Origin of the sequence: Phyllobacterium trifolii (assembly GCF_014192095.1) — a bacterium.
Taxonomy (GTDB): Bacteria; Pseudomonadota; Alphaproteobacteria; order Rhizobiales; family Rhizobiaceae; genus Phyllobacterium; species Phyllobacterium trifolii.
Genome location: NZ_JACHXN010000016.1, coordinates 57192 through 114862, shown reverse-complemented (window position 1 = coordinate 114862; position 57671 = coordinate 57192). Strand labels below are relative to the sequence as shown.

Annotated in this window: 54 protein-coding genes (2 of these 54 cut by a window edge); 37 read left to right on the top strand and 17 right to left on the bottom strand. The window is 57.4% G+C overall.

Annotated features, from left to right (window positions below; genetic code table 11):
• The 4 genes in view from FHS21_RS21555 to FHS21_RS21540 are tightly spaced (at most 10 nt apart) and all read left to right on the top strand, a layout consistent with a single transcriptional unit that may run on beyond the window.
• Window positions 1-1433: the 3' portion of an ABC transporter substrate-binding protein gene (locus FHS21_RS21555; RefSeq protein ID WP_112529379.1), read on the top strand. Its footprint begins 157 nt before the window's first position; the window shows 1433 of its 1590 coding nt (coding positions 158-1590); its start codon lies beyond the left edge, outside the window; it ends in the stop codon at window positions 1431-1433.
• A gap of 10 nt (window positions 1434-1443) precedes the next feature.
• The gene (locus tag FHS21_RS21550; RefSeq protein WP_112529377.1) at window positions 1444-2403 is read left to right on the top strand and encodes an ABC transporter permease; all 960 of its coding nucleotides are present in this window, start codon (window positions 1444-1446) and stop codon (window positions 2401-2403) included.
• A gap of 10 nt (window positions 2404-2413) precedes the next feature.
• Window positions 2414-3238 carry an ABC transporter permease gene (locus tag FHS21_RS21545; RefSeq protein ID WP_112529375.1) on the top strand — a complete coding sequence of 275 codons (825 nt, stop codon included), beginning with the start codon at window positions 2414-2416 and terminating at the stop codon, window positions 3236-3238.
• Window positions 3238-4896 (top strand): ABC transporter ATP-binding protein, encoded by a 1659-nt coding sequence (locus tag FHS21_RS21540; RefSeq protein ID WP_112529373.1) that lies wholly within the window; start codon window positions 3238-3240, stop codon window positions 4894-4896. Before FHS21_RS21545 ends, FHS21_RS21540 begins: the two co-directional genes overlap by 1 nt.
• On the opposite strand, the gene FHS21_RS21535 is transcribed toward FHS21_RS21540, so the two are convergent.
• Genes FHS21_RS21535 through FHS21_RS21510 form a run of 6 tightly spaced genes read right to left on the bottom strand, consistent with a single transcriptional unit; the run spans window position 4893 to window position 11853 of the window.
• Entirely contained in the window at window positions 4893-5843 is a 951-nt protein-coding gene (locus FHS21_RS21535; RefSeq protein WP_112529371.1) for an alpha/beta hydrolase, read from the bottom strand. The two genes, FHS21_RS21540 and FHS21_RS21535, sit on opposite strands and share 4 nt — an antisense overlap.
• Window positions 5840-6622 carry a carnitinyl-CoA dehydratase gene (locus FHS21_RS21530; RefSeq protein ID WP_183663853.1) on the bottom strand — a complete coding sequence of 261 codons (783 nt, stop codon included), beginning with the start codon at window positions 6620-6622 and terminating at the stop codon, window positions 5840-5842. The genes FHS21_RS21535 and FHS21_RS21530 overlap by 4 nt, the downstream gene beginning before the upstream one ends.
• Entirely contained in the window at window positions 6619-8697 is a 2079-nt protein-coding gene (locus tag FHS21_RS21525; RefSeq protein WP_183663851.1) for an acetate--CoA ligase family protein, read from the bottom strand. The genes FHS21_RS21530 and FHS21_RS21525 overlap by 4 nt, the downstream gene beginning before the upstream one ends.
• Before the next feature lie 11 nt (window positions 8698-8708).
• The gene (locus FHS21_RS21520) at window positions 8709-9872 is read right to left on the bottom strand and encodes an acyl-CoA dehydrogenase family protein (RefSeq protein ID WP_112529366.1); all 1164 of its coding nucleotides are present in this window, start codon (window positions 9870-9872) and stop codon (window positions 8709-8711) included.
• Window positions 9873-9876: 4 nt separating this feature from the next.
• The gene (locus FHS21_RS21515; RefSeq protein ID WP_112529364.1) at window positions 9877-10941 is read right to left on the bottom strand and encodes a carnitine 3-dehydrogenase; all 1065 of its coding nucleotides are present in this window, start codon (window positions 10939-10941) and stop codon (window positions 9877-9879) included.
• Between the two features lie 6 nt (window positions 10942-10947).
• Window positions 10948-11853 carry a beta-keto acid cleavage family enzyme gene (locus FHS21_RS21510; protein WP_112529362.1) on the bottom strand — a complete coding sequence of 302 codons (906 nt, stop codon included), beginning with the start codon at window positions 11851-11853 and terminating at the stop codon, window positions 10948-10950.
• Between the two features lie 76 nt (window positions 11854-11929).
• Between FHS21_RS21510 and FHS21_RS21505 the strand changes: the two genes are divergently transcribed.
• Both FHS21_RS21505 and FHS21_RS21500 read left to right on the top strand, forming a co-directional pair.
• Window positions 11930-12913 (top strand): GlxA family transcriptional regulator, encoded by a 984-nt coding sequence (locus tag FHS21_RS21505; RefSeq protein WP_376772176.1) that lies wholly within the window; start codon window positions 11930-11932, stop codon window positions 12911-12913.
• Window positions 12914-12997: 84 nt separating this feature from the next.
• Complete coding sequence (locus FHS21_RS21500; RefSeq protein ID WP_112529358.1) at window positions 12998-13489, top strand: thioesterase family protein; 492 nt, start codon at window positions 12998-13000, stop codon at window positions 13487-13489.
• On the opposite strand, the gene FHS21_RS21495 is transcribed toward FHS21_RS21500, so the two are convergent.
• A complete protein-coding gene (locus tag FHS21_RS21495; protein ID WP_112529356.1) occupies window positions 13476-14384 on the bottom strand; it encodes a LysR substrate-binding domain-containing protein in 909 nt (302 codons plus the stop codon). The two genes, FHS21_RS21500 and FHS21_RS21495, sit on opposite strands and share 14 nt — an antisense overlap.
• Window positions 14385-14534: 150 nt before the next feature.
• Between FHS21_RS21495 and FHS21_RS21490 the strand changes: the two genes are divergently transcribed.
• Genes FHS21_RS21490 through FHS21_RS21480 form a run of 3 tightly spaced genes read left to right on the top strand, consistent with a single transcriptional unit; the run spans window position 14535 to window position 20688 of the window.
• Window positions 14535-15767 (top strand): aromatic ring-hydroxylating oxygenase subunit alpha, encoded by a 1233-nt coding sequence (locus FHS21_RS21490; RefSeq protein WP_112529354.1) that lies wholly within the window; start codon window positions 14535-14537, stop codon window positions 15765-15767.
• Between the two features lie 32 nt (window positions 15768-15799).
• A complete protein-coding gene (locus FHS21_RS21485) occupies window positions 15800-18247 on the top strand; it encodes a GcvT family protein (RefSeq protein WP_112529352.1) in 2448 nt (815 codons plus the stop codon).
• Complete coding sequence (locus tag FHS21_RS21480; protein ID WP_112551185.1) at window positions 18244-20688, top strand: GcvT family protein; 2445 nt, start codon at window positions 18244-18246, stop codon at window positions 20686-20688. The genes FHS21_RS21485 and FHS21_RS21480 overlap by 4 nt, the downstream gene beginning before the upstream one ends.
• Before the next feature lie 31 nt (window positions 20689-20719).
• Here FHS21_RS21480 and rocD read toward each other — a convergent pair whose 3' ends face one another.
• Together rocD and rocF are read right to left on the bottom strand one after the other, a co-directional pair.
• Entirely contained in the window at window positions 20720-21928 is a 1209-nt protein-coding gene (gene rocD / locus FHS21_RS21475) for an ornithine--oxo-acid transaminase (protein ID WP_112529411.1), read from the bottom strand.
• 20 nt (window positions 21929-21948) lie between these two features.
• Entirely contained in the window at window positions 21949-22932 is a 984-nt protein-coding gene (rocF, locus tag FHS21_RS21470; RefSeq protein WP_162701908.1) for an arginase, read from the bottom strand.
• Window positions 22933-23103: 171 nt separating this feature from the next.
• Here rocF and FHS21_RS21465 point away from each other — a divergent pair, with 171 nt between their 5' ends.
• The 6 genes from FHS21_RS21465 to FHS21_RS21440 all read left to right on the top strand — a co-directional run bounded on the left by FHS21_RS21465 (window position 23104) and on the right by FHS21_RS21440 (window position 29458).
• Window positions 23104-23526 carry an Lrp/AsnC family transcriptional regulator gene (locus FHS21_RS21465; protein WP_112529348.1) on the top strand — a complete coding sequence of 141 codons (423 nt, stop codon included), beginning with the start codon at window positions 23104-23106 and terminating at the stop codon, window positions 23524-23526.
• A gap of 272 nt (window positions 23527-23798) precedes the next feature.
• Entirely contained in the window at window positions 23799-25202 is a 1404-nt protein-coding gene (pabB, locus tag FHS21_RS21460) for an aminodeoxychorismate synthase component I (RefSeq protein WP_112529346.1), read from the top strand.
• Window positions 25199-25789 carry an anthranilate synthase component II gene (locus FHS21_RS21455; RefSeq protein ID WP_112529344.1) on the top strand — a complete coding sequence of 197 codons (591 nt, stop codon included), beginning with the start codon at window positions 25199-25201 and terminating at the stop codon, window positions 25787-25789. Before pabB ends, FHS21_RS21455 begins: the two co-directional genes overlap by 4 nt.
• Before the next feature lie 262 nt (window positions 25790-26051).
• Window positions 26052-27497 carry an aldehyde dehydrogenase family protein gene (locus FHS21_RS21450; RefSeq protein ID WP_112529342.1) on the top strand — a complete coding sequence of 482 codons (1446 nt, stop codon included), beginning with the start codon at window positions 26052-26054 and terminating at the stop codon, window positions 27495-27497.
• A 49-nt stretch (window positions 27498-27546) separates the two neighbouring features.
• Entirely contained in the window at window positions 27547-28956 is a 1410-nt protein-coding gene (mgtE, locus tag FHS21_RS21445; protein WP_112529340.1) for a magnesium transporter, read from the top strand.
• Window positions 28957-29071: 115 nt separating this feature from the next.
• Window positions 29072-29458 carry a MerR family transcriptional regulator gene (locus tag FHS21_RS21440; RefSeq protein WP_112529338.1) on the top strand — a complete coding sequence of 129 codons (387 nt, stop codon included), beginning with the start codon at window positions 29072-29074 and terminating at the stop codon, window positions 29456-29458.
• Window positions 29459-29461: 3 nt separating this feature from the next.
• On the opposite strand, the gene FHS21_RS21435 is transcribed toward FHS21_RS21440, so the two are convergent.
• A complete protein-coding gene (locus FHS21_RS21435) occupies window positions 29462-30433 on the bottom strand; it encodes an acetyltransferase domain-containing protein (RefSeq protein ID WP_112529336.1) in 972 nt (323 codons plus the stop codon).
• Window positions 30434-30651: 218 nt separating this feature from the next.
• Here FHS21_RS21435 and FHS21_RS21430 point away from each other — a divergent pair, with 218 nt between their 5' ends.
• Complete coding sequence (locus FHS21_RS21430; RefSeq protein WP_112529334.1) at window positions 30652-31851, top strand: MFS transporter; 1200 nt, start codon at window positions 30652-30654, stop codon at window positions 31849-31851.
• On the opposite strand, the gene FHS21_RS21425 is transcribed toward FHS21_RS21430, so the two are convergent.
• Entirely contained in the window at window positions 31846-32565 is a 720-nt protein-coding gene (locus FHS21_RS21425) for a DUF599 domain-containing protein (RefSeq protein WP_112529332.1), read from the bottom strand. The genes FHS21_RS21430 and FHS21_RS21425 overlap by 6 nt on opposite strands.
• A 220-nt stretch (window positions 32566-32785) precedes the next feature.
• On the opposite strand from FHS21_RS21425, the gene FHS21_RS21420 reads away from it, so the two are divergent.
• Window positions 32786-34186 (top strand): L-serine ammonia-lyase, encoded by a 1401-nt coding sequence (locus FHS21_RS21420; protein ID WP_112529330.1) that lies wholly within the window; start codon window positions 32786-32788, stop codon window positions 34184-34186.
• A gap of 207 nt (window positions 34187-34393) precedes the next feature.
• Window positions 34394-34831 (top strand): DUF1489 family protein, encoded by a 438-nt coding sequence (locus FHS21_RS21415; RefSeq protein WP_112529328.1) that lies wholly within the window; start codon window positions 34394-34396, stop codon window positions 34829-34831.
• Here FHS21_RS21415 and FHS21_RS21410 read toward each other — a convergent pair.
• Window positions 34828-35097, bottom strand: a complete 270-nt coding sequence (locus FHS21_RS21410) for a hypothetical protein (protein ID WP_112551187.1) — start codon at window positions 35095-35097, stop codon at window positions 34828-34830. The genes FHS21_RS21415 and FHS21_RS21410 overlap by 4 nt on opposite strands.
• A 50-nt stretch (window positions 35098-35147) precedes the next feature.
• On the bottom strand, window positions 35148-36521 hold the full coding sequence (locus FHS21_RS21405) for an SPOR domain-containing protein (protein ID WP_312879906.1): 1374 nt from the start codon (window positions 36519-36521) through the stop codon (window positions 35148-35150).
• Window positions 36522-36767: 246 nt separating this feature from the next.
• Between FHS21_RS21405 and FHS21_RS21400 the strand changes: the two genes are divergently transcribed.
• The 5 genes from FHS21_RS21400 (at window position 36768) to FHS21_RS21380 (ending at window position 41290) form a co-directional block, all read left to right on the top strand.
• Window positions 36768-37100 (top strand): phasin family protein, encoded by a 333-nt coding sequence (locus tag FHS21_RS21400; RefSeq protein WP_112529324.1) that lies wholly within the window; start codon window positions 36768-36770, stop codon window positions 37098-37100.
• A 195-nt stretch (window positions 37101-37295) separates the two neighbouring features.
• Window positions 37296-37649 (top strand): ATP-dependent Clp protease adapter ClpS, encoded by a 354-nt coding sequence (gene clpS / locus FHS21_RS21395; RefSeq protein WP_112529322.1) that lies wholly within the window; start codon window positions 37296-37298, stop codon window positions 37647-37649.
• Between the two features lie 6 nt (window positions 37650-37655).
• A complete protein-coding gene (gene clpA / locus FHS21_RS21390) occupies window positions 37656-40124 on the top strand; it encodes an ATP-dependent Clp protease ATP-binding subunit ClpA (protein WP_112529320.1) in 2469 nt (822 codons plus the stop codon).
• A 66-nt stretch (window positions 40125-40190) separates the two neighbouring features.
• Window positions 40191-40946, top strand: a complete 756-nt coding sequence (locus FHS21_RS21385; RefSeq protein ID WP_112529318.1) for an AzlC family ABC transporter permease — start codon at window positions 40191-40193, stop codon at window positions 40944-40946.
• Window positions 40943-41290 carry an AzlD domain-containing protein gene (locus tag FHS21_RS21380; RefSeq protein ID WP_112529316.1) on the top strand — a complete coding sequence of 116 codons (348 nt, stop codon included), beginning with the start codon at window positions 40943-40945 and terminating at the stop codon, window positions 41288-41290. The genes FHS21_RS21385 and FHS21_RS21380 overlap by 4 nt, the downstream gene beginning before the upstream one ends.
• Here the strand turns inward: FHS21_RS21380 and FHS21_RS21375 are convergent.
• The 4 genes from FHS21_RS21375 to FHS21_RS21360 all read right to left on the bottom strand — a co-directional run bounded on the left by FHS21_RS21375 (window position 41282) and on the right by FHS21_RS21360 (window position 44197).
• On the bottom strand, window positions 41282-41707 hold the full coding sequence (locus FHS21_RS21375) for an HIT family protein (RefSeq protein WP_112529314.1): 426 nt from the start codon (window positions 41705-41707) through the stop codon (window positions 41282-41284). The genes FHS21_RS21380 and FHS21_RS21375 overlap by 9 nt on opposite strands.
• Before the next feature lie 11 nt (window positions 41708-41718).
• Complete coding sequence (locus tag FHS21_RS21370; RefSeq protein ID WP_112529312.1) at window positions 41719-42903, bottom strand: GNAT family N-acetyltransferase; 1185 nt, start codon at window positions 42901-42903, stop codon at window positions 41719-41721.
• Window positions 42904-43010: 107 nt separating this feature from the next.
• Complete coding sequence (locus FHS21_RS21365) at window positions 43011-43730, bottom strand: glycerophosphodiester phosphodiesterase family protein (protein ID WP_112551188.1); 720 nt, start codon at window positions 43728-43730, stop codon at window positions 43011-43013.
• Window positions 43731-43732: 2 nt separating this feature from the next.
• Window positions 43733-44197 (bottom strand): RidA family protein, encoded by a 465-nt coding sequence (locus FHS21_RS21360; protein ID WP_112529308.1) that lies wholly within the window; start codon window positions 44195-44197, stop codon window positions 43733-43735.
• Between the two features lie 119 nt (window positions 44198-44316).
• Between FHS21_RS21360 and FHS21_RS21355 the strand changes: the two genes are divergently transcribed.
• The 14 genes from FHS21_RS21355 to lpxB form a co-directional block, all read left to right on the top strand.
• Entirely contained in the window at window positions 44317-45138 is an 822-nt protein-coding gene (locus tag FHS21_RS21355; RefSeq protein WP_112529306.1) for a cell envelope integrity EipB family protein, read from the top strand.
• Between the two features lie 176 nt (window positions 45139-45314).
• On the top strand, window positions 45315-46121 hold the full coding sequence (gene rpsB, locus FHS21_RS21350) for a 30S ribosomal protein S2 (RefSeq protein ID WP_112529304.1): 807 nt from the start codon (window positions 45315-45317) through the stop codon (window positions 46119-46121).
• Window positions 46122-46239: 118 nt separating this feature from the next.
• Window positions 46240-47163 (top strand): translation elongation factor Ts, encoded by a 924-nt coding sequence (gene tsf, locus FHS21_RS21345; protein ID WP_112529302.1) that lies wholly within the window; start codon window positions 46240-46242, stop codon window positions 47161-47163.
• Window positions 47164-47251: 88 nt separating this feature from the next.
• Window positions 47252-47974, top strand: a complete 723-nt coding sequence (pyrH, locus tag FHS21_RS21340; protein WP_112529300.1) for a UMP kinase — start codon at window positions 47252-47254, stop codon at window positions 47972-47974.
• 43 nt (window positions 47975-48017) lie between these two features.
• On the top strand, window positions 48018-48578 hold the full coding sequence (gene frr, locus FHS21_RS21335; RefSeq protein ID WP_112529298.1) for a ribosome recycling factor: 561 nt from the start codon (window positions 48018-48020) through the stop codon (window positions 48576-48578).
• Window positions 48579-48724: 146 nt separating this feature from the next.
• Window positions 48725-49444: an isoprenyl transferase gene (locus FHS21_RS21330; RefSeq protein WP_112529296.1), complete on the top strand. Its 720-nt coding sequence runs from the start codon at window positions 48725-48727 to the stop codon at window positions 49442-49444.
• A 37-nt stretch (window positions 49445-49481) separates the two neighbouring features.
• On the top strand, window positions 49482-50312 hold the full coding sequence (locus FHS21_RS21325; RefSeq protein WP_112529294.1) for a phosphatidate cytidylyltransferase: 831 nt from the start codon (window positions 49482-49484) through the stop codon (window positions 50310-50312).
• A 43-nt stretch (window positions 50313-50355) separates the two neighbouring features.
• Window positions 50356-51495 (top strand): RIP metalloprotease RseP, encoded by a 1140-nt coding sequence (gene rseP, locus FHS21_RS21320; protein WP_112529292.1) that lies wholly within the window; start codon window positions 50356-50358, stop codon window positions 51493-51495.
• A gap of 229 nt (window positions 51496-51724) precedes the next feature.
• Entirely contained in the window at window positions 51725-54100 is a 2376-nt protein-coding gene (gene bamA, locus FHS21_RS21315; protein ID WP_112529290.1) for an outer membrane protein assembly factor BamA, read from the top strand.
• 53 nt (window positions 54101-54153) lie between these two features.
• The gene (gene lpxD, locus FHS21_RS21310) at window positions 54154-55209 is read left to right on the top strand and encodes a UDP-3-O-(3-hydroxymyristoyl)glucosamine N-acyltransferase (protein WP_112529288.1); all 1056 of its coding nucleotides are present in this window, start codon (window positions 54154-54156) and stop codon (window positions 55207-55209) included.
• On the top strand, window positions 55202-55687 hold the full coding sequence (gene fabZ / locus FHS21_RS21305) for a 3-hydroxyacyl-ACP dehydratase FabZ (protein WP_112529286.1): 486 nt from the start codon (window positions 55202-55204) through the stop codon (window positions 55685-55687). The genes lpxD and fabZ overlap by 8 nt, the downstream gene beginning before the upstream one ends.
• Before the next feature lie 8 nt (window positions 55688-55695).
• Window positions 55696-56523, top strand: coding sequence for an acyl-ACP--UDP-N-acetylglucosamine O-acyltransferase (lpxA, locus tag FHS21_RS21300; protein WP_112529284.1), 828 nt, complete (start codon window positions 55696-55698; stop codon window positions 56521-56523).
• Window positions 56507-57400 carry an LpxI family protein gene (locus FHS21_RS21295; protein ID WP_183663849.1) on the top strand — a complete coding sequence of 298 codons (894 nt, stop codon included), beginning with the start codon at window positions 56507-56509 and terminating at the stop codon, window positions 57398-57400. The genes lpxA and FHS21_RS21295 overlap by 17 nt, the downstream gene beginning before the upstream one ends.
• Window positions 57400-57671, top strand: the 5' portion of a protein-coding gene (lpxB, locus tag FHS21_RS21290) for a lipid-A-disaccharide synthase (protein ID WP_112529280.1). The gene runs 907 nt beyond the window's last position; only the first 272 of its 1179 coding nucleotides appear in the window; it begins with the start codon at window positions 57400-57402; its stop codon lies beyond the right edge, outside the window. Before FHS21_RS21295 ends, lpxB begins: the two co-directional genes overlap by 1 nt.

The following is a 57671-nucleotide window of genomic DNA, read 5'->3' as shown; positions in this document are numbered from 1 at the left end:
GAACGTTGAAAGCCGGCATGCAGGGCGGCGCTTCCACTGACAGTCTTGATCCCGCGACGTGGCAGAGCCAGGTTCCGTACAAATTCGGTCGCCAGTGGGGCGAGCAGCTTGTCGAGATCCAGCCCGACGGCAAGCTCAATCCTAAACTCGCGACGGAATGGGGCTCATCGGACGACGCCAAGGTCTGGACCTTCAAGATCCGCAAGGGCGTGCAGTTCCATGATGGCAAGGAGATGACGCCAGACGACGTCGTCGCCACGATGGAGCGTCATTCGGATGCCAATTCGAAATCCGGTGCGCTCGGCGTCATGGGTGGCATCGAAAGCGTGAAGAAAGACGGCGATACTGTTATTTTCACACTGAAAGAAGCCAATGCCGATCTGCCGTTCCTGATGGATGACTACCACCTGATGATCCAGCCGGGCGGCGGCAAGGACAAGCCGACTGCCGGTATCGGTACCGGACCATACAAGGTGGTGACGGATGAGCCGGGCGTACGTCATATCGGGACGAAATTCCCGAACTACTGGGACGGCGACAAGCGCGGTCACGCCGAGCAGATCGAAATCATCGTCATCAACGATGCGACGGCCCGCACGGCGGCTCTGCAGTCCGGTCAGGTACACATGATCAACCGCGTCGAGCCGAAGATCGTCGATCTCGTCAAGCGTGTGCCGGGCGTGACAATCCAGAACGTTGCGGGCAAGGGGCACTACGTTTTCATCGCCCACTGCAACACCGCGCCGTTCGACAACATGGATCTGCGGCTGGCACTGAAATATGCGATGAACCGCGAAGAGATGGTGAAGACCATTCTGCGCGGCTACGGTTCTGTGGGTAACGATACGCCGATCAACAAGGCATACCCGCTATTTTCGGACGATATCGAACAGCGTAAATACGATCCGGACAAGGCGGCATTCCACTACAAGAAGTCCGGTCACGATGGGGCGGTGCTTCTTCGCACTTCCGATGTTGCATTTCCCGGCGCAATCGATGCGGCGCAGCTCTATCAGCAGAGCGCTGCCAAGGCCGGCATCACCATCGAAGTCAAGCGCGAGCCTGGCGATGGTTACTGGTCGCAGGTCTGGAACAAGCAGCCATTCTCGGAATCCTATTGGGGTGGCCGTCCGACGCAGGACCAGATGTTCTCGACGGCCTATTATTCCAAGGCAGACTGGAACGACACGCGCTTCTTCAACGAGAAGTTCGACAAACTGCTGTTGCAGGCGCGCGGCGAACTGGACGAGGCCAAGCGCAAGGCGATGTATCGCGACATGAATGTCATCGTACGCGACGAAGGCGGTGTCATCGTACCGATGTTCAACGACTTCATCGACGCGACGAGCAAGAAGGTTGGCGGCTGGGTGCCGGACGGCAATCAGGAGATGAGCGGCGGTTACGCATTGTCGCGCTGCTGGCTGATCGCGTAGAGGTCGGCGGATGAGTACGCCTGTCCTAAAACTGGTCGCCCAGCGTATTGCGATGGGCGTACTCCTTCTCCTTGCCGTTTCCGTGCTGATATTCGTCGGCACGCAGATTCTGCCTGGAGACGTCGCGCAGTCCATTCTCGGACAATCCGCTACGCCGCAAGCACTTGAAAATTTGCGGCGTGACATGGGCCTCAACGATCCGGCCTATATCCGCTATTTCCGCTGGCTTGGCGGTATCCTGACCGGCAATCTCGGCACAGCTCTCTCCAGCGGGCAGGACATCGCCACGTCGCTGAAGGATCGGCTGTGGAACACGCTGTTCCTCGCTTCGGCGGCGGCGGTGGTTTCGGTTCCGCTGGCAATCGGCCTCGGGCTGCTCGCAGTGCGCTACCGTAACGGCCCCGTAGACAAGATCATATCCGGTCTTGGTCTCGCCTCGACATCATTGCCGGAATTCTTCACCGGTTATCTGCTGATCTACTTCGTTGCCGTGCAGCTGCAATGGTTTCCAAGCGTCTCGACAGTTTACGAGGGGATGCCATTTGGTGAACGACTGAGCGCCATTGCCCTGCCGGTTACGGTGCTGACGCTTGTTGTTCTCGCACACATGATGCGCATGACCCGAGCGGCAATCCTCAACGTGATGCAATCCGCCTATATCGAGACGGCTGAGCTGAAGGGGCTGACGCCACTCCAGATCATCACGCGGCACGCTTTTCCCAACGCCATCGCGCCGATCGTCAACGTCGTCATGCTCAATCTCGCGTTCCTGATTGTCGGCGTGGTCGTCGTCGAAGTGATTTTTGTCTATCCCGGCATGGGCCAGTATCTGGTCGATCACGTTGCCAAACGCGACGTTCCGGTCGTTCAGGCATGCGGGCTGGTTTTCGCGGCTGTCTATATCAGCCTCAATATTGTTGCTGATATCGTGGCGATTGTTTCCAATCCCCGCCTCAGACATCCCAAGTGAGGCCGCGCAGATGCTGAATATAAAGACCATACCGATCAGCGCATGGATTGGCCTCATCATCACAGCGCTGTTTCTCTTTGCAGCAATCTTCGCACCATGGGTTGCGCCATATTCAGTTGGCGAAACAGTCGGCGATGTGTGGGAGCCCAGTTCCGCAAAGTACTGGCTCGGCACCGATAATCTGGGGCGCGATCTGCTGTCGCGTATGATCTACGGCGCGCGTATCACCATCTTCATCGCCGCAATGGCGACGGCATTGTCATTTATCCTGGGCTCGGTGCTGGGCTTTGCGGCAGCGGTCATCGGCGGCTGGTTTGACCAGCTCATGTCGCGCTTCGTAGACCTGATCATGGCAATTCCAACGTTGATCTTCGCACTTGTCGTGCTTTCGGTGCTGCCTGCCAACGTCTTGACGCTCATCCTGGTGATGGGCCTCCTCGATGCGACGCGGGTGTACCGGCTGGCGCGCGCCGTCGCCGTCGATATCAATGTGATGGATTTCGTCGAGGCGGCAAAACTGCGCGGCGAGGGACGCATGTGGATCATCTTCCGGGAAATCCTGCCGAATGCACTGACGCCGCTGATCGCCGAGCTTGGACTGCGTTTCATTTTTGCGGTGCTGTTTCTTTCCGCGTTGTCCTTTCTTGGGCTTGGTGTGCAACCGCCGGACGCGGATTGGGGCGGCATGGTCAAGGAAAACAAGGAAGGCATCGTCTTCGGCATTCCGGCGGCGCTTATCCCCGCTGCGGCCATCGCCGTTCTTGCCATTTCGGTTAATCTGGTTGCCGACTGGATCCTCAATCGCACCACCAGCTTGAAGGGAGGGCGCGGCTAATGGCCAAACGTCCCGTAGACAGAAGTGGAACCCTGCTCGATATCCGCAACCTGCGCATCGAAGCGACGAGCTACCCTCCCGGAGAACCGCCGCGAAATGTCGTCATTGTCGACGATGTTTCGGTAAAGGTCGAGCGCGGCAAGGTGCTGGGGCTCATTGGCGAGTCCGGTGCAGGCAAGTCGACCATCGGCCTTTCCAGCATGTGCTATGGGCGCGGCGGCGTTCGGATTACCGGCGGCGAAGTCCTGCTTAATGGCCGTGATATATTGAAAGGTGGGGCAAGATTGCTACGGCAGGTGCGCGGACGTGAAGTCTGCTACGTCGCACAATCTGCTGCCGCGGCCTTCAATCCTGCGCGCAAGCTGATGGATCAGGTGGTCGAGGCGGCGCTCTTGCACGGCATCTGCTCGAAGGCCGTAGCCGAGAAACGCGCGGTTGGCCTATTCAAGAAGCTTGGCCTGCCCAATCCGGAAACCTTTGGTCAGCGCTTTCCGCACCAAGTGTCAGGTGGACAGCTGCAGCGGGCCATGACCGCGATGGCGCTGTGCTCGGAGCCGGATCTGATCGTGTTTGACGAGCCGACGACGGCGCTCGACGTGACCACGCAGATCGATGTGCTGGCTTCGATCAAGGATGCGATCCGCGACACGAATGTTGCAGCCCTTTACATCACCCATGATCTGGCGGTCGTGGCGCAGGTGGCGGATGACATCATCGTCTTGCGGCACGGCAAGAAAGTCGAATACGGCGATACGCACCAGATCATCAAGGAACCACGCCAGCAATACACCAACCAGCTGGTCTCCGTGCATCATATCCCCCATGAGCAAAAGAACCCGACCGACGCGCCGATCCTGGTCGTGAACAATGTCACGGCGGCCTATGGCGGCGGACTGGTAAAGGTGCTGAAAAATGTCTCGGTGGATATCCATCTTGGCCAGACACTGGCCGTCGTTGGTGAATCCGGTTCGGGCAAATCCACGCTGGCCCGCGCGATAACCGGGCTGTTGCCGCCGATGGAAGGAAGCATCACCTTTGACGGGCGGACGTTGTCTCCCCGGCTGGCGAACCGTACCCGCAATGATCTGCGCGAGTTGCAGATGATCTATCAGATGGCGGATACCGCCATGAACCCGCGCCAGACCATCGGCACTATCATCGGCCGTCCGCTCGAGTTCTATTTCAAGATGCGGGGCAAGGAGCGCGACAGGCATGTCACGGAGCTCCTTGAAAAGATCGAGATGGGTAAGGGCTTTGCCGACCGGTATCCGGCTGAGCTCTCCGGCGGCCAGAAGCAGCGCGTGTGCATCGCGCGCGCGCTCGCCGCAAAGCCGAAGCTCATCATCTGCGACGAGGTCACCAGCGCTCTCGACCCGCTAGTGGCGGACGGCATATTGAAACTGCTGCTCGATCTGCAGAAGGACGAGAACGTCGCCTATCTCTTCATCACCCACGATCTCGCAACGGTGAAGTCCATCGCCGATTCAATCGCCGTGATGTATCGGGGCGAGGTGGTTCGCTACGGGCCGAAGTCGGAAGTCTTGGCACCGCCTTTCGACGATTATACCGATCTGTTGCTGTCGTCAGTTCCGGAGATGGAACTCGGTTGGCTTGAGGATGCGATGAAACACCGGCGTATGGCCAGCGCCGGAAACTAGAGCTGGCCGGGCCAGCGGCCCTGCCCAAGCAGATGTACCGCCGTCACAATGCGGCGGAAGCTGGAGCGGGCCCGCTCGACGCTGTGCCGTGCGCGCAGATAGGCGTGCACCAGACCGGGTTCGTTGTTCCAGATCGCCCTGCCGCCCGCTGCCAGGATTTTGTCGCGGTAGTGACGGCCATCGTCCGATAGCGGATCGCACTCGGCTGAAATCACGACAGTGGCAGGCAGATCGGTAAAATCTGGATCGTTCAATGGTGCAAAACGCGGGTCGGTCGACCAGTTGAACCCGCCGCCGCGGACTTTGAAATAGTACAGCGTGTCACGCGTCGTCAGCATCGGCGCTTCGGCATGGGTGACATATGAACCTTGATCGGTCGCGCCGCCCAGACCGGGATAAATGAGCACCTGGCCAATGGGTGCGCGTTCATGGCGGCGCACATGATGCGCGACTGCCGCCGCCAGATTGCCGCCGGCACTATCGCCGCACAGGACGATCGGTAAATCTGAAGTGGCAGCCACGTGCTCGAAGGCAGCAAGGCAATCCCTGAAGGCGGATGGATGCAGGTGTTCGGGTGCAAGCCGGTAGTCGACCGAGATCACGCGGAAGCCTGTGCCATCACACAGTTCGGCGCAGACATCGTCGTGACTCTCAAGTCCGCCAACGACGAAGCCGCCTCCGTGAAAATAGAGGCAGATGGCTTCCGGTTCGACATCACGTTTGTTGTAGATGCGGATGGGGATTTTGCGATCGCGAGCATCGATGAAGTGATCAGTCGCAGACACGGCCTCGGGATAGCCGGCAAAGAACCCGCGGCACATAGTGTCGTAAACCTCCCGCTGCTGTGCAATCGAAAGTTCGATGGCATCGGGTGGGTAGAAACTGTTGGTACGTTCTATGAACGCCCATGTCTCCTCGTCGATCAATGTGGAGTAGTCGGTGGTCATTTCCCCTTCCAGACGGGCTCACGCTTTTCGGCGAAGGCCTTGAAGCCCTCCTGGCCGTCTTCGGATGCGTAGAGCGTGTCGACTGTACGGAATTTGCGCTTGGTAATCCAGTTCATGGCTTCCTGGAAACCCATGCTCTCGGCTTCGCGCGCCACTTCCTTGATGGCGGCGAAAACCAGTGGTGGGCCGCTTTCGAGCATACGCGCAATCTCCCAGACGCGCTCCATCAGCTTGTCTTTCGGCAGGATCTCGTTGACCAGACCCCAGCGGTGCGCCTCGCTAACGTCCATCCAGCGGCCTGTTAGCAGCAGATCCATGGCGACATGATAGGGGATGCGCTTCGGCAGCTTGGCGGTTGCGGCATCGGCGAGGGTGCCCGCGCGGATTTCCGGCAAGGCAAAGCTGGAATGATCTGAGGCATAAATCAGATCGCAGGAGAGGGCGAGCTCGAAACCGCCGCCGACTGCCATGCCATTGACAGCGGCGATGACGGGCTTGTTGAGGTCGATCAGTTCCTGCAAACCGCCGAAGCCGCCGACGCCATAATCACCATCGACCGCATCGCCGCTGGCTGCGGCCTTCAGGTCCCAACCGGCGCAGAAAAACTTGTCGCCTTCGGTCTGCACGATGGCGACACGCAGTTCGGGATCGTCACGGAACTTCTTGAATGTTTCGCCCATCAGGCGGCTCGTCGTTAGGTCAATCGCATTGGCTTTTGGCCGGTCCAGCGTGACTTCGAGAATACCACCTTCGCGGCGCGTCCTGATTACATCGCTCATTTCAGCTCTCCCTTTGTCACCAGCAGCGCATCGGCAATCCATGCGCCATCGCCCTGCCTGCAGACCAGCAGCGGATTGATATCAAGTTCGGCAATTCGGCCAGAATTGTTCACAGCGAATGCGGCAATGCCCATGATTGCGTCGATTGCCGCCTCAAGGTCGGCCTTTGGCTTGCCGCGATAGCCATCGAGCAACGGGAACATGCGCAGCGAGCGCAACGCATTCTCGATGTCCTCGCGGCTCGAGGGCAAGAGCAGCGTAGCCGTATCCTGCAGCAATTCCACCAGAACGCCTCCGGTGCCGAGAGTCATGACCGGACCGAATTGCGGGTCATCGACGATACCGACGATAAGCTCGGCAACCGCTCCCGTCACCATCCGCTCGACGTACAGGCCGGAGCCGATACCAGCAAGATCATCGGCGGCGAACCTGACTGCATCGGCATCCTTCAGATTGAGCCGTACGGCGTTCTGCTCGGACTTGTGGGCAATGCCGAGTGCTTTTAGTGCGACCGGATAGCCGAGCGCGTTGGCGATGGCGACGGCCTCAAGGCTCGTGGCGCAGCGCTGTCCGTCCGGCACGGCCAGGCCGGCACTCTTGAGGATCGCCTTGGCTTCGGCTTCGTCCGGGGTGCGTGTGCGGCCTTCAGCTGGCTCCTCGAGAACCGCCACGGCTTCCGCAAGCGGCGTCTTCCATGCCTTGCCGATGAAGGCTGCAGCTTCCGCCGCATCAAAAGCTTCTGTTATGCCGCAGAGCGGTGCGATGCCTTTCGCCATCAGGCCGGACATGTATTCTTCCGGAATATTCTCCGACAGCGAAGCGACAATGGCGCCCTTGGCTTGATTAGTCGCCAGCGCGTTTTCAAAACCTCGAACGGTCGACCACCAGTCGACATCCGAACAGCGATCCTTGCGCGGAAAATCGAGGACGAGGCAGCTTAGCGAAAAGCCGCCGGATACCATGGCGGTGAATGTCTCTGTCAATGCCGGCTCGTTGTTCCAGATGAACGTATGGTAATCGAGGGGGTTGGCGACGGCGACGAATGCTCCGAGCGTGGCTTTGACCCGCGCCCGGTGCTCGGACGTCAATTCTGGAAAGTTGACAGATCGACCCTCGGCACTATCGGCCATGACCGATGCCTCGCCGCCGGAACAGCTCATGGAACAGAGCGTGTTGCCATCGAGCGGGCCGTGCACATGCAGAAGCTTCAAGGTTTCAAGGAAAGACGCGATCGAGTTGACGCGGGCTATGCCGAGCCGCTTGAGGAAAGCGTCCGATGCCGCATCGGATCCCGCCAGTGAGGCCGTGTGCGAGACGGTCGCGGCCCGTGCCTGCGCCGAACGCCCGACTTTCATTGCAACGATGGGCTTGCCGAGCTCGCGGGCACGTTTGGCAAGGAGTTCGAATTTTGGCGCCGACTGGAACGCCTCGATATGGAGGCCGAGCGCGGTAACGCGTTCATCTTCGAGCAGGGCTATCGCCATGTCGGGCAGGCCAGTTTGCGCCTGGTTGCCCGCCGTCATGACGTGGGCGATGGGAAGGCCGCGCGTCTGCATCGTCATGTTGATGGCGATGTTGGACGATTGGGTGATAATGGCGACGCCGCGCTCATCCGGGCCGAGCCGCCGCCCGCCATGCTGGTCGGGCCAGAGCAGGGCGCCATCGCAGTAGTTGATCAGCCCGTAGCAATTTGGCCCGATGATCGGCATATCGCCAGCCGCTTCGACGAGTTCTTCCTGCAACCTTGCGCCATCGGCATCGTCTGCACCGGCTTCAAGAAAGCCGGAGGCGTAGCAGACAGCGACGCCGGCACCGGCTTCACGCAGGTCACGCACGATATCCAGTGTGAGAAAGCGATTGACGCCAATAAAGGCAGCGTCGGGGCTTCCCGGCAGATCGGCAACGGACCGGTATACCTGCAGCCCGCATATTTCGTCATGTTTGGGGTGGACCGGCCAGATCTCGCCGGAGAAGCCCATTTTCTGTGATTGCTTGATGACTTCGGCGGCTTGCAGACCGCCGAAGACTGCAATGGTTTTCGGTCGTAGCAGACGATCGAGCTTATGCGATGCCATCAAATGCTCCGTCACGCGCCATGCGGGCGGAGCAGGGCACGCGAAATGATGTGCCGCTGGATTTCAGATGTGCCTTCCCAGATGCGCTCGACACGCGCGTCGCGCCAGATGCGCTCAAGCGGCAGGTCGTCCATCAGGCCCATGCCGCCATGGATCTGGATGGCCTCGTCGGCGACAAAGGCCAGCATTTCGGTGGCTTTCAGCTTGGCCATCGCCATGTCCTGATCCGTGACGGTTCCCTGGTCGAATTTCCAGCCAGCCTCGAAGGTGAGCAAGTCGGCGGCTTTCAGCTCCGTGGCCATATCCGCCAGCTTGAACGAAACACCTTGGAACTTGCCGATCTGCTGGCCGAACTGCTGGCGTTGTGCCGCATACTCAATGGCATGTCCGAGCGCCCGTTCGGCGCGGCCGAGGCAGGTTGCCGCGACCTGGAGGCGGGTTGCCCCGAGCCAGGTATTGGCAACTTCGAAGCCCTTGTGAACTTCGCCGAGGATCGCATCCTGGGGCAGACGGCAGTCGTCGAACTCGATGATCGCATTGGTATAGCCGCGATGCGAAACGTTGCGATAGCCTTCGCGGATGGTCATGCCGGGATGACCCTTGTCGACGAAGAAGGCTGTGATTTTCTTTTTCTTGCCGCGTGGCGTGTCTTCTTCGCCGGATGCAACGAAGAGAATGACAAAATCCGCTTCAACCGCGTGGCTGATGAAATGCTTGGTCCCGTTGACGACCCAATCGCCGCCTTTTTCAACGGCGGTCGCCTTCATGCCGCGCAGGTCCGACCCGGCGCCGGGTTCTGTCATGGCAAGGCAATCCGACTTTTCACCACGGATGCAGGGAAACAGGTACTTTTCCTTCTGCGCGTCGGTGCCGGCGAGCAGGATATTGGAAGGGCGTCCGACGCAGGTCCAGTGCAGCGCATAATTGGCGCGGCCAAGTTCCTTTTCGTAGAGCAGCCACGTCACGGTATCGAGACCGGCACCACCGACTTCCTCCGGCATGTTGGCGGCATAAAGCCCGGCTTCGATTGCTTTTTGCTTCAGTTCGTCTGCAAGCTCCTTGCGCAGGACGCCGGTGCGCTCGACCTCCGCCTCGTGTGGATAGAGTTCGTTTTCGACAAAGGCGCGCGTCGTATCGACGATCAGCCTCTGCTCCTCCGAAAGACCGAAATCCATGGCCTTAGCCTTTCTTTTTCTTGGGCTTGCCGGCTTTTGCTTTTTCAGCCGCTTTAGAGGTGGCGGGCTTTTGTGCCAGCTTTGACAGGCGCTTGGTGTAATCGTTGTGAAGTGCGCCCGCACCCCAGCCCTTGCCCTTGTTCTGCTTGGAAAGGGCTTCCATGATTGCGACGAGATTATCGTCGCGGATGCGCTCAAGCTCGCGGATCGAAAGGCCATGTGCCTGCTCGTCCGACTGATTGGCGATCTTGTCGACCAGTTCCTCGTCAAGTTCGGGCACGTCCATCAGTTTGGTCCACGGCCATGACAGGCATGGACCGAATTGCGCGATGAAGTGGCGCATGCCAGCTTCACCGCCAGCAACGCGGTAGACCTGGAACATGCCCATCTGCGCCCAGCGAATGCCGAACGAATAGCGGATGATGTCGTCGAGCTCTTCGACCGTCGTGATGTCGTCCTTGATCAGCCATAGGGATTCGCGCCAGACAGCTTCGAGCAGGCGGTCGCCGACGAAGGCTTCGATTTCCTTGCGGATCACCACCGGCTTCATGCCGATCGAGGTGTAGAGTTCTCGTGCCTTTTCGACGGCTTCAGGCGAGGTCTGCTTGCCGCCGACGATCTCAACCAGCGGGAGCAGGTAGACGGGGTTGTAAGGATGGCCGACGACCAGCCGTTCAGGATGCTTCATCGCCGTCTGCATGTCCGACGGCAGGATGCCCGAGGTGGAAGAACCGACGATGGCATCGACAGCCGCGTGTTTGTCGATCTCTGCCAGCACCTTGTGCTTCAGGTCGAGCCGTTCCGGCACGCTTTCCTGGATGAAGTCAGCACCGGCGACGGCGGCTTCGATGGACTTGGCGAATGTCAGCTTGCCTTCCTTCGGCAAACCGCCCGGCACCATGGTCTTATAGGCGCGGCGTGAATTCTTCATCACTTCGCTGACCTTGCGTTCGGCCTCCGGATCCGGATCGAAGATCGAAACATCAATGCCATTGAGAAGGAGACGCGCTACCCAGCCCGCACCGATAACACCGCCGCCGATTGCTGCGGCCTTGCGAATACCTGCCATGATTTCTTACCAGCCCTTCGTCAATTTCATGCGCTCGCGGACTTCGTTCGGTCCGAGAATGCGAGCGCCCATGCCTTCAGCAACCTTTACGGCGCGTTCGACCAACGGGCCATTGGTGGCTAGAACGCCCTTGTCGAGCCAGATATTGTCTTCGAGGCCGACGCGGATATTGCCGCCAGCCAGCATTGCCATTGCCGCATAGGGCATCTGGTTGCGGCCGATGGAGAAGGCCGAGAAGGTCCAGTTCGACGGGAGGTTGTTCGTCAGCGCCAGCAATGTGTTGATGTCATCCGGGGCACCCCACGGAATGCCCATGCAAAGCTGCACCATGACCGGATCTTCAAGCAATTTCTGATCGTAAAGCCACTTGGCCAGAAGCAGGTGGCCCGTATCGAAGATTTCCACCTCCGGCCGCACGCCAAGCGCCTTGATCTGGGCCGCCATGGCTTTGAGCATGGCAGGCGTGTTGGTCATGACATAATCGCCTTCGCCGAAATTCATCGTGCCGCAATCGAGCGTACAGATTTCGGGGCGCAGCTTGGCCACGTGTTCAAGGCGTTCCGTGGCACCAGCCATATCGGTGCCGTTGGCCGAAGGCGGCATTGGCTGCTCGACGCTGCCGAGCGTAAGATCACCGCCCATGCCTGCGGTGAGGTTCAGGACCATATCGACGCCCGACGCCTTGATGTACTCGACGACCTCCGCATAGAGCGCGACTTCGCGCGAACCCTTGCCGGTCTTGGGATCACGCACGTGAATATGTGCGATGGCTGCGCCAGCATTGGCTGCTGCGATACACTCATCGGCGATCTGGCGCGGGGTGACCGGAACCTTGTCGGAACGGCCTGTGGTATCGCCCGCACCGGTCACGGCGCAGGTGATGAATACTTCGCGATTGGGGGTAAGTCCCATTGTAAAGCTCCCATGTTCTTGTTGACCTGATCATGCCCCGATTGCCAAGCGATGCTTTGCAATATACGAATAGGAATTGATGAATAGCGAAACATCGCCACTCTTTTTGCCGAGTTCCAAACCGCTGCACGTAACCGTTATGGTTTTCAGCGGCGCCTCGCTCATGTGCGTGGCTTCGACAATCGATCCAATGCGTGCTGCGAATCGGGTGTCAGGCGCAAACCTGTTCAACTGGCGAATTGTATCACTGGACGGCGAACCGACAATGACTACATGTGGTCTGCCGATTGCCGTATCTGGCTCATTCGATGCATCAGAAAAAGGCGATATCTTATTGGTTGTTGGTGGTTTTGGCACATCTGACATTGCACGCACGACTTTCACAGCCCATTTGCGCCGTGCAGTTCACAACTATCGGATGATCGGCGGCATCGAGGCCGGTTCCTGGCTGCTCGGACGGGCGGGCCTGCTTTCAGGACGCAAGGCGACCACGCATTGGGAGGACATGGAGGAGTTTACGGCAGAGTTTCCCGATGCGGACATTCGGCCAGACCGCTACGTCATCGATGGGCCGGTTTTCACGAGCGGCGGCGCCTCGCCAACCTTCGATCTCATGCTGCATCTGATCCGGTCGCGCTACGGCATGTCTGTCGCCCTCGATGTGGCGAGTGTGTTCATCTATGACGGGACACATGCCTCGAACAATGCGCAGCCGCTGGTATCGCTGGGACGGCTAGACGATGTGCATCCGAAGCTCGCGGGCGCCATTCGCTTGATGGAGCGCCATATCGAACAGCCGTTGACCATCGGCGCCATTGCCAAGCGCACTGGCCTGAGTGCCCGAAGTCTCGAGAAGATCTTTGCCAAGGCTGTCGGCGAGGGGCCGGGCCGGTACTACCTGCGGCTGCGGCTGAAGGTTGCGCGGCGGTTGATTACCGATACCAGGTCACCGCTGGCAGATATCGCCGCGCGCACGGGTTTTTCATCGGCATCGGCTTTCACCAGAACTTTCCGCAATTTCGAAGGCAAGCCGCCAAGTGCTTTCCGGCCTGTTCATTGAGCGTCGCTTTTGACAAAGCAGCCGTATGAACTTCATGTTTCAACCCGCGATCGAATAGTTGCGCCATCCAGTCAGGAGCCCAGAATGTCAGCCGAAAATTTGCAAGGTCAACTGTACCGGTCCGCGCCGATTGCCATGGAGAAGGAGTGGATTGACTATAATGGCCACTTGAACATGGCGTATTACAACGTGGTTTTTGATCGAGGGGGCGATGAGTTTCTCGCCGAATTGGGTTTCGGTCCAAAATATGCCGCCGAACGCAAGTTGACCATTTACACGGCTGAAGTGCATATCTGCTACGTGCAGGAAATTCATCTCGACCATATCGTGACGGTTACCAGCCAGTTGATCGATTTCGATGCTAAGCGTCTGCACACTTATAATGAGATCGTGCACCAGGATGGCTGGGTGGCGGCGACTGCGGAGGTGATGTCGCTGCACGTGGATATGAACGGCCCAAAGGTCGTGCCGTTTCCCGATGACATTTTGCCGACGCTCGACTTCTACAAGCAAGCCCACTCCAAGCTGCCGCTGCCTGCACGGGTTGGCCGTTCGATTGGGATCAAGCGGAAGTAGTCCCGCCAAACTGTTCAACCAGCCAGCGCTCGAATTGGCGAATGCGGGTTTCGCCGACGCGCTCCTTGCGGCAGATCATGTACCAGGCGCCGGGCTGCGGAACTTTCAGCGGGAACGGGGCAACAAGCCGCCCGGCCTTGATGTCGTCAGCCACCAGAAAGTCCGGTGCGACGGCGAGGCCCTGACCATCCAGAGCGGACTGCAGGGCGGCAAGATAGGTGTCGAACTTCAACGTTACGGCTTGCGCGGTATCGGCGATGCCCGCCGCCTCCAGCCACGTGCCCCAATCCTCAGGGGAGGTATAAAGCGCGAGGCGTGGCACCTTGGCCAGTGCTTTGGCTCCAACGTCGCCTTCTATCCGCGCAGCCACTTGCGGACTGCACACGGGACGCATTTCAGCCTTGACCAGCAGGCGGTAGTGCAGGTTCATCCGCTCCGGCCGGGTGGTGTGGATGATGCCGATATCTGAGCTATCGATGTTGAGCTCCCAATCCAGCTGGCTGGTGCCGATACGGATCGCGAGATTGGGATTGACCTTGCGGAAGTCCGTCAGGCGCGGGATCAGCCAGCGGATGGCGAAGGTCGCATAGGTCTCGAGCGCCAAATCATCGGTGGTGCCAATGCGGTTTATAAGAGCCGTACCACGCGCAATCCTTTCGAAGGCGTCGCGCATATAGGGATAGTAGAGCGTGCCGGCGTCAGTCAGCGACACGCCACGTGGCAGACGTTCGAACAGCTTGACGCCGAGAATGGTTTCAAGTTCCGCGATCCGGTGGCTGATGGCAGATTGCGTTACGCCGAGTTCTTCTCCAGCAAGCCGGAAACTCAACAATCGGGCGGACGCCTCGAACGCCCGCAACGAGCCGAGCGGCGGTATGCGGGGCTTAGACATCATGGCCCGGATACCCTGTAACTGGATGCTTGAGAATAATTCATGTCTTTATGAGTAACGATCGCTTGAATGCGGCGCAATGCGGAATCATTCTAAACTGCGGCGCGGTCATAAATAACAGGGCGTCCGGGAACAATCCTTTCGGAGAATGAAATGGGTGCAGAACAGGCCTTGGTGGAAGTTGCGCCGTCTCTGGACAAGATCGATCAACTGATCGCCGCGCACAAAGCCGGTCACGGCCTGGTTCGTGCGTTCTACATGGATCCGGATGTCTATGCGCTGGACATGGAGCGGGTATTCCGGCGTCATTGGCATTGCATTGGTCACGCCAGCATCATTCCCAATGCCGGAGATTTCGAGCTTTTCAAGATCGACAGCGAGGCGGTGATCGTTTCACGCACCGAAGACGGCGCGATCCATGCCTTTTTGAATGTTTGCCGCCATCGCGGCGCCGAGGTGTGCACCAAGCAGAAAGGGAATGCACGCTTCTTCGTCTGTCCCTATCATGCCTGGACATACACCAATGATGGCAGTCTGCGAGCGGCGCGGCTGATGCCGAAGGATTTCGATCGGAGCGCCCATGGCTTGAAGAAGCTGCATGTGAGGGTGGCCGAGGGGCTTATCTTCATCTGCTTTGCCGACAAACCACTGGATTTTTCCATTATCGAACAGTCGCTGCGGACGACGTGCGGGCAGTATGGCTGGGCGGACGCCAAGGTCGCGCACCGGGAAAGCTATCCTGTCGATGCCAACTGGAAGCTTGCCGTCGAGAATTACGTGGAATGCTACCATTGCGGCCCGGCCCACCCGGAATATTCGCAGACGCATGCACTGGAACAGCCTGCCGAAAAGATCGTCGAGCTGAACGCACGCATGGAACAGCGCACCTGTGCGCTTGGCATCGACATTGCCACCGGCGATCACTGGCAGAGCTCGGCGCAAGGCCAGGAAACAATTCATACCTTCCGCTATGCGCTCTACGACGGCGTTTCCAGCGGCAGCGAAGATGGTTCGCCCGTCGGGCCACTGATGGGACGCTTCTCGGAGTTCGACGGCGGCGTTACCTCGATCCATCTTGGCGGCACGAGCTTCCTTGTGTGCTATCCGGACCACGGCATGATCTATCGGTTCATTCCGAAAAGCGTTGACACGTGTGAGATGGAACTGATCTGGCTGGTACGCGGCGATGCCGAAGAGGGAAAGGATTACGACCTCGAAAAGCTGACCTGGCTCTGGAAGGTCACGACCGCCGAAGACAAGACGATCATCGAGCATACGGCGCGCGGCGTCCGTTCGCACTACTTCGTGCCGGGTCCGATTGCGCCGATGGAATACAATGAACTGCGGTACATCCAGTGGTACCTCGACGAAATCGCACTGCCATAATTCGAATCGCATGAGACTACAGGGGACTGCATATGTCTGATTTTCCAACGTCGGCGCGCGTCGTCATCATCGGTGGCGGGGCGGTTGGCGTTTCGTCGCTTTATCATCTCGCCAAAGCGGGGTGGACCGATTGCGTGCTGCTTGAAAAGAACGAGCTGACATCGGGATCGACATGGCATGCAGCGGGCAATGTGCCGACATTTTCAGCCTCGTGGTCAGTGATGAACATGCAGCGCTATTCGGCCGAACTTTATCGCGGGCTGGCTGCCGAAGTCGATTATCCCATGAACTATCATGTCACCGGATCGCTGCGACTCGCGCATACCAAGGAGCGGATGCGCGAATTCCAGCGCGTGAAGAGCATGGGCCGCTATCAGGGCATGGACATCGATGTGCTGGGGGTCGATGAGATCAACGGTCGCTATCCGTTTATTGCGACGCATGAATTGGAAGGCGCGCTCTACGATCCCAATGATGGCGACATCGATCCGGCGCAGTTGACGCAGGCGTTGGCCAAGGGCGCTCGCGATCTCGGCGCCAAGATCATCCGTTTTTGCCCTGTCACGGGCGCGAGACGTGAGAATGACGAGTGGATCATTTCGACACCGCAGGGCGACATTCGCTGCGAATACGTGGTCAATGCTGCAGGATATCGCGCGCAGGAAATCGGCAGGATGTTTGGCCGGGACGTGCCGATGATGGTGATGAGCCATCAATATCTGCTGTTCGACGAAATCCCGGAGATCGCCGCCTGGTCGCGTGAGCATGGCCAGAAATTGCCACTGCTGCGCGACGTGGATTCGTCCTATTATCTGCGGCAGGAAAAGAACGGCATGAATTTGGGGCCCTATGAGCGCAATTGCCGGGCGCATTGGGCGACTTCCGACGATCCGATGCCGGACGACTTCTCCTTCCAGCTTTTCCCTGACGATCTGGAGCGGCTCGAATGGTATCTGAACGATGCCACCGCACGCGTTCCGATACTTGGCACGGCGGGTCTGTCGAAGATCATCAACGGTCCGATCCCTTACGCGCCGGATGGCAATCCGCTGATTGGCCCGATGCCGGGCGTTCCCAACGCGTTCGAAGCCTGTGTCTTCACATTCGGTATTGCGCAGGCAGGCGGTGCGGGCAAGGTCCTCGCCGAATGGGTTACGGAGGGCGCGACGGAGTGGGATATGTGGTCGTGCGATCCGCGCCGGTTTACCGCTTTCACCGATCCTGACTATTGTGTCGCCAAGGGTGTTGAAGTCTATGGGCATGAATACGCCATCCATTTCCCGCGCCACACATGGCCAGCGGGCCGCAACAAGAAGCTTTCGCCTATCCATGACCGTATCGCCAAGCTCGGTGCGCAGTTCGGTGCCTATAATGGCTGGGAGCGGGCCAACTGGTATGCGCAACCGGGCGATGACACGTCCGAAGAATCCACACAGACATTCCTGCGCGACGGACCCTGGCAGCAGCGTATTCGCGAAGAATGCCACGCGGTGCGCGATGCAGTCGGCATTCTCGATCTTCCGGGTTTCTCGCGCTTCAAGGTGAGCGGTGAGGGCGCGCGCGCATGGCTGTCGACGTTGATAACAGGCATCGTTCCCAAACCTGGACGTATCGGACTTGGCTACTTCTCGGACGACAAGGGCCGCGTCGTCACGGAAATGTCGATTATGGCCATTGACGAGGACGTGTTCTTTCTGATCACCGCCGGTGTTGCAGAATGGCATGATCGCGACTGGCTGCTCAATCATTTGCCGAAAGGCAGTTCAATCAGCATCAGCAATGTGACCGAAGACTTCTCGTGCCAGATCGTGACGGGGCCGAAGGCGCGCGATCTTTTCCGCGATATCTGCGATGCAGATCTCGAAAAATCCTGGCTGTCGCATCAGACGACACAGATTGCCGGGCGTTATTGCCAATTGGTGCGGGTATCGTTTGCCGGCGAACTCGGCTGGGAAGTCCACACCAAGATAGCCGATACGGCCGCCATTTTCGATGCGGTGTGGGAGGCGGGGCAGAAATACGGGATCAAGCCGTTCGGTATGTTCGCCCTCGATTCGCTGCGTCTGGAAAAGGGTTACCGCGCGTGGAAGGGAGACCTGTCAACCGATTACACACCGCTGCAAAGCGGGCTCGAACGCTTTATCAAATGGGAAAAGCCGGAATTTCTCGGCAAGGCAGCGCTTGAGAGTGAAAAGCAGCAGGGCGTGAAGAAACGCTTCGTGACGCTGACTGTTGATGCAGGGGATTGCGACGCGCCTTACATGTCGACGCTTTGGCACGACGGCAATATCGTCGGCGAGACGACGTCGGGCGGTTGGGGCCACCGCATAGACAAATCCATCGCGCTTGGCATGTTGAAGACGGAACTCACTGAACCCGGCACCGAAGTCGAGGTGGAAATCTTTGGCGAGCGCTTCAAGGCGACGGTCCATCCCGATCAACCGCTTTGGGATCCCAAGAACGAAAGAATTCGCGCATGAGCTCTCTACCGGCCAAGGCCCGGGCCGTCATCATTGGTGGCGGCATCTCCGGCTGTTCCGTCGCCTATCATCTGGCCAAGCTCGGCTGGACTGATATCGTTTTGCTTGAGCGCAAACAACTGACCTCCGGCACGACATGGCATGCGGCGGGACTGATCGGCCAGTTGCGCGCCTCGCAGAACATGACGCGGCTCGCCAAGTACTCCGCCGACCTTTACGTCAAGCTCGAGGCAGAAACCGAGGTCGCCACAGGCATGCGTCAGGTGGGCTCAATCACTGTCGCCCTGACCGAGGAACGCAAGCACGAGATCTACCGGCAGGCGTCGTTGGCAAGGGCGTTCGATGTCGATGTGCGGGAGATTTCTCCGCGCGAAGTCAAGGAGATGTATCCGCATCTTAACATCGAGGATGTGGTCGGCGCGGTGCATTTGCCCCTAGACGGGCAGTGCGATCCGGCCAATATCGCCATGGCTCTTGCCAAGGGTGCGCGCCAGCGCGGCGCGAAGATCGTCGAGAACGTCAAGGTCACCGAAGTTCTCAAGAAGAATGGCCGGGTGACGGGAGTCACCTGGGCGCAAGGTGAAGAGCACGGCATGATAGAGACCGATGTCGTGATCAATTGCGCCGGCATGTGGGCGCGCGATCTGGCGGGAACATCGGGCGTGACCGTGCCGCTGCATGCTTGCGAGCATTTCTATCTCGTCACCGAAGCCATCGAGGGGCTTGGACGTCTGCCGGTGCTGCGCGTTCCGGACGAATGCGCTTATTACAAGGAAGATGCAGGCAAGATGATGCTTGGCGCTTTCGAACCGGTGGCCAAGCCCTGGGGCATGAACGGTATTTCCGAGGACTTCTGTTTCGATCAGCTACAGGAAGACTTCGAGCATTTCGAGCCGATCCTTGAAATGGGCGTCAACCGTATGCCGATGCTCGGAACCGCAGGTATCCACACGTTCTTCAACGGTCCCGAGAGCTTTACCCCCGACGACCGCTACTACCTCGGCGAAGCGCCGGAACTTGGCGGCTACTGGGTTGCGGCGGGCTACAATTCCATCGGTATCGTTTCCTCCGGCGGCGCCGGGATGGCGCTAGCGCAATGGATAAACGATGGCGAAGCGCCATTCGACCTGTGGGAAGTGGATATTCGCCGGGCGCAGCCGTTCCAGAAGAACCGGCGCTACCTGAAGGAGCGCGTCTCGGAGACGCTCGGGCTGCTCTATGCCGACCACTTTCCCTACCGGCAGATGGCGACGTCACGCAATGTCAGGCGCTCGCCCATCCACGAGCATATGAAGGCCCGTGGCGCTGTCTTTGGCGAAGTTGCGGGATGGGAGCGCGCCAACTGGTTTGCCAAAGAGGGCCAGGAGCGTGAATACCGCTATTCGTGGAAGCGGCAGAACTGGTTCGAGAACCAGCGTGACGAACACCTCGCCGTGCGCAACAATGTCGGCCTGTTCGACATGACGTCCTTTGGCAAAATCCGCATTGAGGGTCGTGATGCTCTGGCATTCCTGCAGCGGCTTTGTGCCAATCAGCTCGATGTCGAGCCGGGCCGTATTGTTTACACGCAGATGCTCAACAATCGCGGCGGGATAGAGAGCGATCTGACGATCACGCGGCTGTCGGATACGGCGTTTTTTGCCGTGGTACCCGGCGCGACGCTGCAGCGCGACCTTGCCTGGATGCGCAATCACCTCAAGGACGAGTTCGTGGTCATCACAGACGTGACTGCTGGGGAGTCCGTGCTTTGCTTGATGGGGCCGAAATCACGCGAACTGATCCAGAAGATCAGCCCGAATGACTTCTCGAATGAAGGCAATCCGTTTGGTACAGCACGCGAGATCGAAATCGGCATGGGATTGGCGCGGGCACACCGCGTGACCTATGTCGGCGAACTCGGCTGGGAGCTTTATGTCTCGACGGATCAGACAGCACATGTTTTCGAGACAATCGAAGAAGCCGGCAAGGATCTTGGCTTGAAACTGTGCGGCCTGCACACGCTCGACTCCTGCCGTATCGAAAAAGCGTTCCGACACTTTGGCCACGATATCACCGACGAGGATCATGTGCTGGAGGCAGGGCTGGGCTTTGCGGTAAAAGCCGACAAGGGTGATTTCATCGGCCGCGATGCTGTGCTGAGGAAGAAGGACACCGGGCATGATCGCCGTCTTGTCCAATTCCGCCTGAGCGATACCGAACCACTGCTGTTTCACAACGAGGCGATTGTCCGCGACGGCAAGATCGTCGGGACAATCACATCCGGCAATTACGGACATTATCTCGGTGGTGCGATCGGGCTTGGATACGTGCCGAGCAAGGGTGAGAGCGCCGAACAGGTGCTGGCTTCCGGCTATGAGATCGAGATTGCCGGTGTACGCGTGAAGGCCGAGGCTTCACTGCGGCCGATGTACGATCCAAAGGCCGAGCGGGTGAGGATGTAGAACTGGCCGGGTTACCGGCCAGCTTTCCAACTTAATTCATGCTGGTGAGAACCGTATTGAACTGCTCAAGCGCCCAATCGACCTGATCGCGCTTGATAACGAGTGGCGGAGCAATGCGGATCGTATCGCCATGGGTATCCTTGGCGAGAATGCCGCGCGCCTTAAGCTCGTAGCAGAAACGGTTGGCGCCGCCGGCTTCCGGATGGAGTTCGACCGCCAGCATCAGCCCGCGCCCGCGTACTTCGCGAACGATATTGCTGCGAATGCCTTTGAGCTCCTGCAGGAAATAGTCGCCTTCGATGCGGGAATTCTCGATCATGTCTTCTTCGGTGAGCACCCGCAGCGCAGCGCGGGCAATGGCGCAGGCAAGCGGGTTTCCACCAAAGGTGCTGCCGTGCTGCCCGGGCTTGAGCACGCCAAGAACATCGCTGTTGGAAAGGACCGCCGAGACCGGGTAAAAACCGCCGGAGAGGGCCTTGCCGATCAACGTTACGTCCGCTTCGATGCCTTCGTGCGCTTCGGCAAGCAAGGCGCCGGTGCGGCCAAGGCCAGTCTGGATTTCATCGAGGATGAGCGTGACGTTATTTTCAGTGCAGAGTTCGCGCACCCTGGTGAAATAACCGTTTGGCGGAATGATTACACCGGCTTCGCCCTGGATCGGCTCGACTAGAAACCCGACGGTGTTGGGGGTCAATGCCGCCGCAAACGCGTCGATATCGCCGAAGGGGACGACTTTGAAGCCCGGCGCGAACGGGCCGAAATTATCGCGGGCCGAAGGGTCAGTGCTGAAGCCGACGATGCCCATGGTGCGACCATGGAAATTATCGGAACAGACGATGATCTCCGCGGCATTTTCCGGAACGCCCTTGACCTCGTAACCCCATTTGCGCACGGCCTTGATGGCGGTTTCGACAGCTTCTGCGCCGCTGTTCATCGGCAGGATCTTATGCGAGCCGGTGAGGGCGGCGAGTTCTTCGTAGAACAGGGCCAGCTGGTCATTGCGGAAGGCGCGGGAGGTGAGCGTGAGCTTGCCTGCTTGCTCGGTCATGGCCTCCAGGATTTTGGGATGGCAATGGCCCTGGTTGACGGCCGAATAGGCTGAGAGGCAGTCAAGATAGCGATTGCCGTCGATATCCCATACGTACACGCCTTCGCCGCGCTCCAGCACCACATCGAGCGGCTTGTAGTTGTGCGCCCCAAGGCGGGATTCCGTCGAGATCAGATCAGCGGCTGTGTGCAGCAAAGTATCCTCCTATTGTGTCATACGTTCAGAGCGGCAGCGCTCTGTTCGGATAATGTCGGTTTGTCGAAAATCTGCCGGCCAAACAGGCTGGCAACGAGATCGACGAGGAGCAGGGCACTCTTGCCGCGCTCATCCAGGAACGGGTTGAGCTCCACCACGTCGAGCGAACCGACGACGCCGGAATCGTGCAGCATCTCCATGACGAGATGCGCTTCGCGGTAGGTCGCGCCGCCGGGAACCGTGGTTCCGACGCCCGGTGCAAAAGACGGATCGACGAAATCCACATCAAAACTGACATGCAGGATGCCGTTGGCCTTCTGTACGCGCTCGATAATGCGGCGCAGCAGTTTGACAACGCCGAATTCATCGATCTGCCGCATGTCGATGACATCGATGCCGCGCTCACGCAGAAGCACGCGTTCGGTCTTGTCGATGGAGCGAATGCCGAAGAGATGGAGGTTTTCCGGCTTGACGAAACCATGCGGCTCATCGCCGAAGACGCCTTCAAGGCCGGGTTCGCGGCACAGGAGCGCTGCCGACATGCCGTGCATGTTGCCGGATGGCGAGGTGGCGGGCGTATTGAAATCGGAATGCGCGTCGAGCCAAAGCACGAACAATTCGCGGTTGTGCTCTTCGCAATAGCGCGCGATGCCGCCAATCGATCCCATGGACAGGCTGTGATCGCCGCCAAGAATGACTGGGAACGTGCCGTTTGCCATCGCGTCATAGGTCTCGACGGCCAGCATGCGGGACCAGGCAGCGATTTTCTCGATGTAGTGCGCAAGACCCTGGACAGGCGGAACAACAGGCAATGTCTTCGGGAGACGCAAATCACCGCGATCTTCCACCGGGTGGCCGAGGTCTTCGAGCATATGTATCAGCCCGGCAGTGCGCAGCGCAGCGGGGCCCATCAATGCCCCAAGCCTTCCCGCGCCTTCTTCGATCGGCGCGCCGATGACAGTCAGCTTCTGCTTGTGCGTGTCCTCGAAATTGTTCTGCATGTTAATAAGCAACCGCCACTCTCGCGTTTGAAGGTTCCGGGATCGAACTAGAATATCACGTTTCAGCGGCAATATTGGCAGTTCGACGCGGTGACAAAAAGACAGCATCCTGATAGAAATGCACATATTAATGAGCACTTTGCTCAATGAATTTGATCAGATTGGACGACGATGGATGATGTAGACCGCAAACTGCTGTCTTTGCTGCGGGATGATTGCCGCATGCCGGTTTCATCCATGGCAACTATTCTGGGTATTTCGCGTGCTACGGTGCGGACGCGTATCGACAGGCTGACCACAAACGGCACGATCCAGAGTTTCACTGTCAATTTGAAGGCAGGTGCGGGCATTTATGGCGTCCGGGCCGTAGCCATGATCGAGGTGGCGGGGCAAGCCGCCGAAAAGGTTGTGCGGCGGTTGCAAGGCTTTCCGGAAATCCGTGCGCTGCATACCACGAACGGGCGTTGGGATATCGTTGCCGAAATCGAAGTCGAGACCCTGGAGGCTTTCGACCGAACGTTGCGCGACATTCGCCATATTGACGGAATCACCTCGACGGAGACAAGTATCCTGTTGTCCACTCGCAAAAGTTAATCGCCATATGTGGGGTGATAAAATACTTGAAGGGCATCAAGTATTGGTCTTGGCGCAACAAGGGTCGCAGTGGCACTGTGCGTGGTTCGACAGGCTCACCATGAGGGAGGTGAGTAGACTGCAGACTAGTCACTCGCCTTGCCCAACTTGGCTCGCTGCAAGCAACCACCTTCCTCATGGTGAGCCTGTCGAACCACGCACAACGCTGTTGCTCATGATTGATCGGAGAGGTTCGTACATTATGTATTGCCTGTTAATTGAGGAGGAGTGGTTTGCATATTCGTGAGATTCCATGGTTGGAACCTGTCGAAGCCGCCGAGCGATTGCGGGCTCTCGGGGGACTGAGCTTTCTCGACAGTGCCATGCGTCACGACACCCTTGGACGCTACTCCTATGTGGCGGCTGATCCATTCGGCAAACTCGTCGTCGAAAAGGGGGTGGCGCGCTGGAATGGCGCCGCCGTAGACTGCCATCCGCTCGAGGCGATTTCGCACTATCTCGACCTTTACCGGCTCGATGGTCAGCCCGGTCTTCCACCATTTCAGGGCGGCGCAATCGGCTATTTTTCCTATGAATTCGGGCGATTGCTGGAGCGCTTGCCGCAGCCGGATGCGCCGGCGCAAGGCTCGATACCGGATGCGGCCTGGTATTTTTACGATGTGGTGCTGGCGTTCGATCACCAGGCCGGAAAAGTCTGGCTTTTGTCATCGGGATTGCCGGAAGCGGACGAGGCTGCCCAGCAAAGGAAAAGTATCGAGCGTTCGGAATCGTTCCTGCGGCTTCTGCGAGAGCAACCAAAACAGGAGACTTCGAAAGTCTCGCAGCAGCGGATTGCGCGGGCGTCCTGGCGATCGAATTTCGAGCGCGACGCCTATATGCAGTCCGTTGCCAGGGTGGTGGAATACATCCTCGACGGCGATATCTTTCAGGCCAACATCGCGCAGCGATTTATCGCCGATCTGCCGGAAGGCTTTGCACAGTGGCAGTTCTATAAGGCACTGCGCCGGCGTAACGCTGCGACCTTTGCCGCCTATCTGGATCACGGCGATATCGTGATTGCGTCGAGCTCCCCGGAGCGGTTTGTCGCGGTGAAAGGCGATCAGGTCGAGACGCGTCCGATCAAGGGTACGATGCCGCGGTCGCCAGATCCCAACGAAGACAGGAAGTTGGCCGATATACTTCTCAAATCGGAGAAGGACCGCGCGGAAAACCTGATGATCGTCGATTTGATGCGCAACGATCTTTCCCGCGTTTGCCGACCGCATTCCGTGCTGACACCCGTCCTTTGCGGGCTTGAAACCTATGCGAGTGTGCATCATCTGGTTTCCGCCGTCACAGGGCGGCTGATGGAAGGCAAATCCCTGATGGATCTGATCAGGGCAGCTTTCCCGGGTGGGTCAATCACAGGCGCGCCAAAACTGCGGGCGATGGAGATCATCACCGAGATCGAGCGCGAGGCGCGGGGCGTCTATTGCGGCTCGATCGGTTTCATCGGCTTCAATGGCAATTTCGACGGCAATATCGGCATTCGCACCGTGCTGTTTCAGGGCGGGAAGGCTGTGTTTCAAGTGGGCGGCGGTATTACAGCGCTATCCGATCCTGCGGCCGAATATCAGGAAACGCTGGACAAGGCGGCGCGCATCTTTGCAGTTTTCGACCAGGGTGATGCGCCATGATCCTGATCATCGACAATTACGACTCCTTCGTCTTCACCGTGGCACGCTATTTTGCCGAACTTGGCGTCGAAACGCAGGTGGTCCGCAATGACGCAATTACGGCGGCGGAAGTCGAGCAGCTCGCACCCGAAGCAATTGTCGTTTCACCGGGGCCGTGCGGGCCGCGCGAGGCCGGGCAGTCGATGGAGATTATCCAGACGTTGAGCGGACAGGTGCCAATTCTCGGCATCTGTCTCGGCCATCAGTGCATCGGCGAAGTCTTTGGCGGCAAGGTCGTGCGGGCGCAAGAACCGATGCATGGGCGAGCCTCGGCCATCAATCATGGCGGGACAGACATCTTCAAGGGGCTGCCGAGCCCGTTCCGCGCCGGCCGCTATCACTCGTTGATCGTGGAGTCCGTCAAGGATGGCAGCGATCTGTCGGTTACTGCGCGATCGGACGCCGGCGAGATCATGGGCCTCACCCATATCAGCCACCCGACCTATGGCGTGCAGTTCCACCCTGAATCAGTATTGACGGAATATGGCCACGCCATGCTGGGGAATTTCCTGCGGCTTTCGCGCCAGTTCAAGAGATTTGCGCCGTGACGGCCTGCAAATGGCGCTTTACTGCGATCCGGTGCTCATGAACTCACAAGTTCACTGCGCTCCGGTTCTCGAAAATCACCATTTTCGACTCGTCCTGACGCAAATCTCAATAAACTGCAAAGCGCCGCTATTTTTGCCTCTTTGTTCGATATTCCTGTTGGTCGTAACGTCAATCATCCGCTACACACTCAACTGAACCACGCCGTCACTTATCTGGCGCAGTGTCAAAATAATCCATAGAGCCACAGGCAGGAGAAAGACCATGCTTCGCAAGACCGATTTCTATATCGATGGAAAGTGGATAGCGCCGGTAGTGGCGAAAGAGCTTGAGGTCATCAATCCGGCCGACGAGCAGGCATTTGCCGTGATCTCGCTGGGTTCTGCAGCAGATGTTGACAAAGCCGTATCCGCCGCGCGCAAGGCTTTCACCACATGGAGCGTGACCAGCCGCGAAGAGCGCCTGGCTTGGCTTGAGAGACTGCTCGCCGTCTACAAATCCCGCATCGCCGATATGGCCAAGGCGATCTCGTCCGAAATGGGCGCGCCGATCACGATGGCGCTCGATGAGCAGGCTGCATCCGGGACCGGCCATATCAAGGCTTTCATCCGGTCACTCAAAGAATTCGAGTTCGAGCGGCCGCTGAACGGTCACGACACGGTCCGGCTAGCCTATGAGCCGATCGGTGTCTGCGGTCTGATCACGCCGTGGAACTGGCCGATGAACCAGGTGGTTCTGAAAGTCGTTCCAGCGATTGCCGCCGGTTGCACGGTCATCCTCAAGCCCTCCGAAATTGCCCCGATCTCGTCGGTGATCTTCGCTGAGATGGTCGATGCCTCGGGTCTTCCCGCCGGTGTGTTCAATTTGGTCAATGGTGATGGCCCATCGGTTGGTGCCGCCATGTCAGCTCATCCCGGCATCGACATGATGTCGTTCACGGGTTCCACCCGCGCTGGCGTTGCCGTGACCAAGGCTGCAGCCGATACGGTCAAGCGTGTATCGCTGGAGCTCGGCGGCAAGTCCCCGAATATCGTGTTTGCAGATTCGGATGTAGAAGCTGCAGTCAAGCGCGGTGTCGAGCATGTGTTCAATAATACCGGCCAGTCCTGCAATGCACCGACGCGCATGCTGGTGGAGCGCTCGGTCTATGGCAAGGCGACCGAAATCGCTGCCGAGACCGCCAAGGCAACCAAGGTAGGTGATCCATCGCAGGATGGCGATCACATGGGCCCGCTTGTATCTGAGATGCAGTTCAACAAGGTACAGGGACTGATCGAGCAGGGCATCAAGGAAGGCGCGCGGCTGATTGCCGGCGGTACCGGACGTCCCGAAGGCTTCAATCGCGGTTACTACGTCCGTCCGACGGTTTTCGCCGACGTCAACAATGACATGGTGATCGCCCGCGAAGAGATCTTCGGACCGGTGCTGGCGATGATCCCCTTCGACACGGAGGAAGAAGCGGTCGAGATCGCCAATGATACGCCCTACGGTCTTGCTGCCTACATCCAGTCGGGCGATCGCGAGCGCATCAAGCGCGTCTCGAAGCAGTTGCGCGCTGGCATGGTGCGTATTAATGGTGCCGACCATGCGGCAGACGCGCCGTTCGGCGGCTACAAGCAGTCGGGCATCGGGCGTGAAGGCGGTCACTTCGGGATCGAGGATTTTCTTGAGGTGAAGGCGATCAGCGGTTGGGAAGATAACGCTGCCTGAATCTTAACTGACGAGACGCCATATTTGTCAGGAAGGCAGGTGCGGATAGATGGAAACAGAAACTCTCCCGGAATCCGCACCTGAAGACGACGATGTCAACATCTATGGTGAGGACGGTGCTGTCCGCACCTCCTATCTAGCGCGTGTCGGCGCCGCCATCGCGGACCGGGATGTTCTGTTTCTAAGGTCGCATGTCGGCAAGCTGCACCAGTCCGAGCTTGGTCACGTCCTCGAGGCTCTGCAGCCGGATCAGCGCAGGGCGCTCGTTGAACTTCTGGGCGACGAATTCGATTTTGCCGCACTGACCGAGGTTGACGAAGCAGTTCGCCTTGAAATCGTCGATGCGATGCCCAACCGGCAGATCGCCGAAGGTGTGCAGGAACTCGATTCCGACGATGCGGTCTACATTCTCGAAGATCTCGAGCAGGAAGACCGCGACGAGATCCTGGCGCAACTGCCGTTTACCGAACGGGTTCGACTGCGCCGGTCCCTTGGTTACCCGGAGGAAACCGCCGGACGCCGTATGCAGACCGAATTTGTCGCGGTGCCGCCATTCTGGACTGTCGGCCAGACCATCGATTACATGCGCGACAATGATGACTTGCCAGAGTCGTTCTCGCAGATATTCGTTATCGATCCTATGTTCCGGCTTTTGGGCGCTATCGACCTCGATCGCATCCTGCGTACCCGGCGCGACGTCAAAATCGACGAGATCACACACGAGACGCGGCATGCGATTCCGGCGACCATGGACCAGGAAGAAGCCGCGCAAATCTTCGAGCAATACGATCTGTTATCGGCTGCGGTAGTGGACGAAAATGACCGGCTTGTCGGTGTTCTGACCATCGAGAACATCGTAGACGTTATTCAGGAAGAGGCCGAGGAAGATATCTTGCGTCTCGGCGGCGTCGGCGACGAAGAACTGTCCGACTCGGTGCTGTCCACGTCGCGCTCACGCACGCCCTGGCTGGTGATCAACCTGTTCACTGCTTTCCTCTCGGCATCCGTGATCGGCTTGTTCGATGGTACCATCCAGCAGATGGTGGCTCTGGCAGTGCTCATGCCCATCGTGGCATCCATGGGCGGCAATGCCGGCACGCAGACGATGACCGTGACGGTCCGCGCGCTGGCGACACGCGACATGGATATTTACAATGCTGGCCGCATCATCCGTCGCGAGGCTTCGGTGGGGCTTATCAACGGTGTTATTTTCGCGATCATGATCGGTATTATCGCCGGTCTCTGGTTCGCAAATGTCAATATTGGCGGTATCATTGCTGCAGCGATGGTCATCAACATGCTTGCAGCCGCGCTTGGTGGTATTCTGATTCCGTTGTTGCTGCATCGTTTTGGTGCTGACCCGGCCATAGCGTCGGCGGTGTTCGTCACCACGGTGACCGATGTCGTTGGTTTTTCATCGTTTCTCGGCCTGGCAACCTGGTGGTTTGGCTTCAAATAGCATCCGTTTAGCAAATTGTGGACTAAAGTTTACAACCGAATACAATCGTGCAATTGACTTTTACGTAATTGCGTGAGCAAAAGATTCAACCGATACGACTGGGGCTGTGTCTGCAATGCGCGAATATTACACCATTACTGAACTGACACGGGAGTTTGGCGTGTCGACGCGCACGTTACGGTTCTACGAGGATGAGGATCTGATTCATCCGGTCAGACGCGGACGAACCAGGCTATTCCGGCCGTCCGACAGGCATTTGCTCAAACAGATTCTCCGCGGCAAACGGCTCGGGTTCTCCATTGCCGAGATTCAGGAAATCATTCAGATGTACAAGGAGCCGCCCGGAGAAATGGGCCAGCTGCATCTGATGATGAAGCGTGTCGAGGAAAAGCGCGCAGAGCTGCGCCAGAAGCGCCGCGACATCGAGGAAACACTGGCTGAACTCGATCAGGTCGAGGAAGGTTGTATCGAGCGGCTGGCTGAGTTGGGCGTTAATACGTAAACATCACTGCGGCATGTTTTCCTGCGTGCAGATGCCGGCGATCTGCTGCATCTGCGGATCGTTTTGATCGCGCTTTCCCGCAAACATTTCATCGAAGATGCCCTGCGCTTCGGTTTGCCCGATGACGCAATTGCAGAACTTCTCGCAAAAAGCCTTGTCGTTGTCGTTCTGGCAACTCTGCACGCAGGCCTTGCCGAAGACCTCGCGTGGCGCTGGAACCGCCGGTGGGAACAGTTGTGAAACAAGAAAAACACAGGCGATGATCACTGGTTGGTGGATCAGATAGAAGGCAAGACTGTGCCTGCCGATGAAGCGCAGGCCGCGATCGAGCCAGGATGGCGCGATGTTTCCGGCAAACAATTTGAGCGCACCGAAATGTTGCATCGTCTTGGCGAGCGCCATGCCTGCAAGAACAGCGCCGAACCATGGAAAGATCGGGACGTAATCGTTTGATCTTATGATGATTTCCGAGAGGCCGAGCGGCCAGAATACCGGCGAATCGAATGCCGGCGAGACGAAATAATGCGGAAGGGCAATGACCGCCGCTGCTGCCGCAGCAATAACCAGCGCAGGCAACCGCAAGAACAGCAGTCCCAGAACACTCGCCGCCGCTATTTCGTGCAGGATCCCGAAAAACACGAAGGTCTCCGGCGTGACGTACATCGTGACGAGGGTGATCGCCAACGCGGCAGCGATGATCTGGGCGAGGCGGATGCCGAACGAGCGCCAGCGAATGCCACGCCCATGCGCCAGCACAAGGCTGAACCCGACAAGCGCGAGGAAAGTCGAGGCGATGACCCGCGCGTATAGTTTCCAGGCGCCATGACCCGTCGTTCCGGGTTCGAGATAGCCGAAAAACTCGAAATCCCAGCCCGTGTGGTAGGTCGCCATGGCGACAAGGGCGATACCGCGCAACACGTCCAGCTTGCCAAGACGCGTCTTGGGGGGGGCATTCACAGTCTCGGCTTTATTCATGTGCAGGGAACTCGATCATTGCAGCAATTGGCGCAAGCTAAGTGAGTTGGGCCGCAAAATCCATCGTCTTTGACGCGCTGGCGAGGTAAGTTTTTTCGTACATATTCAAAGGTTTCTTGTGAAACGGACATATTATGTCGCTTGATTGACTGCTATCGCTGGTCCCGCGGTCGAAACTTCAGCCTACGCTCGAATCAAATGCCCCCATAGTCATCCCAGTGATCAATCAGGTTCGCCATCCTATCTGGATTACCACGGCCAAGCGCCCGACGGCGCGGGTCTTCGCGATCCTCTTTGGCATCGAATCGATGGCACGGGCGATCATCACCAGTGTCGTGCCGATCCAGACCTACGACCTCATGCAGAGCGAGCGCGGCGTCAGTATCCTTTACACCTGCATGTCATTGCTCGGGCTGATCTCGACGCTGTCGATCCCGCTGCTCATCGTTCGTATTCCCAGGCGTTGGGTTTACACGGCGGGAACCGTATCCCTGATCCTCGGGTGCTTTGCCTTTGCGCTTGATACGCTGCCGGGGCAGGCGGCAGGGCTATTCCTGCGCACGTTCGGCTCGGGAACCTTGTCGATCACGCTCAGCCTCTACATCATGGATCACATCAAGAAGGGTGAACTGGTCCGCGCCGAGTCCGTGCGAATGGCAACGGCGACGTTTGCCTGGACCGCCGGTCCGTTCCTCGGCGTTTTCCTCTACACACAAGTCGGGATGGTCGCGCCGTTCCTGTTGTCGATCGGCTTCTCGCTGCTGCTGCTGACACTGTTCTGGTATTTCCGTCTCAGCGACAATCCGGCGCTGCAGAAGGGCCCGAGCCGCCCGGCCAATCCTATCGCCAATGTGCGCCGCTTCGTCGTGCAGCCGAGATTGCGGCTGGCCTGGCTGATCGCCTTTTCGCGCTCGTGCTACTGGAGCACGTTTTTCGTCTATGGACCGATCCTCATGGTGGCGACGGGGCAGGGCAATCTTGCCGGCGGCCTTCTGGTTTCGCTCGGCAACCTGTTTCTCCTCGGCTCCATCCTGTGGGGCAAGGTTGGCATGGCGAAGGGACTGATGCGGACGATTTCCGGTGTATTCGTATTGCTCGCCGTGGCACTCATAGGAGCGGGCATTGCCGGCGAAAGATTTCCCATGGTGGCTGCCATCATGCTGCTTTTTGGAGCCTTTTTCTGCGTGGCTATCGACACGCTTGGCTCAACGACCTTCATTCGCGCAGTCCATCCGCATGAGCGGGCACAGATGACGGCGGTTTACCGGACTTATCTCGATTTTTCCGAGATATTGCCTGCGTTTTTCTATTCGATCATCCTGACGTTTTTCCATCTCGGCTCGATTTTCATCGCGCTCGCCATGCTGATGATATTCACGGCCGTGTTCGTCTGGCGTTACCTGCCGCGCGGTTTATGAGTCAGCGCTGACGCTGTTTTGCATCAGCACGTCGCGTGCCCTGGAAAAGAACTGGCGTCTGAGCAGCACTATGGCAACCAGCGTCGTCGTGATCATGAACAGCACGGGATGCAGAAACCATCCGAGATATCCGATGGAAAAGAAGATGCCGCGCAAGCCGCTGTTGAAATGCTGGCCGGCCTGGATATTTATCCCCGCCGCGCGATTAATTCCCGCAAGCACAACCGGATCGTCAGGGCCCTTATCGCGCGCCATTGGAACGCTACCGATCAGGATCGAACAATAGTTGAAAAGCCGATATGACCAGGCGAATTTGAAGAATGCATAGGCGAAGAGAACGAGAAGCCCGAGGATTTTTGTTTCAAACAATTGTTGGGTGGTATTGCCCAGGAACGGTAGGTCGTGAAACAGCGTCAGAACGCGGCCGGACGAATTCAACAAGCCGAAACATCCGCCAATCGCCAGAATGGAGGTTGAGGCAAAAAAGCCGGTGCCCTGCTGCAGGCCGATCATGATGCTTGTGTCGATCATGCGCAATTCGCGTGTCGCCATGGTCGCCATCCATTGCCGCCGCGCCTGGTTCATCTCGTAGGTCAGGGATTTTTTGCCTAAAAACCCATTTGCGGTGGTATGGGAATAGAGCGCCCAGACGATGAAGAAATAAACCAGGGCAAATATGTCGAGCCAATAGGATGTGTTCGGGGCGGCTTCCATTGGATCTCTCTGTGGCGCAACAACTGATGAAATGCGAATGTACGTGAATCTGACCGGTTCGCAAATCTCGCGGATAGGCGTTTACAGGCTTTTTCTTTGACTTTTGCGCCGGGTGACCTATGTCGTAGAAACGCAAGGTGAAGTCGGTGCCGGGCTGCGGCAAATGTTGCCAGCAAGCCATTATGCGTCACAGGTGCTCTCACCAATTCAAAGGCGCTAAATGTTTCTGTCGGTTTTCGATCTGTATAAAATCGGCATCGGTCCGTCGAGTTCCCATACGATGGGCCCGATGACCGCTGGCAGCCTGTTTCTTGAGGAACTCAAGAGCGGGCAATGGCCACGGCCGACCGGCGTCAAGGTTGATCGACTGCGCGTGCACCTGCATGGTTCGCTGGCTTTTACCGGCATCGGCCACGCGACCGATCGCGCTGTCATTCTCGGGTTGTGCGGCCTGTTGCCGGCCACCGTCGATCCAAACGAAATGGACGCACTACTCGAGACCGTGAAGCAGACCAAACGCATTTCGCCCGAAGGCCATCCGTCCTATCGCTTCGATCCGGCGACCGATCTCATCATGGATCGTCGTACGCCGCTTCCCGGTCACGCCAACGGCATGGCATTTGAAGCCTATGACGTCGATGACCGGTTGCTCTTGCGCCGGATTTTCTATTCGGTCGGCGGCGGTTTCGTTGTGACCGAGGAAGAGCTGGAGGCCGCGAAAACCCGCACAGCGCCGAAGCCCGAACATCCGGTACCTTTCCCGTTCAAGAATGCCGCTCAGATGATGAGCATGGCGAAGGAAAGCGGCCTTTCCATTGCTGAAATGAAACGCAGTAACGAAGAAGTCTTCATGAGCCGCGATGAGCTGAACGCGGGTCTCGACCGGATCTGGGCTGCGATGCGCTCCTGTATCGATCGCGGCCTTGAGCAGGAGGGCATCATGCCGGGCGGTCTGAAAGTCAAGCGCCGAGCACGCTATCTGCATGATCGTTTGCAGGAGGAGTGGCGGCAAAACCGTATCAATCCGCTCCTCGCCAATGATTGGCTCTCTGTCTATGCGATGGCGGTCAATGAGGAGAATGCAGCGGGCGGACGGGTGGTGACGGCGCCAACCAATGGTGCTGCCGGCGTCGTCCCTGCGGTGCTGCGCTACTATCTGCATTTCCACGACGATGCCGACGACAACGGCATTCGTGATTTCCTGCTGACCTCGGCGGCTATCGGCGGGGTGATCAAGACCAATGCGTCGATTTCCGGTGCAGAAGTCGGTTGTCAGGGCGAAGTAGGTTCCGCATCCGCCATGGCTGCCGCCGGACTTGCTGCGGTGCTTGGCGGTTCGCCGGAACAGATCGAAAATGCCGCCGAAATTGCGCTGGAGCATCATCTCGGCATGACCTGCGATCCGGTTGCCGGTCTGGTGCAGGTGCCCTGCATCGAGCGCAATGCGCTTGGTGCGGTGAAGGCGGTTACGGCAGCTTCGCTGGCGGTCAAAGGCGATGGCACGCATTTCGTGCCGCTGGATGCGTGTATCGAAACGATGCGGCAGACCGGCGTCGACATGAACGAACGTTACAAGGAAACCAGTCTTGGCGGGTTGGCCGTTAATGTCGTCGAATGTTAAAAGACCTTTGCCAATCCACCCTGATGGTCGTCTGACGCGATTTTCTGCGCTTCCGGTGCTCACGGACCAACAAGTCCGCGGCGCTCCGGTTCTCGAAATCCGCACCGGCTAACTCATCAGGCTGAATTCTCAATACGTCTTCACGGCGCTTGTGGAGAAGCTGCCATTATGGTTGACGCCACAACCTGAAAGCGTAAATGCTAGAGCATGGCCCTCAATCTCGTAAAACTCTGCGTCGGATGCAGTGCAATCGAAGAACTCGCGGCGTGGATCGACTTCAAGCTCGACGAGCGCAGACGGGCAGGGTTACCAGCCGAACAATTCCACACAACCCGCATGGTGCCAAAGCGCGTCGAGGAACTGCTCGACGGCGGATCGCTTTATTGGGTGATCAAAGGCAATGTCCAATGCCGCCAGCGACTGACGGATATCCGGACCTTTACGGACGATGAAGGTACCTCACGCTGCCACCTCGTGCTCGACCCGCGCATCATTCCAACGGAATGGCAGCCGCGCCGGGCATTTCAGGGCTGGCGTTATCTGACCAGCGAGGACGCGCCCTTCGATGAGGGACGCGGCAAGATCGGGCGGGCGAAACTGCCGCCAGAACTTCGCAACGAGCTTGCGGCTCTAGGCTTGCTCTAGGAAACTCGAAGTCTTACCGCTGATATTCCGTTGCGGCTGTCAGAGTGCAAACGCAGCCGCACAGGCGGCATTGCGGCGCGTCGCGTGCGCGCAGCCTGACAAAGCAGGACATTTACCAGATCTATGGTCTTGAAGGCAGAATTGCCCCGGCGCAGGTCAGCAATCTTCATTGCAGCCTGTTGCAGAGCCTGCATGCCGCCGAAAAATGGCTTGGTTTCTCTGGCTGTCAGATCAGCCGGGCTATGTATTTCTTTGGTACTGGACATTCGCAAAACCCTTTACGCTATACAAATCGGGGTCTTTCAGATCGCGTGCCTTACGATTGCGGAGCAATGGCAAAGCAGTTGAATTTCTGGCGTTTCAGTGCGGCACAAGCAGTGTTGGCTTCCTTGGCAGAGGGGATGCCGGCAAAGCGAGCGCGGTGATAGGTTGTCGACCCCTTCTGGAACTTTTCCGTGTAGGGCGAGAGTGCTGCGATCGGACCGCCAACCTGCGCGGCGGCCTTGGATAGCATTGCCTTGGCTTCCTCGGAGCTGCCGACCGAAGCGATCTGCACCATCCAGCCGCCCGAAGGAGCCGATGCGGTTGTCACCGGATCGACCTCGTCGACATCGCCTTCGCCGATTTCAATCTTCGGCGATGGAGCAGGGACATGCAAAATACGCTCGGCTGGCGAGGGGGTCGGTGCCGGTTCTGCATAGGCCGTCACGACCTCTGCAGGCTGTTCAGCCATTGCCTGCTCACGTTGAACGGGGATTGGCGCCTCGGCGCTCGCGGGGAGTTCAACAGCCGCGACCTCGACCTTGCTGTTCTTGCGCGAAGCAATCAGATTGCCGCCGTCACGGCGCGATGCCGCCGGGAGATATTTGGCAATGAGACCCGCCATTTGGGCATCGCGTGCCGGCGTGCTGGATCCGCCCATGACGACCGCAACGAGCTTCTTTCCGTCGGTGCTAACCGACGAAACCAGGTTGAAACCAGAAGCGCGGGTATAGCCGGTCTTTATACCATCAACACCCTGGATCTTGCCGAGAAGGCGGTTGTGGCCAACGATACGGCGGCCACGATAGCTGAAGCTCCGGGTGGAGAAGTAGCTGTAATACTGTGGGAAATGCTCACGAAGAGCGACGCCTAGCAATGCGAGGTCGCGCGCGGACGAATGCTGATTGGGGTCAGGCAGGCCGTTTGCATTGCGGAACTGCGTATTGCGCATGCCGAGTTGACGGGCCTTGTTGGTCATCATCACGGCAAAGCGTGGCTCCGATCCGCCGAGGAACTCTGCGATGGCTGTGGCCGAGTCGTTTGCCGATTTGGTGATGAGCGAGAGAATCGCAGCTTCCGCGCTGATCGTCTGTCCGGGCTGGAAGCCAACTTTTGTGGGCGGCTGCGCTGCCGCGTAGGCGGAGACAGGAATTGGCGTCGATTTGGAAACCTTGCCGGATGCCATCGCGTCGAACAGCATATAAATCGTCATCATTTTCGTCAGGGATGCCGGGTAGCGCTGGGCATCCGCGTTGGATGAATACAGCGTCTTGCCCGTATTGGCATCGACGACGATAGCCGCTTCTTTCGAAGCTGCGGCTGCCAAAGGCGATTCAGCGATGTTTATCCCGGCGCCTAACAGCAGAGCCAGAAATGCATAACCCAATTTTTGTACGTAGTTGGAACCTTGGTGGGCCTTATGATGCACAATCAACACCTGCTCGAATATGCGCGTAGAAACTTTCCTGATGACCCTGATGCATCAGAACGAATTTGTGGACTTTAGTCGCACCAGCGTTACCAAACTGTTTATGGTAACCGGGCCGTTCACCTTTTCCGCAATATTTGGGTTAAATTTTAGATTAATATTGCACAGCGGTATAAATTTGACTTTTTGTGCACTGCACCCTACCTCTGGGTGGGTAGGAAATTTCAACTTTGAAAGGATCTACAAATGGCCACTCCGTTCGAAACTCTGAATGAATCGAGCAAGGAATTTGCCAATACCGCGATGAAGAGCGTTTCGGCTCTCACCCATGGGTTGCACACGATCGCCAACGAGGCGGCCGACTATTCCAAAAAATCATTCGAAGAGAGCAGTGCACTCATCGAAAGGCTGGCTACCATCAAGTCGCCTGAACAGATATTTGAAACCCAGAGCGCATTTTCGAAAAAGGCGTATGAGGCCTTTGTTGCCCACGCGACGAAATTCGGTGAGCTCTATGCCGATCTCGCCAAGGAAGCCTACAAGCCCTATGAGGCAGCCGTAGCGAAGGTGACGAAGTAAATATCATCTATTTCGTCGCTCCAAAAAGCCCGGCTGCCACGCGCAATCGGGCTTTTTTTATTTCTGCGGGGCAATTCGGCCTTTGCAACCGCAACTTGATATTGCAAGCTTCAGGAGAGGGCTTAAAATCAAGCCGGAGCGACCTACATAGAATGCATAGAGCGACACACTATAAGAATGCGGGTATCGGAAAAGATGAAGCGGTTTTCACCCATGATGCAGGATGAGGACAAGGGAAGCGGCAACGGCCCCGGTCGGGGAACGGCTGTCATAACCCGGACCAAACCCAAACTGAAAAAGCCCAGTCTTTATCGCGTGTTGCTTCTGAATGACGATTACACGCCCATGGAATTCGTCATTCACGTCCTGGAGCGGTTTTTCCAGAAGAACAGAGAAGATGCTACACGCATCATGCTCCATGTGCATAATCATGGGGTCGGAGAATGTGGTGTCTTTACCTATGAGGTCGCGGAGTCCAAGATGACCCAAGTCATGGACTATGCGCGGCAAAACCAACATCCGCTGCAATGCGTGATGGAGAAAAAGTGAGGTTTCATGCCATCTTTCTCACCTAGTCTGGAGCGCGCCCTGCATCAGGCGCTGACAATTGCCAACGAGCATCATCACGAATATGCGACACTGGAGCATCTGCTTCTCGCGCTGATCGATGATCAGGATGCAAGCAGTGTCATGCGTGCGTGCAATGTCGACTTGGCTCAACTGACGCGAACTGTGACCGACTACGTCGACAACGAACTGGATAACCTTGTCACCGGTTACGATGAAGATTCGAAGCCGACTGCGGCTTTCCAGCGCGTTATCCAGCGTGCGGTCATCCACGTCCAATCCTCCAACCGCGAAGAAGTGACCGGAGCCAACGTTCTTGTTGCTATTTTTGCCGAACGCGAAAGCCATGCGGCTTTCTTCCTGCAGGAACAGCAGATGACCCGCTACGATGCGGTCAACTACATTTCCCATGGAATCTCCAAGCGCCCTGGCGCCTCGGAGCCGCGCACCCCGCTGGGAGCCGAGAGCCCCAACGAAGACAGCCATGCCGCCGAGTCGGAAGAGGGTGCGACCAAGAAGAAGCAGGATGCCTTGTCGGCCTACTGCATCAACCTGAATGATCGCGCCAAAGCCGGCAAGATCGACCCGCTTATCGGCCGTGATCAGGAGATCAACCGGACGATCCAGATCCTTTGCCGCCGTTCGAAGAACAATCCGCTTTACGTCGGCGATCCCGGCGTTGGCAAGACCGCCATTGCGGAGGGTCTCGCCAAGCGCATCGTCGAAGGCAAGGTTCCAAGCGTCCTTAGCGATGCGACCGTATTCTCGCTGGATATGGGCACATTGCTTGCAGGAACACGCTATCGCGGTGATTTCGAGGAACGTCTGAAGCAAGTCATCAAGGAGCTCGAAGAGTTTCCGGGTGCGATCCTGTTCATCGACGAAATCCACACGATTATCGGTGCCGGAGCCACGTCAGGTGGTGCGATGGACGCTTCCAATCTCTTGAAGCCAGCGCTTTCGACGGGTGCCATTCGTTGCATCGGTTCAACGACTTACAAGGAGTTTCGCCAGTTCTTCGAGAAGGACAGGGCTCTTGTACGGCGTTTCCAGAAGATCGATGTCAATGAACCCTCGATCCCCGATGCTATCGAGATCATGAAGGGTCTGCGGCCATATTTCGAAGACTTCCACAAGGTCAAATATACTGTAGAAGCGATCAAGTCGGCTGTTGAGCTTTCTGCCCGCTACATCAATGACCGCAAATTGCCGGACAAGGCGATTGATGTCATCGACGAGACTGGTGCCAGCCAGATGCTGTTGCCGGAAGCGAAACGCAAGAAGTCGATTGGCGTGAAGGAAATCGAAGCAACCATCGCCACGATGGCCCGCATCCCGCCGAAGACTGTTTCGAAAGACGACGAAGCCGTGCTCTCCAATCTCGAGGCGGAACTGAAGCGCGTCGTCTACGGTCAGGATCTTGCCATCGAAGCACTGTCGTCCTCGATCAAGCTGGCACGTGCCGGCCTGCGCGAGCCGGAAAAGCCGATCGGGTCCTACCTGTTCTCCGGTCCAACCGGTGTGGGCAAGACCGAGGTCGCCAAGCAATTGGCAGCCTCGCTCGGCGTGGAACTGCTGCGTTTCGACATGTCGGAGTATATGGAGCGTCACACGGTATCGCGCTTGCTCGGTGCACCTCCCGGTTATGTCGGCTTCGATCAGGGCGGCCTTCTGACCGACGGCGTCGATCAGCATCCGCATTGCGTCCTGCTGCTCGATGAAATCGAAAAGGCGCATCCGGACCTGTTTAATATCCTGTTGCAGGTCATGGATCACGGCAAGCTGACTGATCACAACGGCAAGCAGATCGATTTCCGCAATGTGATTCTGATCATGACGACCAATGCGGGCGCGTCCGATGCGGCGAGAGCGGCAATCGGCTTCGGTTCGTCGCGTCGTGAAGGCGATGACATGGAAGCGATCAACCGGCTGTTCACGCCGGAGTTCCGCAACCGTCTCGATGCGATCATTCCGTTCGGTGCGTTGCCGGTTCCGGTTATCCATCAGGTGGTGCAGAAGTTCGTCATCCAGCTCGAGGCACAGCTTGCCGATCGCGGCGTGACGTTCGATCTTCAGCAGGAGGCCATCGCCTGGCTTGCCGAGAAGGGTTACGACGATCGCATGGGTGCCCGGCCGCTTGGCCGCGTCATTCAGGAGCACATCAAGAAGCCGTTGGCGGATGAGGTGCTGTTTGGCAGGCTGAAGAAGGGCGGTACAGTCCGCGTTTCGGTTGCCGAGAAGCCTGATGGTTCGAAAGGTCTGGTTCTCGACTACATCGCAGACGAAGTCGTGGTGAAGCCGAAGAAGGAAATACCGGTCGAAAAGAAGCCATTGGCGAAGAAGAAGCCGGCACCGAAGAAGCCGCTTGAAAAAGCTGGGGCCGATGTGTCGGCCACCAGGAACGTCGCTTCGCTGCCACCCAAGGCGTCCGTGCCAAAAGTGCCTCGGAAGAAATAATCAAAAAGGCCACCTTCGGGTGGCCTTTTTCTTGATGGCATCCGTTCTTCCGTTTATCGCTGAGGCATGGCTGATTCCGGATTGCCCTCCCACCATGCGGATGAGAACCTGAGAACCCGTTTTTCGTGGTTTCTGTCAGGTGCATCTCTGATCACCAGCATTCCTGCGTTGATCCTGATGACAGCGCATGTGGGCTTTGCCGGGTTTGCCAGCGAAAATGGCGTGACGTTGCTACAGGCGACGTTCATGGTCGCCATTATCTGGGCTCTTCCCGCCAATATCGTCCTGATCGGTGCAATTGCGGGCGGTTATTCACTATTTGGCGCGGCAATTGCGGTCGGCCTGTCGTCGATCCGCCTGATGCCGATGGTGGCAGCCTTCGTGCCGGAAATGCGTGGGCCCAAGACGCGGAAGATTACCTTGCTGTTCCTGTCGCATTTCATTGCCGTCACCGCCTGGGTAATGGGCATGGACCGGCTCAAGCATGTTCCACGCGATATGCGAACGAGTTATTTCGCCGGTCTCGGCATTACGTTGACACTGACCAACACACTCGTGGTGGCTGTGGTCTATGTTCTCTCGACCGACTTTCCGCCATTGGTTTTCGCTGCGTTGTTCTTTTTGACGCCAATGTATTTTTTGACCTCGCTGTGGGGTTCGGCGCGCGATCGATCGGTCCATGTTGCCATGGTTTCAGGCCTACTGCTCTTTCCAGTGATCCATTCGATCGCGCCGGCTTATGATCTGCTGTTGACCGGCGTTGCCGGAGGGATTGTGACCATGGCTTACGTGCATCTGGCCAAAAGGAGCGCCACAGGATGACCTGGCAGAGCCTGACTGATTGGTGGTGGCCCTATCTGTTCATCCTGCTTGCAGGATGGTTGCCCACCGATGTCTGGCGCTTCATCGGCGTGTTTATCGGTGGCCGGGTCAGTGAAGAGTCCGAAGCTTTGATCGCAGTGCGAGCCGTCGCCACGGCGCTTGTCGCAGGGGTTATCGCCCAATTGATCCTCTACCCGAGTGGAGCGCTGGCGGAGACCTCAGTGTTTCTTCGGATAGGTGCAGCCGCAGCAGGCTTCGTTGCATATCTCGCTCTCGGCAGACGTGTGATCATCAGCGTGATCGCCGGCGAAGCCGTCCTGCTCTGCGGGCTGCTATTAACCTAAAGCCTTCCTGATTTTCTCTGCGTTTTCGGCGAGGACGTTCTGATCCTCCATCTGCCCGGTATGTGGCCGCAGAGCGACGCCGTCAAAACGCGGAATGATATGGAAATGCAGGTGGAAAACCGTCTGCCCGGCGGCCGGTTCGTTGAACTGGATGACAGTGACGCCATCGGCGCTGAAGGCCACTTTGACCGCGCGTGCGAGCTTCTGCGTGGTCGCAATGACGGCGGACAGATTGGCTTGGTCAACATCCAGAATATTGCGGAATGGCGCCTTGGTTATCGCAAGGCAATGACCTTTGCCTTGCGGCATGACATCCATGAAGGCATAGGTTTCCTCGTCTTCGTAGACCTCGTGCGACGGGATTTCCCCACGCAGGATCTTCGCGAATATATTGTTTGCATCATAGGGTGCGGTCATGGTGTACCTCGTTATGGGTCAGATTTCTTGAAGGGCGTATGCTCGTTGAGAACATGATTCATTAAGACAACGTCCTCGCGTTCGCGCTGCAAATAATCATCGATGGCGCGCCGCAATCCTGCATGGGCGAGATAGTGCACCGAGTGCGTCGTCACCGGTAGATATCCGCGTGCAAGCTTATGCTCACCCTGGGCGCCCGCCTCGACCACATGAAGTTTTCGTTCGATGGCGAAGTCGATCGCCTGATGATAACAGACCTCGAAATGCAGAAAACGGTGATCTTCGATACAGCCCCAATGCCTGCCGAAGAGCCGATCCGATCCGATGAAATTGATCGCGCCTGCAATGTAGCGCCCGTCACGCCGCGCCATGACCAGCACGATATCATCGGGCATGCGCTCGCCGATCAGCGTGTAAAACTTGCGATTGAGATAGGGGCGACCCCATTTGCGGCTGCCGGTATCCATATAGAACGCAAAAAAAGTATCCCAGATTTCCTGGGTGAGTTGACCGCCGGTCAGCCGGTCGATGCTGATGTCGTCGGCGAGAGCCTCGCGTCGTTCCTTCTTCAGTGCCTTGCGTTTACGCGAGGCGAGCGTTTCCAGGAAATCGTCATAGCTGGAATAGCCTTCATTGAAGAAATGAAACTGCTGGTCTATGCGGTGCAGGAAATCCGCATCGGTGAAGGCAGGCAGATCCGTTTCAGTGACGAAGGTGGAGTGGGCTGACGAAACGCCGAGTTGAAGGGTGAGCTGGCGCAGGCCATTGGCGAGAGCAGCCCGAGCCGCGGCGCCATCCCCATCGCGCCGAACCAGCAGCCGCGGTCCCGTCGCCGGGGTGAAGGGAATGCTTGCCTGCAATTTCGGATAATAGCGGCCACCGGCTCGTTCGAACGCATCGGCCCAGCCGTGATCGAAAACATATTCGCCTTGGCTGTGGCTCTTCAAATAGCAGGGGACGGCACCGATCAGAGCGCCACAATCGTCTTCCAGACGTAGAAACTGCGGCAGCCAGCCTGCTTTGCGTGCGACGCAACCGGAATCTTCAAGCGCAGACAGGAAGGCATGCGACAGGAAAGGATTGTAATCGGGCGCATCGCGAGATGTCCCGGAAAGCTCGGACCACTCCGTTTGTGTGAACGCGCCAACGCCATCGCAGACGCGCAAGGTGAAATCGCCTCGATCAAGATTTGGCATTTTTGAGTTTGGCTTCCTGATTGGGCGACAATGTTGAAAAACGGCCTTGCTGCCCCTTTTAAGCTAGGTATTTTGCCAAACGATACAAGAGCAAGCCCGGTTTGGGTTCAAGCAGCCCGCGGATCAAATCCCTCAAAAGTGATTTGGTCGACAACGGCGTCGCTGATGGCTTTTTCGGCGATGCTCCTTACCGTCCAGGAGATGACGGGCATGTCCATCGTTCCCCGGACGAATTCGACAAAACGGTTTTCCAGATGGTGGACATTGTAGGAGACGAAATCGATATTGTAGGCCAGCATGGAAAAATGTGCTTCGAGATCCTCATCGCGGATACCCTCAGCGGTCAGTCCGGCGGGAATGCTCGGCGCGTCCTTGCCGAAACGGCGGATCAGATGATGATCGAAGGACATGATTGCTGCCTGCCCGCTATATGCGACGAGATCGTCGGCAACCGCCTTTACCAAACCATCGTCGCGCCCGGGAATTCCCTTGAGTTCGATGACAATGGCCACGCGGCCGTCAATCAGCTTCAGGGCTTGGGCCAACGTCGGCACGTGATCCTGTGTGCCGCCAACACGAAGTTTGCCGGCTTGCTCGGCCGTCAGTTCGTCGATATTGCCTTTGCTCCCCGTCACCCGGTCCAGCGTGCCGTCGTGGAAGACAATGGCTTTGCCATCGGCAGAGAGATGGACATCGCATTCGATGGCAAAGCCGGCGCCTGCCGCCGCATCGAACGCTGAAAGAGTATTCTCCCAGCGCTTTTTGTTCAGATCGTGCAGACCGCGATGCGCGATGGGCACGTTTTTCAACCAATCAATAGAAGGCATGCTCAACGAACCTCGATAATGGCTTCGATTTCGACCGGTGCGTTCAGGGGCAGGGCGGCCGTGCCCACAGCCGAACGTGCGTGGCGGCCTGCATCACCCAACACAGCGACGAGCAGATCCGAGGCGCCGTTGGCGACGAGATGCTGTTCGACGAAATCCGGTTTCGATGCGACGAACACCGTAATTTTCACGATCCGCATGATCCGTTCGAAATCGCCCAGCGCTGCTTTTGCCTGCGCCAGAATATTGATCGCGCAGGCTTTGGCTGCTTCCTGGCCCTGTGCGACGTTCAACTCGGCACCCAAAAGTCCGGTGTGAATGAGCTTTCCGCCTGCCAGCGGCAATTGCCCCGACGTCAGAAGCAGGGAACCAGTTTGGGCGAACGGAACATAGTTGGCTGCCGGTGCCGCAGCAACAGGTAGCGTGATGCCAAGCTCCTGCAGGCGTTTTTCGATGGTGCTGGTCATGGGATAATTTCCTTATGTTTTCGGAATCGCGAGGGATTGTGAAAGAAGTTGCGATTTTTGCCTCGCTTCCGCCAAGAGTTATTTTAATATGCACGTTCAAATATTGGAGAATCTTGTCGATGCGCGTTCTACCCGTTGTTGTTTTCAGTCTCGGTGCCTTGGGCCTGACCGGCTCCTCCATGGCTTTTGCGGCTGGAACCGCGACTCTTGTTCCGCATCGCGCCATTTACGATCTCAAACTGGACAGTGCGCAGGACAGTAGCGGCATTACAGGTCTGACGGGCCGCATGGTCTATGAATTCAACGGCTCGGATTGCGAGGGCTATACGACGAATTTCCGCTTTGTCACCCGCGTCGACATGGAAGAACAGCCTCAACGGGTGACCGACCAGCAGACGACAACATTCGAGTCGGGCAACGGCGACAAATTCCGGTTCGTCAACAAGACGTTTGTTGACCAGAGCTTGACCAAGGAGGTGCGCGGCGACGCTGCGCTGCTCAAGGACAAGACGGAAATTTCGCTTACAAAGCCGGAGGCAAGCAAAGAAGATCTCGAGCTGTCGCAATTTCCAACACGCCACATGCAGGATTTGATCTCCAAGGCGTTGGCCGGGGAAGTTTTCTATCAGACAAAGCTGTTCGACGGATCGGAAGATGCCGACAAGGTAATGGCGACGACGGTGGTTATCGGCAAGTCTGCGGTTTCCGATGACGACGAGACAAAGAATATGGGCCCACTGGCAAAAGAAACGACGTGGCCGGTTTCGATCGCTTATTTCGACGACAATGAGAAGACGGAAGGGCTGCCGAGCTACCGCATCAATTTCAAGATGTATCGCAATGGCGTGACGCGCGATCTCAAGATGGACTATGGCGATTTCTCGATGACAGGGAAGCTCGTCAATCTACAGCTGTTCGACGCCCCGAAGTGCACCAAGTAGACCTGTTGATGCCTTTTATCGCCCCCGCACTTGCGTTTGTGACGATTATCCATTAACAGCCGCTTCATTCCACACACGGGATTTGGGTTGATATCGGGAGAAATCCGATATGGCCTCCGGTGGCGGGTTTCCCGCCTCTTCCCGTGGAGGTTCAACCGGAAAAGGAAATACAAGAGATGGCATTGCCTGATTTCAGCATGCGTCAGCTCCTAGAAGCTGGCGTTCACTTCGGCCACCAGACACATCGCTGGAACCCGAAAATGGCACCATACATTTATGGTTCCCGCAACAACATTCACATTCTCGACCTGGCCCAGACCTATCCGTTGCTTAACACGGCGCTGAAGAAGGTTTCGGACACCGTAGCCCGTGGTGGCCGCGTTCTGTTCGTTGGCACCAAGCGTCAGGCTTCGGACATCATTGCCGATGCCGCAACCCGTTCGGCCCAGTATTACGTCAATGCCCGCTGGCTCGGCGGCATGATGACCAACTGGAAGACGATTTCGAATTCCATTCAGCGTCTGCGCAAGCTCGACGAACTTCTTTCCGGCGAAGCACAGGGCTTCACCAAGAAGGAGCGCCTGAACCTCGACCGTGAGCGCGAGAAGCTCAACCGTGCACTTGGCGGTATCAAGAACATGGGTTCCGTTCCGGATCTCATCTTCATCATCGATACCAACAAGGAAGCCATCGCTATCCAGGAAGCCAAGCGTCTTGGTATCCCGGTTGTCGCCGTGATCGATAGCAATTGCGATCCAGATCAGATCGATTTCCCGATCCCCGGCAATGACGATGCGTCGCGCGCGATTTCGCTTTATTGCGATCTGGTCGCCAAGGCTGCTCTCGATGGCATTCTGCGTCAGCAGGGTTCGCTGGGCATGGATATCGGTGCACAGGAAGAAGCTCCTGTCGAGCCTGCGCTCGAAGCCCCGGCTGAAGCTTCAGCAGAAGCTCCTGCTCAGGAAGGTGAAGCCTCCGCTTGAGGTTTCATACACCCGTCGTATCGGGTGATTAACAATGATTCGATTGGCGCATAGCGCGCCGCAAAGTTGGCATGCTGGTTTCTCCAGTATGCCTTCGCTTTGAGAAGAGGCGACTAGAATGAGCATTACTGCTGCACAAGTAAAAGAACTTCGCGAGATCAGCGGCGCCGGCATGATGGACTGCAAAACAGCCCTGACTGAAACGAATGGCGACATGGAGGCCGCTGTCGATTGGCTGCGCGCCAAAGGTATTTCAAAGGCGGACAAGAAGGCCGGGCGCACGGCTGCCGAAGGTCTCGTCGGCGTTGCATCGAACGGCAAGAAAGCTGTTGTTGTCGAGGTCAACTCCGAGACCGATTTCGTAGCCCGCAACGACGCATTCCAGGACATTGTCCGCAATGTAGCCAATGTGGCATTGACGACCGATGGTTCGACCGCTGCGGTTGCCGCTGCGGCCTATCCCTCGTCGGGCAAGTCGGTTGTCGATACGATCAAGGACGCCGTTGGTACAATCGGTGAGAACCTGTCGTTCCGCCGGTCGGCAGCACTGACGGTCAATGAAGGTGTTGTCGCAACCTATATTCACAACGCTGTTTCCGACGGTCTTGGCAAGCTCGGCGTTCTGGTAGCGATCGAGACTACCGGCAACGCAGACGTCGCACAGGCTTTCGGTCGTCAGGTCGCAATGCATGTCGCGGCCACCAACCCGCTTGCCTTGACTGCCGCCGAGGTCGATCCAGCTGCTGTCGAGCGTGAAAAGGCAGTCTTCACAGAGTCTGCCCGCCAGTCGGGCAAGCCTGAAAACATCATCGAGAAGATGGTCGAAGGCCGTTTGCGCAAATTCTACGAGGAAGTTGTGCTTCTCTCGCAGGCTTTCGTCATCAATCCCGATCTGACCGTCGAGGCTGCTCTTAAAGAAGCGGAAAAGACGATCGGTGCACCGGCCAAGATCACGGCATTCGTCCGTTTTGCCCTTGGCGAAGGCATCGAGAAGGAAGAGACCGATTTTGCAGCGGAAGTTGCCGCAGCTGTGAAGAAGTAATCTTAGACAACTGAAATCAAAGGGCATCGCGTGACAACGCGATGCCCTTCGTGTATCCGGAATTCGAAACGACATTGAGGAAGGTTCCATGGCTGGTACGGCAGTTTACAAACGCGTTGTGCTCAAGGCCTCAGGGGAAGCTCTCATGGGCGATCAGGGCTTCGGTATTGATGTCGCCGTCGCCGATCGAATTGCCAGCGATATTGCGGAAGCTCGTGCGCTGGGTGTGCAGGTTGGCGTCGTCATCGGCGGTGGCAATATTTTTCGCGGCGTAGCAGTTGCCTCCAAAGGCGGAGACCGGGTGACCGGCGACCACATGGGCATGCTCGCAACGGTGATCAACTCCCTGGCGTTGCGCACTTCACTGGTGAAGATCGGCATCGACACGGTTGTCCTTTCAGCGGTCACCATGCCTGAATTCTGCGAGACATTTTCGCAGCGGCTGGCGACCGAATATATGGACATGGGCAAGGTTGTGATCTTTGCCGGAGGCACGGGCAATCCCTTCTTTACGACGGACTCTGCAGCTGCGCTGCGTGCAGCAGAGATTGGGGCCGATGCCCTGTTCAAGGGCACCCAAGTTGACGGAATTTATTCAGCCGATCCTAAAAAAGACCCAAATGCTGTGCGGTTTGATCATCTGACCCACAAGGACGTGCTGGATCGCGGGCTCGCGGTGATGGATACAACGGCTGTTGCTCTTGCACGTGAAAATAATATCCCAATAATCGTCTATTCGATCCACGAAAAGGGTGGTTTTGCAGAAGTGCTACAGGGTAGAGGACGAGCAACGGTTGTATCGGACCATTGATTGTTCTGCCGGGCAGTTCCGCCAAGAATAAGGAGCATTGAGCATGAGTGATGCACTCGATCTTAACGACCTGAAGCGCCGCATGGACGGTGCCATACAGGCGCTGAAACACGATCTCGGCGGGCTGCGCACCGGTCGCGCTTCGGCAAGCCTGCTGGAGCCCATCACAGTCGAGGCCTATGGTTCGCAGATGCCTCTCAATCAGGTTGCCAATATCACCGTGCCAGAGTCGCGAATGCTTGCAGTGTCCGTCTGGGACAAGTCGATGGTTGGCAAGGTTGAGCGCGCGATCCGCGAATCCGGCCTTGGCCTCAATCCGATTACCGACGGCAACAATTTGCGTATTCCCTTGCCCGAACTCAACGAACAGCGCCGTAAGGAACTGGTCAAGATCGCCCATCAATATGTCGAGCATGCCAAGGTCGCAGCGCGTCACGTTCGCCGCGACGGCATGGACGAATTGAAGAGGTTGGAAAAGGACGGCGATATCAGTCAGGACGACAATCGTGTCCTGTCCGAAAAAGTCCAGAAACTGACAGATGACACCATTACAGAAATGGATAAAGTCGTTGCTGTCAAAGAAGCGGAAATCATGCAGGTTTGAGAAACTTTTGATTACCACTTGATGGATATGTGTTGCGTTTCCAGTGCTCCGGTTCTCGAATACCAACCCACACGCCTCATGAGGGTAAATTCTCAAAAGTGTTTGAACCGACAATAGCGTAATCAGTCCACTGGAGGTCAAAGCCAATGTCCAATCCGCGCCACATTGCCATCATCATGGATGGAAATGGCCGTTGGGCAAAGGCGAGGGGACTGCCGCGGACGGCTGGCCACAAGGCTGGCGTCGATTCGCTGCGTGAGGTTATCCGCGCCGCGGGCAAGATGGATATACCTTTCCTGACGCTGTTTGCGTTCTCGTCCGAAAACTGGTCGCGGCCGCGCTCGGAAGTTACCGATCTCATGGGACTTCTGAAACTCTTCATCAGACGCGATCTCGCTGATCTGCACCGAGAGAATGTCCGGGTGCGGATCATTGGAGAACGGCAGGATCTGGCCAAGGACATTCGCAGCCTCCTCGAGGAAGCGGAAACGCTGACGGTCAGAAATACCGGGCTCACGCTGGTTATTGCCTTCAACTATGGTTCACGCAATGAAATAACCCGCGCTGTTCAACGCCTGGTTGCGGACGTTGCATCGGGTGTTATCGCCCATGAAAATATTACACCCGAAGCCATATCGGTGCGGCTGGATACGGCCGATATCCCTGATCCCGATCTGATTATCCGGACCAGCGGCGAAATGCGCCTGTCGAATTTCCTTCTCTGGCAGGCGGCCTATTCCGAATTCATGTTCCTGCCCTGCTATTGGCCCGACTTCCGGCCTTCCCACCTGGCCGAGGCCATAGAAACGTTCCAGATGCGCGAACGGCGCTTCGGCGGTGTGGCGGCGCAGGAAATCGCCCTGTGACCTTTAAGGCCAATCCCCTGCGGCAGACCGGTGCGATATGATCGGAATTGGCTTTAGTGGTCTTTCCAATCTGCAAAAACGCATTCTGAGCGCGATTGTCCTTATCATCATTGCGGTTGTTCTTACCTCGCTCGGCGGATTTGCCTTCGGTATTCTGGCCTGCGCCATAGGTTTGAGCGTGTTTTACGAATGGCAGCTCATCTCATTCCAGCGGTCAACATCCGTCACCCGCGGTCTTGCCTGGGTGTGCCTTATCTGTGTGATGGTGGTCCTTCTCTTCACCCAAGATGTCTTGACGATGATCAGCGTGCTGGTCGGAGGCGCAGCGCTTGTTGCAGCAATCGGCGGGCGTGCCAATGGCTATTGGCCGGCATTCGGCCTCTTCTACGCCGGTTTTCCAGCCATCGCGCTGACGTTGTTGCGCGGTGACACAGGCGATGGGTTTGCGGCAATCCTGTTCCTGTTTGCCGTCGTCTGGGCGACCGATATCTTTGCGTTTTTCAACGGACGGGCGCTTGGCGGGCCAAAACTAGCGCCGCGCTTCTCGCCCAACAAGACTTGGTCAGGTGCAATTGGCGGCGCAGCCGCAGGGGTAGCGGCCGGCGTCGGTTTTGCTGCCTTTATCACGCCGGCGGGCAGCGTTTCCGTTCCGCTGATCGCGCTTTTATTGTCGATCATCGCCCAGATCGGCGATCTTGGCGAATCATGGGTGAAACGTCGATTTGGCATCAAGGACTCCGGCCAGCTCATCCCCGGTCACGGTGGTGTGATGGACCGGGTCGATGGGCTTGTAGCTGCTGCAGCATTGCTATACGTCATCGGGGCAATTCTGGTGACACCGGAAACGCCGTACGACATTCTTTTCTAGACGAGCGAACCCACAGGGTCATCTGATTGGCCCGGAGGATATATTGACAGAAACACTGCATACTCTCTTCGGTACCCAGAGCGTTTTGATCGGAACGATTCTGCCATTCCTGATTGTTCTGACCGTCGTGGTCTTCGTCCACGAAATGGGTCACTACCTTGTCGGCCGGTGGTGCGGAATTGGGGTCCAGGCGTTCTCTGTCGGCTTCGGCCCAGAGTTGATCGGGTTCACCGATCGCAAGGGCACGCGCTGGAAGCTTTCGGCAATTCCGCTTGGCGGATACGTCAAATTTGCCGGCGACGAGGGCGTATCCAGCTCCGTAGGAACGCCGGCTGCAGCGATGACACCGGAAGAGCGGGCTGTTGCCTTCCATACCCAACCGGTCTGGAAGCGTGCCGCTACCGTCTTTGCCGGACCAGCGTTCAACATATTGCTTACCGTTGCCATTTTTTCGGTGTTCTTCTCTCTTTATGGCAAGATGGTCGCGGACCCTATGGTAGCGGAAGTCCGCCCCGGTGGCCCCGCAGCAATTGCCGGATTCCAGCCCGGCGACCGTTTCATCAGCGTGGACGGTGACAAAGTCGAGACCTTTTCGGACGTTCAGCGTCATGTGTCTTCGCGAGCCGGCGACGCCTTGAATTTCGTGGTGGAGCGCAAGGGCCAGGAAGTTCAACTGACCGCGACACCCGAGCTGCTGGAGCAAAAGGACCCGCTAGGGAACACCGTCAAGATTGCAGTGATCGGCGTGGTCAACAATCAGGAGTTGGGGAACTTCCGGCGGATCGAATACGGCCCTGTCGAATCAGTTGTTCAGGCTGTGCGTGAAAGCGGGTTTATCATCGCTCGCACCGGTCAGTTTTTCGGCCGGTTTTTCGCGGGTCGTGAAGACAAGTGCCAGCTGGGAGGGCCTGTCAAGATCGCCACAATGGCAGGGCAAGCGGCGAGCCAGGGCGTTGATTGGCTTATCCAGCTAACGGCGATGCTGTCCATCGGTATCGGCCTGCTCAATCTGTTTCCCTTGCCGCCTCTTGATGGCGGGCATCTGGTCTTCTATGCAGCTGAAGCCGTCATTGGCAGACCCGTCAGGCCGGCGGTGCAAGAGATTTTCTTTCGCGCCGGATTCTTTTTAGTCTTAGGATTCATGGGGTTTGTCGTGTTTAACGATCTTTTTGCTTGCCGGTAGCAAACGTTAAACATTGATGAAAATTTGAGGCGCTGGCTGGTCAAGCGATATGATCTGTTTACTATAAGCTTCGATTGGCGTGGCATGGATGCCACGCTTTCTTGTGAAGTAAACAGATTTTAACCGTAAGCCTTGCGTGTATGTAAAAACCGGCTATGACGGTGTGCGAGTAAGTGCTTATTCCGGGGTCTCGCCCGGGGACAACGAGAAACGAAGGTTCATAAGGCCTATGGCGGCAAGTTCAAAATTTGTTGGTGCAGCGTCAGCGCTCGCCATATCAGCGGCTCTTGTGAGTTCGGGTGCAATCGTAACCACGGTGGCAGGCGTAACAGTAGCACAGGCGGCAACAGTAAGCCGCATTGAAGTGCGCGGTAACACACGTGTGGATGCCCAGACGGTTCGCGACAATCTGGGGATTACGCCCGGCAAGCCTTTTTCCAATGCAGACATCGATGCGGCAACCAAGCGTCTGTTCGGCACCGGCCTGTTCAGCGATGTGCGTATCAGCCAGTCGGGTGGAACATTGATCGTTCAGGTCAATGAACATCAGGTCGTCAACCAGGTCATTTTCCAGGGCAACAAGAAGATCAAGGATCCTGCGCTGCAAAATGCTGTGCAGTTGAAGCCGCGCGCCGCTTTCGACCAGGCGACGCTTGATGCCGATGTCGAGGCTGTACGCGCCGCCTACCGCAATGTCGGCCGCAGCGATGCCACGGTCTCCGGCCGGACGATGGATCTGGGCGAAGGGCGCGTCAATGTTGTGTTCGAGATCAATGAAGGCGATCGCACCAAGATTGCCAAGATCAATTTCGTCGGCAATCAGGCCTTTGGCAATCGCCGCCTGAGCGACGTTATCTCGACCAAAAAGTCCACTCCGCTTTCCTGGCTGACACGGAACGACGTCTACAGCGAAGATCGCCTTCGCGCAGACGAGGAAGCGCTTCGCCGGTTCTATTACAATCGCGGTTACGCGGATTTCCGTGTGATCTCCTCCACGGCTGACCTCGATCCGGCAACCAACGACTATACGATCAACATCACAGTCGAAGAAGGTGAGAAGTACAAGTTCGGCGGCGTTCAGATCGAAAGCTCGGTCGAGGGTGTCGATACCTCGCAGTTGAACGGTCTTGTCAAGACCCGGGAAGGCGATACCTACAACGCCAAGGAAGTCGAAGACTCGATCATCAAGGTTTCCGAGAAGGTTGCCGGTCAGGGCTATGCCTTCGCCAAGGTTGAGCCGCGCGGCGATCGTAACTTCGAGAATCATACGATCTCCGTGACCTATGCCATCGATCAGGGCCCACGCGCCTATGTCGAGCGCATTGAAATTCGCGGCAATGAAAAGACCCGCGACTTCGTCATCCGCCGTGAATTCGATGTCAGTGAAGGCGATGCCTTCAACCAGGTTTTGATCCAGCGTGCCAAGCGCCGTCTAGAGGCTTTGCAATTCTTCCAGACAGTCAACATCTCGACGGCGCCCGGTTCGCAGCCCGATCAGGTTGTGCTCGTCGTTGACGTTATTGAAAAGTCGACCGGTGAATTCTCCATCGGCGGCGGTTATACGACCGGTGGTGAAAATCCAGGGCCAACGGTTGAAGCTTCGATCACCGAGCGCAATTTCCTCGGCCGTGGCCAGTACGTCCGTATTGCTGCTGGTGGCGGTCTAGACAACAACCGTTCCTATTCGCTGTCATTTACCGAGCCATACTTCCTTGGTCAGCGCATTGCAGCCGGCTTCGATATCTTCAAGCGTCAGTCTGGCGTGAATAACAAGTACGAGACGGACCTGACCGGTGGTACCATCCGCTTCGGCCTGCCGATCACCGATGATTTGACGGCCGGTGTTGCTTACAATCTCACCGAAGAAAAGTATGAGATTGATAACGATGCGATGATACCGGGCACCGACATACCCGATCCAACCGAGATTTCTCAGGCTTTCATCGATGCGGCAGAGGAAAGCCCTTGGATCAAGTCATCGGTTAGCTGGTCGCTGACGTACAATACGATCGACGATACAAAGAACCCGCATGACGGTATCTACGCGAAGTTCAATCAAGAGTATGCGGGTATCGGCGGCGACGCCAACTTCTTGAAGACAACATTCAAAGGTCAGTATTACAAGACGCTGTCCGATGAGCTGGACGTTGTCGGCTTGGTCGGCGTTGGCGCGGGTTATATCGCTGGCTTCGGCGACGAAGACCTGCGGGTGTTCGATCTTTTCAAGAACAACAGTGAAATGATCCGCGGTTTCAAATATGCCGGTATCGGTCCACGCGATTTGACGGTGGATGATGATGACGGCAGCTTCCTCGGCGGTACGACCTACTTCAGCGGATCGCTGGAAACGCAGTTCCCGATGCCTGTTGTTCCAGAAAGCATAGGCATCCGCGGTGCTTTGTTCGCCGATGCGGCCACCCTGTATGGAAACGACCTTTCAGAAGCTGCGGGCACAACTGAAATGGAATGGCGTGCATCGGTCGGCGCCAGTATCATGTGGGCGTCTCCATTCGGTCCGCTGCGCTTCGATTATGCTGTGCCGGTCAAAAAGGTTGAAGGCGATCAGGTTCAGAATTTCAACTTCGGCATGTCGAGCAAGTTCTGATAGATTGCTGACCTCCCGGGGGGAGCAAGTTTCCCCGGGGGAGAAAGTAGCCGATGGCCGATCCTATCTTTTATGAGCCACTGTTGAACGTGACAATTGGTCAGATCGCAGGTCTGACCAATGGCGTTCTCGTGGACAGTTCATTGGCAAATCGGCCGGTCAAGCGGCTGGCTTCGCTTTCGGATTCTGGTCCTGATGCGGTCGTTTTTATCGAAAGCAAGAAACACGCCCTGGATCTCGGTAGCCTGAAGGCTGCCGGCGTACTGTGTACCGATGAAATCAAGGCAAGCGTTCCCAAGAACGTCGCCATCATCGTAACTCGTCATCCGCAGCAGGATTTTGCTGCCATTGGCCGCGCGCTCTATCCCAATGCCGTCAATGCGCATTTGTGGAGCGGACAGACCGGTATATCGACCCACGCGATTGTCCATCCGTCCGCAGAGATCGAAACTGACGTTACGATTGAACCGGGCGCCATCATCGGCAGCAATGTTTCCATCGGTTCCGGCACTGTTATTGCCGCCAATGTCGTCATCGGCAATGGCTGCAAGATTGGTCGCGATTGCTATATCGCTCCGAGTTGCTCGATTCAGTACGCATTTTTGGGTAATCGCGTCTTGTTGCATCCGGGTGTAAGAATTGGCCAGGATGGCTTTGGGTATGTGCCTGGCAGAGCCGGGCTCGACAAGATGCCGCAACTCGGCCGCGTCATTATTCAGGACAATGTCGAGATCGGCGCCAATACAACGGTCGATCGTGGTGCTCTGGCTGACACGACTATCGGTGAAGGCACGAAAATCGATAATCTCGTGCAAATCGCCCATAATGTGCGTATAGGGCGGCATTGCGTTATTGCTGCGCAATGTGGCATTTCGGGCAGTGTGGTCCTTGGTGACATGACGATGCTCGGTGGAAGCGTCGGGATCAAGGATCATGTCAACATCGGTTCACGCGTCGAGATCGCCGCGGCGAGCGGCGTGATGAACGATATACCGGACGGCGAGAGGTGGGCTGGCGCGCCTGCTCAGCCGTTCAAGCAGTGGTTCCGTGAAATCGCGAGCGTGCGTGCGATGACGCGAACCAAGAAGGAGAGCGGTTCAGATGAGTGATAATGTGAAAGTGGAGAGCCTCGGAGTTGCGGACATCCAGAAACTTCTGGCGAATCTGCCACATCGTTATCCATTTCTACTGATCGATCGCATCGTCGATATCGACCGTGACGTATCGGCTACCGGCATCAAGAATGTCAGCATCAACGAGCCGCATTTTGCCGGTCATTTTCCCGAGCTGCCGATCATGCCGGGTGTTTTGATCATCGAGGCCATGGCTCAGACTGCCGGCGCGATCGTTCTCTTTCACAATGGCAGCGGCAAGCCGGGCAAGGTCTTCTTCATGACCATCGATAACGCCAAGTTCCGCAAGCCGGTCGTTCCCGGCGACCAACTGAAGCTGCGGGTGACGAAGCTGAAGCAGCGCGGCAGCATCCACAAATATGCTTGTATAGCCGAAGTTGACGGCGTGAAGGTTGCCGAAGCGGAAGTTGCTGCCATGGTCGGCTTTCCCGATGAAGACGAGTCTGGAGTCTGAACCCTTTTATGTCTCGCATTCATCAGTCGTCTATTATCGAGCAGGGCGCAAAAATCGGAGACAGGGTATCTGTCGGACCATTTTGCCACATCGGATCTGAAGCCGTTATTGGCGATGACGTCGAACTCATCGGCCACGTCACGATCTTGGGACCGACGACGCTTGGAAGCGGTTCCAAGGTCTATCCCAATGCTGTTCTTGGGGGTGACCCGCAAAATACCAAGCACAAAGGCGGCTATACGACACTCGTCATCGGCAAGAACTGCGTGATCCGCGAAGGCGTGACCATGCATCGCGGTACGGATGGCAGCCGCGGCATTACCACGATCGGCGACAATTGCATGTTCCTGGCTTATGCGCATGTCGCGCATGACTGCGTGATTGGCGACAATGTCACCTTCTCCAATAATGTGATGATCGGCGGGCACGTCACCATCGGCAATAATGTCATTATCGGCGGAGGTGCGGGCATTCATCAGTTCGTACGTGTCGGGCATCATGCCTTCATTGGCGGTCTTGCTGCCTTGGCAAGCGATCTCGTTCCCTATGGCATGGCTATCGGCAACCACGCCTATCTCGGCGGGTTGAATATCATCGGGATGAAACGATCGGGGATGGCGCGTCCGGAAATCCACAATCTGCGTCATGCTGTCCGCATGCTGTTCGACCGTACGAAATCGATCAAGAGCCGCGCAGACGATGTGCGCGTGGCATTCCCGGATTCGCCCGCCGTAGCCGATCTGGTCGATTTCATTACCACTGATACCAAGCGCGCCTATTGCACGCCGCCACTCGATTCCGCAATCGAGATCAGTGACAGTGACGACAACAGCTAAAACACCGCCATCGAAAGCTTTGCACCCGCCGATAGCGGGACGGACCGCCATTGTCGCCGGCAATGGCCAGCTTCCAGTCGCCGTCGCCCAAAGTCTGCGGAAGCTTGGCGACAATCCCTTGATTGTTGCGATCAAAGGCGAGGCGGAACCTGAGTTCTACGCCGGTGAGCACGCAGAGATTTCGATTGTTGAACTCGGCGGCCTGGTCAAGATACTCAAGGCCGAAGGCATTTCCAATGTTGTCCTCGCGGGCGGCATTCGTCACAGGCCGGAGTTCCGCGCTGCACTTCGACCGGGAAACGGCAATCTGGTTGCGCTTTATCGTTTCCTGCGGGCATTTCGGCTGGGCGATGACGGCCTGTTGCGCGCCGTCATTGCGACAATCGAATCCTATGGTTTTCGCGTTCTCGGCGCTCACGAGATCGTTCCCGACATCCTTGCGCCAGCACCAGGCACGCTGACGCGCAAGCGCGCTGACCAGGAAAGCGTCGCCAATATGCATGCCGCCCGGCAGGCTGCAATCATGATCGGCTCGCTTGATATCGGCCAGGCGGCAATCGCCATCGGCCGGCGCGTCGTGGCGCTGGAAGGCGTCGAAGGTACCGATGCCATGCTGCAACGCGTGGCGGAGTTGCGGCATGCCAAGCGCATCAATCGCAAGGGTGGAGTTCTGGTCAAATGCGCCAAGCCGCAACAGGAAGTGCGCGCTGACCTGCCGGCCATCGGGGTCAGTACCGTGGAGAATGCCGTCAAGGCGGGTCTCAAAGGCATTGCCATTGAGGCGCGTCGCACACTGATCCTCGGCTACGGCGAAACTATTGCGGCTGCCGACAAAGCTGGACTATTCATCGAGACCTTTGAACAGGAATCCTCCTGATGACTGCCGCGACAAAGCCCTTGCGCCTTGCCATTGTCACGGGGGAAGAGTCCGGGGATTTGCTGGGCGCCGATCTGGTTCAAGCGCTGCGCCGGCAATATGCAGGCGAGGTGACGCTCACCGGCGTCGGCGGGGAGCATCTTGCCGCACTCGGGCTCGACAGCTTGTTCGATCAGCATGAAATCGCGCTCGTCGGCCTTAGTGCGATTGTTCAAAAGCTGCCGCAGCTTCTGCGCCGGATCTCGCAGCTTTCGACGGCGATCGTCGTAGC

Excerpts from the sequence above, each read along its gene's own strand:
- FHS21_RS21545 (WP_112529375.1), top strand. The coding sequence starts at position 2,414 with ATGCTGAATATAAAGACCATACCGATCAGCGCATGGATTGGCCTCATC.
- clpA (WP_112529320.1), top strand. The coding sequence starts at position 37,656 with ATGCCATCTTTCTCACCTAGTCTGGAGCGCGCCCTGCATCAGGCGCTG.
- FHS21_RS21330 (WP_112529296.1), top strand. The coding sequence starts at position 48,725 with ATGTCCAATCCGCGCCACATTGCCATCATCATGGATGGAAATGGCCGT.
- rpsB (WP_112529304.1), top strand. The coding sequence starts at position 45,315 with ATGGCATTGCCTGATTTCAGCATGCGTCAGCTCCTAGAAGCTGGCGTT.
- FHS21_RS21370 (WP_112529312.1), bottom strand. The coding sequence starts at position 42,903 with ATGCCAAATCTTGATCGAGGCGATTTCACCTTGCGCGTCTGCGATGGC.
- rocF (WP_162701908.1), bottom strand. The coding sequence starts at position 22,932 with ATGCAGAACAATTTCGAGGACACGCACAAGCAGAAGCTGACTGTCATC.
- FHS21_RS21500 (WP_112529358.1), top strand. The coding sequence starts at position 12,998 with ATGTCAGCCGAAAATTTGCAAGGTCAACTGTACCGGTCCGCGCCGATT.
- FHS21_RS21485 (WP_112529352.1), top strand. The coding sequence starts at position 15,800 with ATGTCTGATTTTCCAACGTCGGCGCGCGTCGTCATCATCGGTGGCGGG.
- FHS21_RS21480 (WP_112551185.1), top strand. The coding sequence starts at position 18,244 with ATGAGCTCTCTACCGGCCAAGGCCCGGGCCGTCATCATTGGTGGCGGC.
- FHS21_RS21415 (WP_112529328.1), top strand. The coding sequence starts at position 34,394 with ATGGCCCTCAATCTCGTAAAACTCTGCGTCGGATGCAGTGCAATCGAA.
- FHS21_RS21365 (WP_112551188.1), bottom strand. The coding sequence starts at position 43,730 with ATGCCTTCTATTGATTGGTTGAAAAACGTGCCCATCGCGCATCGCGGT.
- FHS21_RS21550 (WP_112529377.1), top strand. The coding sequence starts at position 1,444 with ATGAGTACGCCTGTCCTAAAACTGGTCGCCCAGCGTATTGCGATGGGC.
- FHS21_RS21510 (WP_112529362.1), bottom strand. The coding sequence starts at position 11,853 with ATGGGACTTACCCCCAATCGCGAAGTATTCATCACCTGCGCCGTGACC.
- FHS21_RS21355 (WP_112529306.1), top strand. The coding sequence starts at position 44,317 with ATGCGCGTTCTACCCGTTGTTGTTTTCAGTCTCGGTGCCTTGGGCCTG.
- FHS21_RS21440 (WP_112529338.1), top strand. The coding sequence starts at position 29,072 with ATGCGCGAATATTACACCATTACTGAACTGACACGGGAGTTTGGCGTG.
- FHS21_RS21495 (WP_112529356.1), bottom strand. The coding sequence starts at position 14,384 with ATGATGTCTAAGCCCCGCATACCGCCGCTCGGCTCGTTGCGGGCGTTC.
- bamA (WP_112529290.1), top strand. The coding sequence starts at position 51,725 with ATGGCGGCAAGTTCAAAATTTGTTGGTGCAGCGTCAGCGCTCGCCATA.
- FHS21_RS21420 (WP_112529330.1), top strand. The coding sequence starts at position 32,786 with ATGTTTCTGTCGGTTTTCGATCTGTATAAAATCGGCATCGGTCCGTCG.
- FHS21_RS21535 (WP_112529371.1), bottom strand. The coding sequence starts at position 5,843 with ATGACCACCGACTACTCCACATTGATCGACGAGGAGACATGGGCGTTC.
- FHS21_RS21450 (WP_112529342.1), top strand. The coding sequence starts at position 26,052 with ATGCTTCGCAAGACCGATTTCTATATCGATGGAAAGTGGATAGCGCCG.
- FHS21_RS21400 (WP_112529324.1), top strand. The coding sequence starts at position 36,768 with ATGGCCACTCCGTTCGAAACTCTGAATGAATCGAGCAAGGAATTTGCC.
- FHS21_RS21325 (WP_112529294.1), top strand. The coding sequence starts at position 49,482 with ATGATCGGAATTGGCTTTAGTGGTCTTTCCAATCTGCAAAAACGCATT.
- mgtE (WP_112529340.1), top strand. The coding sequence starts at position 27,547 with ATGGAAACAGAAACTCTCCCGGAATCCGCACCTGAAGACGACGATGTC.
- FHS21_RS21490 (WP_112529354.1), top strand. The coding sequence starts at position 14,535 with ATGGGTGCAGAACAGGCCTTGGTGGAAGTTGCGCCGTCTCTGGACAAG.
- lpxA (WP_112529284.1), top strand. The coding sequence starts at position 55,696 with ATGTCTCGCATTCATCAGTCGTCTATTATCGAGCAGGGCGCAAAAATC.
- fabZ (WP_112529286.1), top strand. The coding sequence starts at position 55,202 with ATGAGTGATAATGTGAAAGTGGAGAGCCTCGGAGTTGCGGACATCCAG.
- pyrH (WP_112529300.1), top strand. The coding sequence starts at position 47,252 with ATGGCTGGTACGGCAGTTTACAAACGCGTTGTGCTCAAGGCCTCAGGG.
- tsf (WP_112529302.1), top strand. The coding sequence starts at position 46,240 with ATGAGCATTACTGCTGCACAAGTAAAAGAACTTCGCGAGATCAGCGGC.
- FHS21_RS21455 (WP_112529344.1), top strand. The coding sequence starts at position 25,199 with ATGATCCTGATCATCGACAATTACGACTCCTTCGTCTTCACCGTGGCA.
- FHS21_RS21375 (WP_112529314.1), bottom strand. The coding sequence starts at position 41,707 with ATGACCGCACCCTATGATGCAAACAATATATTCGCGAAGATCCTGCGT.
- FHS21_RS21540 (WP_112529373.1), top strand. The coding sequence starts at position 3,238 with ATGGCCAAACGTCCCGTAGACAGAAGTGGAACCCTGCTCGATATCCGC.
- FHS21_RS21515 (WP_112529364.1), bottom strand. The coding sequence starts at position 10,941 with ATGGCAGGTATTCGCAAGGCCGCAGCAATCGGCGGCGGTGTTATCGGT.
- FHS21_RS21425 (WP_112529332.1), bottom strand. The coding sequence starts at position 32,565 with ATGGAAGCCGCCCCGAACACATCCTATTGGCTCGACATATTTGCCCTG.
- FHS21_RS21530 (WP_183663853.1), bottom strand. The coding sequence starts at position 6,622 with ATGAGCGATGTAATCAGGACGCGCCGCGAAGGTGGTATTCTCGAAGTC.
- FHS21_RS21520 (WP_112529366.1), bottom strand. The coding sequence starts at position 9,872 with ATGGATTTCGGTCTTTCGGAGGAGCAGAGGCTGATCGTCGATACGACG.
- FHS21_RS21435 (WP_112529336.1), bottom strand. The coding sequence starts at position 30,433 with ATGAATAAAGCCGAGACTGTGAATGCCCCCCCCAAGACGCGTCTTGGC.
- clpS (WP_112529322.1), top strand. The coding sequence starts at position 37,296 with ATGAAGCGGTTTTCACCCATGATGCAGGATGAGGACAAGGGAAGCGGC.
- lpxD (WP_112529288.1), top strand. The coding sequence starts at position 54,154 with ATGGCCGATCCTATCTTTTATGAGCCACTGTTGAACGTGACAATTGGT.
- FHS21_RS21360 (WP_112529308.1), bottom strand. The coding sequence starts at position 44,197 with ATGACCAGCACCATCGAAAAACGCCTGCAGGAGCTTGGCATCACGCTA.
- FHS21_RS21380 (WP_112529316.1), top strand. The coding sequence starts at position 40,943 with ATGACCTGGCAGAGCCTGACTGATTGGTGGTGGCCCTATCTGTTCATC.
- FHS21_RS21385 (WP_112529318.1), top strand. The coding sequence starts at position 40,191 with ATGGCTGATTCCGGATTGCCCTCCCACCATGCGGATGAGAACCTGAGA.
- FHS21_RS21465 (WP_112529348.1), top strand. The coding sequence starts at position 23,104 with ATGGATGATGTAGACCGCAAACTGCTGTCTTTGCTGCGGGATGATTGC.
- FHS21_RS21525 (WP_183663851.1), bottom strand. The coding sequence starts at position 8,697 with ATGGCATCGCATAAGCTCGATCGTCTGCTACGACCGAAAACCATTGCA.
- frr (WP_112529298.1), top strand. The coding sequence starts at position 48,018 with ATGAGTGATGCACTCGATCTTAACGACCTGAAGCGCCGCATGGACGGT.
- FHS21_RS21410 (WP_112551187.1), bottom strand. The coding sequence starts at position 35,097 with ATGTCCAGTACCAAAGAAATACATAGCCCGGCTGATCTGACAGCCAGA.